Origin of the sequence: Amycolatopsis mongoliensis, from assembly GCF_030285665.1 — a bacterium.
Classification (GTDB): Bacteria; Actinomycetota; Actinomycetes; order Mycobacteriales; family Pseudonocardiaceae; genus Amycolatopsis; species Amycolatopsis mongoliensis.
Window position 1 is genome coordinate 3,030,005 of record NZ_CP127295.1, and the last position, 54,781, is coordinate 3,084,785.

57 protein-coding genes and 1 tRNA gene are annotated in these 54,781 nt (G+C 70.5%); 15 read left to right on the top strand and 43 right to left on the bottom strand.

Annotated features, from left to right (window positions below; genetic code table 11):
• Positions 1–79: 79 nt before the first annotated feature.
• The 3 genes from QRX60_RS14790 to QRX60_RS14800 form a co-directional block, all read right to left on the bottom strand.
• Complete coding sequence (locus tag QRX60_RS14790; protein ID WP_286001342.1) at positions 80–520, bottom strand: hypothetical protein; 441 nt, start codon at positions 518–520, stop codon at positions 80–82.
• Positions 517–1,158 carry a pyroglutamyl-peptidase I gene (pcp, locus tag QRX60_RS14795; RefSeq protein ID WP_286001343.1) on the bottom strand — a complete coding sequence of 214 codons (642 nt, stop codon included), beginning with the start codon at positions 1,156–1,158 and terminating at the stop codon, positions 517–519. The genes QRX60_RS14790 and pcp overlap by 4 nt, the downstream gene beginning before the upstream one ends.
• 82 nt (positions 1,159–1,240) lie before the next feature.
• Entirely contained in the window at positions 1,241–2,674 is a 1,434-nt protein-coding gene (locus QRX60_RS14800; RefSeq protein WP_286001344.1) for a M1 family metallopeptidase, read from the bottom strand.
• 164 nt (positions 2,675–2,838) lie between these two features.
• Here QRX60_RS14800 and QRX60_RS14805 point away from each other — a divergent pair, with 164 nt between their 5' ends.
• Positions 2,839–6,003: a BTAD domain-containing putative transcriptional regulator gene (locus QRX60_RS14805; RefSeq protein WP_286001345.1), complete on the top strand. Its 3,165-nt coding sequence runs from the start codon at positions 2,839–2,841 to the stop codon at positions 6,001–6,003.
• Between the two features lie 101 nt (positions 6,004–6,104).
• On the opposite strand, the gene QRX60_RS14810 is transcribed toward QRX60_RS14805, so the two are convergent.
• Positions 6,105–6,911, bottom strand: coding sequence for an ABC transporter permease (locus QRX60_RS14810; protein ID WP_286001346.1), 807 nt, complete (start codon positions 6,909–6,911; stop codon positions 6,105–6,107).
• On the bottom strand, positions 6,908–7,891 hold the full coding sequence (locus QRX60_RS14815) for an ATP-binding cassette domain-containing protein (RefSeq protein ID WP_286001347.1): 984 nt from the start codon (positions 7,889–7,891) through the stop codon (positions 6,908–6,910). The genes QRX60_RS14810 and QRX60_RS14815 overlap by 4 nt, the downstream gene beginning before the upstream one ends.
• Positions 7,892–8,054: 163 nt before the next feature.
• Between QRX60_RS14815 and QRX60_RS14820 the strand changes: the two genes are divergently transcribed.
• Positions 8,055–9,014 (top strand): endonuclease/exonuclease/phosphatase family protein, encoded by a 960-nt coding sequence (locus QRX60_RS14820; RefSeq protein ID WP_286001348.1) that lies wholly within the window; start codon positions 8,055–8,057, stop codon positions 9,012–9,014.
• 36 nt (positions 9,015–9,050) lie between these two features.
• On the opposite strand, the gene QRX60_RS14825 is transcribed toward QRX60_RS14820, so the two are convergent.
• The 3 genes from QRX60_RS14825 to QRX60_RS14835 form a co-directional block, all read right to left on the bottom strand.
• Complete coding sequence (locus QRX60_RS14825; RefSeq protein WP_286001349.1) at positions 9,051–9,860, bottom strand: SIR2 family NAD-dependent protein deacylase; 810 nt, start codon at positions 9,858–9,860, stop codon at positions 9,051–9,053.
• Positions 9,853–10,164 (bottom strand): antibiotic biosynthesis monooxygenase family protein, encoded by a 312-nt coding sequence (locus tag QRX60_RS14830; protein WP_286001350.1) that lies wholly within the window; start codon positions 10,162–10,164, stop codon positions 9,853–9,855. Before QRX60_RS14830 ends, QRX60_RS14825 begins: the two co-directional genes overlap by 8 nt.
• Before the next feature lie 164 nt (positions 10,165–10,328).
• On the bottom strand, positions 10,329–10,559 hold the full coding sequence (locus QRX60_RS14835) for a hypothetical protein (protein WP_286001351.1): 231 nt from the start codon (positions 10,557–10,559) through the stop codon (positions 10,329–10,331).
• A 127-nt stretch (positions 10,560–10,686) separates the two neighbouring features.
• Here QRX60_RS14835 and QRX60_RS14840 point away from each other — a divergent pair, with 127 nt between their 5' ends.
• Positions 10,687–11,055: an AAA family ATPase gene (locus QRX60_RS14840; protein WP_286001352.1), complete on the top strand. Its 369-nt coding sequence runs from the start codon at positions 10,687–10,689 to the stop codon at positions 11,053–11,055.
• On the opposite strand, the gene QRX60_RS14845 is transcribed toward QRX60_RS14840, so the two are convergent.
• The gene (locus QRX60_RS14845) at positions 11,041–12,447 is read right to left on the bottom strand and encodes a M1 family metallopeptidase (RefSeq protein WP_286001353.1); all 1,407 of its coding nucleotides are present in this window, start codon (positions 12,445–12,447) and stop codon (positions 11,041–11,043) included. The genes QRX60_RS14840 and QRX60_RS14845 overlap by 15 nt on opposite strands.
• A gap of 74 nt (positions 12,448–12,521) precedes the next feature.
• Between QRX60_RS14845 and QRX60_RS14850 the strand changes: the two genes are divergently transcribed.
• Entirely contained in the window at positions 12,522–13,268 is a 747-nt protein-coding gene (locus tag QRX60_RS14850) for an alpha/beta fold hydrolase (RefSeq protein ID WP_286001354.1), read from the top strand.
• 130 nt (positions 13,269–13,398) lie between these two features.
• On the opposite strand, the gene QRX60_RS14855 is transcribed toward QRX60_RS14850, so the two are convergent.
• From QRX60_RS14855 to QRX60_RS14875, 5 genes are all read right to left on the bottom strand, one after another.
• The gene (locus QRX60_RS14855; protein ID WP_286001355.1) at positions 13,399–14,355 is read right to left on the bottom strand and encodes a peptidoglycan recognition protein family protein; all 957 of its coding nucleotides are present in this window, start codon (positions 14,353–14,355) and stop codon (positions 13,399–13,401) included.
• 62 nt (positions 14,356–14,417) lie between these two features.
• Positions 14,418–15,293 (bottom strand): HhH-GPD family protein, encoded by an 876-nt coding sequence (locus QRX60_RS14860; protein ID WP_286001356.1) that lies wholly within the window; start codon positions 15,291–15,293, stop codon positions 14,418–14,420.
• 9 nt (positions 15,294–15,302) lie between these two features.
• Positions 15,303–16,223 (bottom strand): aldo/keto reductase, encoded by a 921-nt coding sequence (locus QRX60_RS14865; protein WP_286001357.1) that lies wholly within the window; start codon positions 16,221–16,223, stop codon positions 15,303–15,305.
• A 6-nt stretch (positions 16,224–16,229) separates the two neighbouring features.
• Positions 16,230–16,721 (bottom strand): beta-class carbonic anhydrase, encoded by a 492-nt coding sequence (locus QRX60_RS14870; RefSeq protein ID WP_004560727.1) that lies wholly within the window; start codon positions 16,719–16,721, stop codon positions 16,230–16,232.
• Between the two features lie 99 nt (positions 16,722–16,820).
• Positions 16,821–17,921 carry a LacI family DNA-binding transcriptional regulator gene (locus QRX60_RS14875; protein ID WP_286001358.1) on the bottom strand — a complete coding sequence of 367 codons (1,101 nt, stop codon included), beginning with the start codon at positions 17,919–17,921 and terminating at the stop codon, positions 16,821–16,823.
• A 177-nt stretch (positions 17,922–18,098) separates the two neighbouring features.
• Here QRX60_RS14875 and QRX60_RS14880 point away from each other — a divergent pair, with 177 nt between their 5' ends.
• The 3 genes from QRX60_RS14880 to QRX60_RS14890 are packed head-to-tail and all read left to right on the top strand — an operon-like array spanning position 18,099 to position 20,755.
• Positions 18,099–19,010, top strand: coding sequence for a metal ABC transporter solute-binding protein, Zn/Mn family (locus tag QRX60_RS14880; RefSeq protein ID WP_286001359.1), 912 nt, complete (start codon positions 18,099–18,101; stop codon positions 19,008–19,010).
• A 2-nt stretch (positions 19,011–19,012) separates the two neighbouring features.
• Entirely contained in the window at positions 19,013–19,870 is an 858-nt protein-coding gene (locus tag QRX60_RS14885) for a metal ABC transporter ATP-binding protein (protein WP_286001360.1), read from the top strand.
• Positions 19,871–19,873: 3 nt separating this feature from the next.
• A complete protein-coding gene (locus tag QRX60_RS14890) occupies positions 19,874–20,755 on the top strand; it encodes a metal ABC transporter permease (protein ID WP_286001361.1) in 882 nt (293 codons plus the stop codon).
• A gap of 93 nt (positions 20,756–20,848) precedes the next feature.
• On the opposite strand, the gene QRX60_RS14895 is transcribed toward QRX60_RS14890, so the two are convergent.
• From QRX60_RS14895 to QRX60_RS14905, 3 genes are read right to left on the bottom strand one after another with little or no spacing between them, the layout of a single operon-like run.
• Complete coding sequence (locus tag QRX60_RS14895) at positions 20,849–22,057, bottom strand: DUF445 domain-containing protein (protein WP_286001362.1); 1,209 nt, start codon at positions 22,055–22,057, stop codon at positions 20,849–20,851.
• A gap of 41 nt (positions 22,058–22,098) precedes the next feature.
• Positions 22,099–23,274: a DUF445 family protein gene (locus QRX60_RS14900; protein ID WP_286003601.1), complete on the bottom strand. Its 1,176-nt coding sequence runs from the start codon at positions 23,272–23,274 to the stop codon at positions 22,099–22,101.
• A 59-nt stretch (positions 23,275–23,333) separates the two neighbouring features.
• Complete coding sequence (locus tag QRX60_RS14905; RefSeq protein WP_286001363.1) at positions 23,334–24,563, bottom strand: DUF445 family protein; 1,230 nt, start codon at positions 24,561–24,563, stop codon at positions 23,334–23,336.
• 129 nt (positions 24,564–24,692) lie between these two features.
• On the opposite strand from QRX60_RS14905, the gene QRX60_RS14910 reads away from it, so the two are divergent.
• Positions 24,693–25,601 (top strand): coiled-coil domain-containing protein, encoded by a 909-nt coding sequence (locus QRX60_RS14910; RefSeq protein WP_286001364.1) that lies wholly within the window; start codon positions 24,693–24,695, stop codon positions 25,599–25,601.
• A gap of 282 nt (positions 25,602–25,883) precedes the next feature.
• A complete protein-coding gene (locus QRX60_RS14915; RefSeq protein WP_286001365.1) occupies positions 25,884–26,543 on the top strand; it encodes a class II aldolase/adducin family protein in 660 nt (219 codons plus the stop codon).
• On the opposite strand, the gene QRX60_RS14920 is transcribed toward QRX60_RS14915, so the two are convergent.
• The 16 genes from QRX60_RS14920 to QRX60_RS14995 all read right to left on the bottom strand — a co-directional run bounded on the left by QRX60_RS14920 (position 26,540) and on the right by QRX60_RS14995 (position 38,527).
• Positions 26,540–27,211, bottom strand: a complete 672-nt coding sequence (locus QRX60_RS14920) for an HD domain-containing protein (protein ID WP_286001366.1) — start codon at positions 27,209–27,211, stop codon at positions 26,540–26,542. The genes QRX60_RS14915 and QRX60_RS14920 overlap by 4 nt on opposite strands.
• A 73-nt stretch (positions 27,212–27,284) precedes the next feature.
• Positions 27,285–27,923, bottom strand: coding sequence for a hypothetical protein (locus QRX60_RS14925; protein WP_286001367.1), 639 nt, complete (start codon positions 27,921–27,923; stop codon positions 27,285–27,287).
• A gap of 2 nt (positions 27,924–27,925) precedes the next feature.
• Positions 27,926–28,939 carry a hypothetical protein gene (locus QRX60_RS14930; RefSeq protein WP_286001368.1) on the bottom strand — a complete coding sequence of 338 codons (1,014 nt, stop codon included), beginning with the start codon at positions 28,937–28,939 and terminating at the stop codon, positions 27,926–27,928.
• Positions 28,940–29,122: 183 nt separating this feature from the next.
• The gene (locus QRX60_RS14935) at positions 29,123–29,704 is read right to left on the bottom strand and encodes a transglutaminase-like domain-containing protein (protein ID WP_286001369.1); all 582 of its coding nucleotides are present in this window, start codon (positions 29,702–29,704) and stop codon (positions 29,123–29,125) included.
• A gap of 73 nt (positions 29,705–29,777) precedes the next feature.
• Positions 29,778–30,383, bottom strand: a complete 606-nt coding sequence (locus tag QRX60_RS14940; protein ID WP_286001370.1) for a histidine phosphatase family protein — start codon at positions 30,381–30,383, stop codon at positions 29,778–29,780.
• The gene (locus QRX60_RS14945) at positions 30,383–30,736 is read right to left on the bottom strand and encodes a hypothetical protein (protein WP_286001371.1); all 354 of its coding nucleotides are present in this window, start codon (positions 30,734–30,736) and stop codon (positions 30,383–30,385) included. The genes QRX60_RS14940 and QRX60_RS14945 overlap by 1 nt, the downstream gene beginning before the upstream one ends.
• 82 nt (positions 30,737–30,818) lie before the next feature.
• Positions 30,819–31,205 carry a hypothetical protein gene (locus tag QRX60_RS14950; RefSeq protein WP_286001372.1) on the bottom strand — a complete coding sequence of 129 codons (387 nt, stop codon included), beginning with the start codon at positions 31,203–31,205 and terminating at the stop codon, positions 30,819–30,821.
• Between the two features lie 28 nt (positions 31,206–31,233).
• Positions 31,234–32,667, bottom strand: a complete 1,434-nt coding sequence (locus QRX60_RS14955; RefSeq protein ID WP_286001373.1) for an MBOAT family O-acyltransferase — start codon at positions 32,665–32,667, stop codon at positions 31,234–31,236.
• Positions 32,668–32,719: 52 nt separating this feature from the next.
• Entirely contained in the window at positions 32,720–33,676 is a 957-nt protein-coding gene (gene rlmB / locus QRX60_RS14960) for a 23S rRNA (guanosine(2251)-2'-O)-methyltransferase RlmB (RefSeq protein WP_286001374.1), read from the bottom strand.
• A gap of 29 nt (positions 33,677–33,705) precedes the next feature.
• On the bottom strand, positions 33,706–35,094 hold the full coding sequence (cysS, locus tag QRX60_RS14965; RefSeq protein ID WP_286001375.1) for a cysteine--tRNA ligase: 1,389 nt from the start codon (positions 35,092–35,094) through the stop codon (positions 33,706–33,708).
• 43 nt (positions 35,095–35,137) lie between these two features.
• Positions 35,138–35,824: an HAD family hydrolase gene (locus tag QRX60_RS14970; RefSeq protein WP_286001376.1), complete on the bottom strand. Its 687-nt coding sequence runs from the start codon at positions 35,822–35,824 to the stop codon at positions 35,138–35,140.
• A gap of 22 nt (positions 35,825–35,846) precedes the next feature.
• Entirely contained in the window at positions 35,847–36,242 is a 396-nt protein-coding gene (locus tag QRX60_RS14975) for a PPOX class F420-dependent oxidoreductase (RefSeq protein ID WP_286001377.1), read from the bottom strand.
• A 10-nt stretch (positions 36,243–36,252) separates the two neighbouring features.
• Positions 36,253–36,648: a PPOX class F420-dependent oxidoreductase gene (locus QRX60_RS14980; RefSeq protein WP_332845857.1), complete on the bottom strand. Its 396-nt coding sequence runs from the start codon at positions 36,646–36,648 to the stop codon at positions 36,253–36,255.
• 163 nt (positions 36,649–36,811) lie between these two features.
• Positions 36,812–37,279 (bottom strand): 2-C-methyl-D-erythritol 2,4-cyclodiphosphate synthase, encoded by a 468-nt coding sequence (gene ispF, locus QRX60_RS14985; protein WP_286001379.1) that lies wholly within the window; start codon positions 37,277–37,279, stop codon positions 36,812–36,814.
• Positions 37,276–37,890, bottom strand: a complete 615-nt coding sequence (locus QRX60_RS14990) for an IspD/TarI family cytidylyltransferase (RefSeq protein ID WP_286001380.1) — start codon at positions 37,888–37,890, stop codon at positions 37,276–37,278. The genes ispF and QRX60_RS14990 overlap by 4 nt, the downstream gene beginning before the upstream one ends.
• Before the next feature lie 145 nt (positions 37,891–38,035).
• Positions 38,036–38,527, bottom strand: coding sequence for a CarD family transcriptional regulator (locus tag QRX60_RS14995; RefSeq protein ID WP_004559016.1), 492 nt, complete (start codon positions 38,525–38,527; stop codon positions 38,036–38,038).
• Positions 38,528–38,802: 275 nt separating this feature from the next.
• Between QRX60_RS14995 and QRX60_RS15000 the strand changes: the two genes are divergently transcribed.
• Together QRX60_RS15000 and radA are read left to right on the top strand one after the other, a co-directional pair.
• Positions 38,803–39,492, top strand: a complete 690-nt coding sequence (locus tag QRX60_RS15000) for a copper chaperone PCu(A)C (RefSeq protein ID WP_286001381.1) — start codon at positions 38,803–38,805, stop codon at positions 39,490–39,492.
• Positions 39,493–39,528: 36 nt separating this feature from the next.
• The gene (radA, locus tag QRX60_RS15005; RefSeq protein WP_286001382.1) at positions 39,529–40,890 is read left to right on the top strand and encodes a DNA repair protein RadA; all 1,362 of its coding nucleotides are present in this window, start codon (positions 39,529–39,531) and stop codon (positions 40,888–40,890) included.
• Here radA and QRX60_RS15010 read toward each other — a convergent pair whose 3' ends face one another.
• Both QRX60_RS15010 and QRX60_RS15015 read right to left on the bottom strand, forming a co-directional pair.
• Entirely contained in the window at positions 40,891–42,009 is a 1,119-nt protein-coding gene (locus QRX60_RS15010; RefSeq protein WP_286001383.1) for a hypothetical protein, read from the bottom strand.
• On the bottom strand, positions 42,002–42,595 hold the full coding sequence (locus tag QRX60_RS15015) for an RNA polymerase sigma factor (RefSeq protein WP_286001384.1): 594 nt from the start codon (positions 42,593–42,595) through the stop codon (positions 42,002–42,004). Before QRX60_RS15015 ends, QRX60_RS15010 begins: the two co-directional genes overlap by 8 nt.
• A gap of 157 nt (positions 42,596–42,752) precedes the next feature.
• Between QRX60_RS15015 and QRX60_RS15020 the strand changes: the two genes are divergently transcribed.
• A complete protein-coding gene (locus QRX60_RS15020) occupies positions 42,753–43,346 on the top strand; it encodes a C39 family peptidase (RefSeq protein WP_286001385.1) in 594 nt (197 codons plus the stop codon).
• A 69-nt stretch (positions 43,347–43,415) separates the two neighbouring features.
• Here QRX60_RS15020 and QRX60_RS15025 read toward each other — a convergent pair whose 3' ends face one another.
• Positions 43,416–44,684 (bottom strand): alpha/beta hydrolase family protein, encoded by a 1,269-nt coding sequence (locus QRX60_RS15025; RefSeq protein WP_286003602.1) that lies wholly within the window; start codon positions 44,682–44,684, stop codon positions 43,416–43,418.
• A gap of 49 nt (positions 44,685–44,733) precedes the next feature.
• Positions 44,734–45,300 (bottom strand): ArsR/SmtB family transcription factor, encoded by a 567-nt coding sequence (locus tag QRX60_RS15030; protein WP_286001386.1) that lies wholly within the window; start codon positions 45,298–45,300, stop codon positions 44,734–44,736.
• A 119-nt stretch (positions 45,301–45,419) separates the two neighbouring features.
• Between QRX60_RS15030 and QRX60_RS15035 the strand changes: the two genes are divergently transcribed.
• Positions 45,420–46,238, top strand: coding sequence for a helix-turn-helix domain-containing protein (locus QRX60_RS15035; RefSeq protein WP_286001387.1), 819 nt, complete (start codon positions 45,420–45,422; stop codon positions 46,236–46,238).
• A gap of 13 nt (positions 46,239–46,251) precedes the next feature.
• A complete protein-coding gene (locus QRX60_RS15040; RefSeq protein WP_286001388.1) occupies positions 46,252–46,434 on the top strand; it encodes a DUF397 domain-containing protein in 183 nt (60 codons plus the stop codon).
• Here QRX60_RS15040 and QRX60_RS15045 read toward each other — a convergent pair.
• The 4 genes from QRX60_RS15045 to QRX60_RS15060 all read right to left on the bottom strand — a co-directional run bounded on the left by QRX60_RS15045 (position 46,412) and on the right by QRX60_RS15060 (position 52,616).
• Positions 46,412–46,939, bottom strand: a complete 528-nt coding sequence (locus QRX60_RS15045) for a hypothetical protein (RefSeq protein WP_286001389.1) — start codon at positions 46,937–46,939, stop codon at positions 46,412–46,414. The two genes, QRX60_RS15040 and QRX60_RS15045, sit on opposite strands and share 23 nt — an antisense overlap.
• An 84-nt stretch (positions 46,940–47,023) precedes the next feature.
• The gene (gene otsB, locus QRX60_RS15050; protein WP_456298888.1) at positions 47,024–49,555 is read right to left on the bottom strand and encodes a trehalose-phosphatase; all 2,532 of its coding nucleotides are present in this window, start codon (positions 49,553–49,555) and stop codon (positions 47,024–47,026) included.
• Positions 49,556–49,594: 39 nt separating this feature from the next.
• Positions 49,595–51,034 (bottom strand): alpha,alpha-trehalose-phosphate synthase (UDP-forming), encoded by a 1,440-nt coding sequence (locus tag QRX60_RS15055; protein ID WP_286001391.1) that lies wholly within the window; start codon positions 51,032–51,034, stop codon positions 49,595–49,597.
• Between the two features lie 82 nt (positions 51,035–51,116).
• Complete coding sequence (locus tag QRX60_RS15060) at positions 51,117–52,616, bottom strand: threonine/serine exporter family protein (protein ID WP_286001392.1); 1,500 nt, start codon at positions 52,614–52,616, stop codon at positions 51,117–51,119.
• Between the two features lie 167 nt (positions 52,617–52,783).
• Here QRX60_RS15060 and QRX60_RS15065 point away from each other — a divergent pair.
• A tRNA-Thr gene (locus QRX60_RS15065) sits at positions 52,784–52,856 on the top strand.
• A 78-nt stretch (positions 52,857–52,934) separates the two neighbouring features.
• Here the strand turns inward: QRX60_RS15065 and QRX60_RS15070 are convergent.
• Complete coding sequence (locus QRX60_RS15070) at positions 52,935–54,281, bottom strand: tyrosine-type recombinase/integrase (RefSeq protein WP_286001393.1); 1,347 nt, start codon at positions 54,279–54,281, stop codon at positions 52,935–52,937.
• A gap of 15 nt (positions 54,282–54,296) precedes the next feature.
• On the bottom strand, positions 54,297–54,602 hold the full coding sequence (locus QRX60_RS15075) for a helix-turn-helix domain-containing protein (protein WP_286001394.1): 306 nt from the start codon (positions 54,600–54,602) through the stop codon (positions 54,297–54,299).
• Between the last annotated feature and the right edge of the window lie 179 nt (positions 54,603–54,781).

A 54,781-nucleotide genomic window follows, 5' to 3' on the forward strand; every position in this document is an offset into this window, starting at 1 on the left:
TTCTTCGGGTTGCGCGTTCCCGACATGTAAACACCGCGCAGTCGCCCGTCAGGGTGATTCGCGGGCGGTGTGCCTCAGATCACGAGGGCAGCTCCGTGTCGGCCGGCCGGCTCCGGAAGATCCGGATCCGCGCGGGCCAGGCCACCACCAGCTGCAGGAGCACGGACACCGTGGCCAGCAACGGGATCCGGTAGGTGCCGAGCGCGCCGGTGACGTTGTAGACGACCAGGAACGCCAACGGTGCCAGCATCGCGGTCAGCACGACCGGCAGCTGCGGCCGGATCCGCGCCACGCTCACCAGGAGCAGCGCGATCAGTGCCGAGCCGCCCGCCGTCGCCCAGAAGACCACCAGGCCGAGGAACCACTGCCCGAACACGCAGAACCCCTCGACGGCTCCCGCGCACATCTGGTCGTAGCTGCCGGAGACGGCGACCCAGAACCAGCCGGCACCGGCGCCGCCGAGCGCGGCCGACCCGCTCACCGCGACGAGGGCCCGCGGATCGGCCGGAAGGGTGGTCAATGCTCCGCGCCCGCGCTGACGGCGAGGTCTTCCGTGGTCGTCAAGGCCGTGTCCATTAAGGCGTCGAGCGCGTCGGCGATCCGGTCCACCCCCAGCGACGGCGCGGCGTTGCCGGACGCCGCCACCTGCTCGGGGCTGAACGGGACGTGCACGAACCCGCCGCGCACCCCGGGAAAGTCCGATGCCAGCAGGTGCATCAGCCCGTAGAAGACCTGGTTGCACACGTACGTCCCGGCGGTGTGGGACACCGATGCCGGCACACCCGCCGCGCGGATCGCCGCCACGCACGCCTTCACCGGCAGCGTCGTGAAGTACGCCGCCGGCCCGCCGGGGACGACCGGGACGTCCACCGGCTGGGCGCCCGCGTTGTCGGGGATGCGGGCGTCGACCAGGTTGACCGCGACGCGCTCCGGCGTCACGTCGAGGCGGCCGCCGGCCTGGCCCACGCACACCACCAGCGACGGCCGGTGCTGCTCCACCGCGCGCCGCAGCGCGGGCAGTGACGCGGCGAACTCGCACGGCAGCTCGACCGCGGCGACGTCGTCGCGGCGCGCGCCGAGCCGGGAAACCGCCTGCCACGACGGGTTCACCGGCTCCCCGCCGAACGGCGCGAACCCCGTCATCAGCACCCTGGTCATGGAACCCTCCCCAAAGCCGTCAAGGCCACCTTACGGGCGTCGGACGCCCACAAGGTGGCCTTGACGGCAGTTCGGGGACCACTCAGGCGGCGGGCTTCAGCCCACCCGGGAAGAGGTACTGGTCGGCGGGCTTGCCGGCGCCGTACACCCACGCGTCGAAGAACCCCTGGAGGTCCTTGTGCGCGACCTTCTCGGTGTACCGCTGGAACTCCTGCATGCTCGCGTTCCCGTCCCGGTGCAGCGACGGCCAGGTCTTGACGACCCGGGAGAACGCCTGCTCACCGACGTAGTTGCGCAGCGCGTGCAGCATCATCGGGCCCTTGGAGTACACCGACGTGAACTCCTTGCCGGGGCCCATGTCGTACAGCTTGCCGTTCCAGAAGTTCGCGGAAGCCTTCTTGACGTCGTCCGCGTACTGCTTGTTCAGGTCGACGCCCTCCTTCGCCTCGTCCCAGAGCCACGTCGCGTACGACGCGAAGCACTCGTTGAGGCAGACGTCCTTCCAGTGCTCGACCGCCACCGAGTCGCCGTACCACTGGTGGGCGTTCTCGTGGACGATCGTCGGCACCGTGCCGGCCCAGCCCGCGGAGTAGATCGGCCGGCTCATCGTCTCCAGTGAGAAACCGATCTGCTCGTTGAGGAAGATGCCGCCCGCCGCGTCGATCGGGTACTTGCCGAACTTCGACTCGAGGAAGTCGAGGATCTCCGGCAGCCGCGCCTCGGCCTGCTTGGTCGAATCGGGGACACCCGGGGCGAACGCGCTGACGATCGGCGTGCCGTCGGACCGCTTCTGGCGGTCGAAGGTCCACTTGTCGATCGCGACCGTCGTCATGTACGGCACGATCGGCGTTTCCTCGGCCCAGACGTGCGTGGTGCCGCCCGGCGCCTTGAAGGAGGGCTTCTCGCGGCCGTTGGCGATCACGCCCCACTCGTCGGGCACGGTGATCGCGAGGTGGAACGTGGCCTTGTCGAGCGGGGTGTCGTTGACCGGGTACCAGGTGGTGGCCGACTTCGGCTCGCCGGCGACGAACGCGCCGCCCGCCTGGGCGTACTGCCAGCCGTTGTTGCCGAGCGACGGGTCTTCGATCGGCGCGGGCACGCCGTGGTAGTCGATCTTGACCTCGAACTGCTCGCCGCGCCGCAGCGGCCGCGACGGCGTGACGACCAGTTCGTGGTCGCCGGTCCGGCTGAACTTCGCGCCGCGGCCGTCGACCTTCACCGAGTCGACGGTCAGGCCGCGCAGGTCGAGGTTGAACGAGCTGAGCGACTGCGTGGCCCGCGCGGAGATGTCCTGCGCGCCCTTGAGCTGGTGCGACGCGGGGTCGTAGCTCACCTTCAGGGTGTAGTCGGCGACGTCGTAGCCGCCGTTGCCGTCCTGCGGGTAGTAGCTGTCGCCGGCGCCGTCGCTGCCCGGCTTCGCGGCGCCCCAGTCGTTCCCGGCGGCCGCGACCCCGCTGCTCAAGCAGATGCCGGTGAGCAGTGCGGCGGCGAGCACGACCGGTTTCTGTCCCCTCATGAACGCTCCTGTCCGTCTGGGGTGGACGTAGATCCGCAACGTATCGCCACGAACGTCCCGTCGGCCGGTGGGAAGTCGTATTTGTCCGGAAAGTCAACACTTCCGTCGGTGCCGCTCCGGGCGTCCGCCCCCGGCCCTCAGGCGAGGTCTGGAAAGCTGGACACATGCGCGTCGCGCTGCTGGGCCCGCTGCGGGCGACCGACGACGAAGGCACGCCGATCGACATCGGCGGCGCCCGCCTCCGCATGCTCCTGGCCCGGCTCGCGCTGGACGCCGGGCGCGCCGTCCCGGCGGACGCGCTCGTCGACGGCCTCTGGGGTGCCGAGCCGCCCGCCGACGCCGCCAACGCCCTCCAGTCGCTGGTCTCCCGGCTGCGGAAAGCGCTGCCGGTGGCCGTCGAATCGGGCCCGGGCGGCTACCGGCTCGCCGTGGCCCGCGAAGACGTCGACGCCGAGCGGTTCGAACGGCTCGCCGCCGACGGGCGCCGGGAGCTCGCCGCGGGCCGGGACACCCGCGCGGCCGAGTTGCTCGCCGAAGCCCTCGCGCTGTGGCAGGGCGGCGCGCTCGCCGACGTCCTCGACGCGCCGTTCGCACCGGCGCCCGCCCGCCGGCTCACCGAACTGAAGGCCGAGGCGGCCGAAGACCGCTTCGAAGCCCTGATCCGGCTGGGCGAGCACGCCGGTGTCCTCGCCGACCTGGCCGCCGCGGCCGACGCCGACCCGCTGCGCGAACGCCTGGCCGGGCTGCGGATCCGCGCGCTCTGCGCGGCCGGGCGGCAGTCGGAGGCCCTGGGCGTCTACGCCGAGATCCGCCGCACCCTGGCCGACCAGCTGGGCGTCGACCCGTCGGCCGAGCTGCAGGAGATCCACCTGGCGGCGCTGCGCGGCGAGTTCGCGCCGCCGTCGCCGGTGACCGACCGGCTGCCGACCCGGCTGACCAGCTTCGTCGGCCGGGACGACGAGCTCAAGCTGCTGGCCGAGCTGCTCGGCGGCACCCGGCTGGTCACCCTGGCCGGGCCGGGCGGGGCGGGCAAGACGCGGCTGGCCACCGAGGCGGCGTCGCGGCACCCGGCGCACGCGCGCGGCCGCGTGTGGTTCGTGCCGCTGGCCGGCGTCCGCGACCCCGGCGACGTCGGCGGTGCGCTGCTCGCCGCGCTGGAGGTGCGCGACATCCGCAGTGCCGAAACCGAGGTGCGGCGGCGGCCGGACCTGCTCGGCCACGCCGTCGAGGTGCTGGCCGGCGGCGAGGCGCTGCTGGTGCTGGACAACTGCGAGCACGTCATCGACGCGGCCGCGACGCTGGCCGACGACCTGCTGGGCCGCGTGCCCGGACTGCGGATCCTCGCGACCAGCCGGGAGCCGCTGGCCATCACCGGCGAGGCGCTCTGCCCGCTCGGCCCGCTGCCCGTGCCCGCCGAACGCGCGGCGCCCGCCGAAGCCGCCGAGCTGGACTCGACGCGGCTGTTCCTCGACCGGGCGAGCGCGGTCCGCCCGGACTTCGTGCTCGACGAGTCCACTGTGGACGACGTCGGCCAGATCTGCCGCCGGCTCGACGGGATGCCGCTCGCGCTGGAGCTGGCCGCGGCGCGGCTGCGGTCGATGACGCCGGCCCAGATCGCCGCCCGGCTCGACGACCGGTTCCGGCTGCTGACCTCGGGCAGCCGCACCGCGCTGCCGCGCCAGCGCACCCTGCGCGCGGTCGTCGAGTGGAGCTGGGACCTGCTCACCGAGCCGGAGCTGGTGCTCGCGCGGCGGCTCGCCGTGTTCCCGAGCAGCGTGCCGATGGACGCCGTCGAGCGGGTCTGCGCGGACGAGCTGCTGCCCGCCGCGGACGTCCCGTACGTGCTCGGCACGCTCGTCGAGAAGTCCATCGTGGACACCGTGAACCGCGACGGGGAGCCGCGGTACCGGATGCTGGAGACCCTGCGGGCCTACGCCGCCGAGCGGCTCGCCGAGTCCGGCGAACGCGACGGGTTCCGGCGCGCGATGGCCGGCTACTACGTCGACCTGGCCGAACGGGCCGAACCGCTGCTGCGCACCGGCGCGCAGCTGGCCGCGATCGACACCTACGAGGCCGAATCGGTCAACCTGACCGGCGCCCTGCGGGTGGCCATCGAGATGTCCGATGTGGACACTTCGGTGCGGCTGCTCAACGGGATGTTCTGGTACTACACCATCCTCGGGCAGGGCGAGCGGGCCGAGGAGTTCATCGACGCGGTGCTCGGTTTCGGCGACCGGCTGCCACCGGACGTCCTGGCCGCCTACCGCGCGATTTCCCGGCTGTCCCGCCAGGTGCCGTCCCGGTTCCCGCTCGAAGGCGTCCGTGAGCTGGTCGACGAGTGCGTCCGCACCGGTGCGGTGGGGAAGTACCCGGGGCTGTCGGTGGCACTGCCGATGCTGGCGTTCCTCGGCGGCGACCACGAGCTCGCGATGCGCGAGGTGCGCCGCGCGCAGGCCGGCGACGACACCTGGACCCGCTCGGGCGGCTACTGGGTCGAGAGCTTCCTGCTCGACGACACCGGGGACGTCGAGGGCGCGGACCGGGCCCGGGACCGGGCGCACGCGGGCTTCCTCGAGGTCGGCGACCGCTGGGGCACGGCGATGACGTTGAGCTTCAAGGCGAACGCGCTGTCCCAGGCCGGTGCGGGCGAGAGCGCCATCGAGGTCTACCAGCAGGGGCTGGCGCTGTCGATGGAGCTGCGCTCGCCCGAGGACGTCGTGCAGCACTGGTGGCGCCTGGCCGTCGAACGCGCCCGCCTCGGGGACATGGAGGGCGCGTGGCGTGACCAGGAGGCCGCCGAGCGCTACGGGCAGGGTTTCGAGAACCCGCAGCTGCGGGCCATCCTGATGTTCGGCCGGATCGAGCTGTGCCTGCGCGGCGGGCAGCTGGCCGACGCGCGCGCGGCGCTCGGCGAGATCAGGGCGCTGGCGTGGGAGGCCGCGTTCCCGGAAGGCATGGGCGCGGAGTGGATCAGCGCGTTCGAGGGACGGCTCGCGCTGGCCGAGCACCGGCCCGAGGAGGCCGCGGTGCACGTGGCCAAGGCCATCCTCGCGACCCGGGACCGCGGGGACATGCCGGATCTCGCCGGGGCCGTGGAGCTGCTGGCGCTCGTGCGCGGCCAGCAGGGCCGGCTCGAGGAGGCGGCGCGCGTCCTGGGCACGTCGGCGCTGATCCGCGGCCGGTTCGACCTGGGCAGCCCGGAAGTGCGCGAGCTGATCGCCCACCTGCGCGCGGAGCTTTCCGACGCGCGGTACGAAGAGCTGATCGCGGCGGTGCGCGGGATGTCCAAAGAGGACGCCCTCGCCGAGCTGCACGCCGCGATGAGCTGAAGGCCCCTACCGCACTGGTCGTGAGTGTGAAACAGGGTTAGAACCCTGTTTCACACTCACGACCTCCCCTGGCGCGACTCACCCCCGTGCGTTCGCGCCTTTCAGACCCGCCGGCGGTAGGCCCAGGTGGCCAGCGGGAAGAACACGATCACCGCACCGGCCATCCAGGCCAGCGCCCCGGCGAGCGGACCGGCGACGGCACCGCCGTTCATCAGGCCGCGCAGCGCGTTCGCCATCAGGCTGACCGGGCTGATGTCCGCCCAGGCCCGCAGCCAGCCCGGCATCGTGGACGTCTGGACGAACACGTTGCTGCCGAACGTCAGCGGCATGATGAAGACGAACATCAGCGCCTGCGCCGCGCCCGGCGACTTCATCACCATGCCGACGAACACCGAGCCCCAGCAGAAGCAGAGCCCGAACGCGAGCGCGAGCAGGATCGCCACCGCGAACTCGCCCGGGCTGGTCGCGATCCGGTAGCCCATGATCGTCGCGACGACCATCAGCACGGTCAGGCAGACGACGTACCGCACGACGTCGGCCAGCACCGCGCCGATCAGCGGTGCCGACCGGGCGATCGGCATGCTGCGGAACCGGTCGAACACGCCCTTGGTGATGTCGGTGTTGAGGTTCGTGCCGACCGTGAGGCAGGCCTGCAGGATGTTCATCACGATGATGCCGGGCACGACCATCTGCAGGTACGCGTCGGTCGAGCCGGACAGCGCGCCGCCGAACAGGTACACGAACATCACCAGGAAGATGATCGGCATCAGGGTGACGTCGGCGAGCTGTTCGGGGTTCTTGCGGATCTTCATGATGCCGCGCCAGGCCAGCGAAAGCGCGTGGCCGAACCCCTTGGCGGGGCTGATGTGCCGCGGCGGGGCCGGGCGGTCGAGCGCCAGCGTCGTCATGCCAGGCTCCCTTCGAGGTCGCGGGTGGTGTCCTCGGTGGACGGTTCGGCCTTGTGCCCGGTCAGGGCGAGGAACACCTCGTCGAGGCTGGGCAGCCGCAGCGCCAGCTCGTCCGCGGTGATCCCGGCTTCGTCCAGCTTGCGGACCAGGGTGGACAGCAGCACCGGGTCGTTGACCGGCGCGGTGAGCAGCCCGGTCGCGTCGTCGCGGGTCGGCCGGACACCGGACAGGTCGCCGAGGATCCGGTTGACGGCGTCCATGTCGGACAGCTGGGTCGGCCGGACCTGCAGCGTCTGCCCGCCGACGCGGCGCTTGAGCTCGTCGGCCCGGCCGTCGGCGACGACGCGGCCGTGGTCGAACACGGTGATCTTGTCGGCCAGCTGGTCGGCCTCTTCCAGGTACTGCGTGGTCAGCAGCACCGTCGCGCCCTCGGCGACGAGGTTGCGGACGACGTCCCAGACCTCGTTGCGGGCGTGCGGGTCGAGGCCGGTGGTCGGCTCGTCGAGGTAGAGCACCTCGGGCCGGCCGACGAGGCTGGCGGCCAGGTCGATCCGCCGCCGCATGCCGCCCGAGTAGGTCCGGACCGGCCGCTTGGCCGCGCCGGTCAGCTCGAACCGCTCGACCAGCTCGACGGCGCGCGCCTTGGACTGGGCGCGGGAGTGGCCGTACAACCGTCCGATGAGGACGAGGTTCTCGATCCCGTTGAGGTCCTCGTCGACCGACGCGTACTGCCCGGTCAGCCCGATCAGGCTGCGGACCCGCACCGGGTCGGTGACGACGTCGAAGCCCCCGACCGTCGCTCTGCCGGAGTCCGGTTTCATCAGCGTCGCCAGGATGCGGACGGCGGTCGTCTTGCCCGCGCCGTTCGGCCCGAGCACCCCCACGACCTGCCCGAACGGGACCTCGAGGTCCACCCCGTCGAGCGCCTTGGTGTCCCCGAAGTGTTTGACCAGGCCCTCGGCCTGGATCGCGTGCGACATGGGCGTTCCTCCTTCGCTGTCGCGTTCTGAGAGCAACTGTGGACGGCGGCGCTGGTAAGCCGCGCACAGCGCGCTGGCAGGCGCTGGCAGCCGCTGGTGGAGATCTTGTGGAGGAGTTGTCGGCGCCCGGGCCGGGCGGCGGGCACGTCGGCATACTCGGCACATGACCGTTGCGGAAGAGACGCGCGTCCGGCGGAAGAACCCGCTGGTCACGGCCCTGCTGGTGGTGCCCGTGGTGCTGCTGGCGGCGCTGGCCGCGCTGCGCCTGATCGGCTACGACGGCGACTGGTACACCCTCGTCGCGCTGGCGCTGACGCCGTACGTGGCGGCCGCGGGCGTGCTGCTCGGCGGGCTGGCGCTGGCCCTGCGGCGCTGGTGGGTCGGCGGGACCGCGCTGGTGCTGGCCATCGTGCTGGCCGTCCTGGTGCTGCCGCGGCTGTCGGCGAGCGACCAGCGCGAAGTGCACGGCAAGACACTGCGCGTGCTCGCTTCGAACCTGCTCTACGGCCAGGCGGACCCGAAGGCCGTCGTCGACCTGGTGCGCGAGCAGCGGATCGACGTGCTGAACCTGGTCGAGCTGACGCCTCGCGCGGTCGACGGCCTGACCGCGGCCGGGCTGTTCCAGGCCCTGCCGTACCGGGTGCTGCACCCGGCGCCCGGTGCGTTCGGCTCGGGGATCGTGTCGCGCTTCCCGCTGAAGGAGGTCAACCTGACGGGTGATTCGGCGGCCAAGCAGCCGGGTGCGCAGGCCGACCTCGGCGACGGCGTGGTGGCCGAGATCGTCGCCGTCCACCCGATCTCCCCGGACGTCGACACCCCGCAGTGGGAGCGCGAGATCAAGGACCTCTCCCGCGCGGCCGGCGAGCACGGCCTGCGCATCCTGGCGGGCGACTTCAACGCGACGCTCGACCACGCGGCGTTCCGGACGGTGCTTTCCCGCGGCTACAACGACGCGGCGGAGGAGCGCGGCTCTGGGTTGTCCCCGACGTGGCCGTCGTCCTCGCCGGTGGTGACGATCGACCACGTGGTGGTCGACAACCGGGCGGCGGTCCAGGACTACCGGGTGTTCGACGTCGCGGGCAGCGACCACCGCGCGGTGTTCGCCGAGGTCCGCCTGCCGTGACGCCGGTCGTGAGTGTTTAGGCGGGTTAGAACCCGCCTAAACACTCACGAGAACCCGCACCGTCTCCAAGGCGCCGGCCGCGATCGACACCCCGCGCCCGTGCCGGATCTCGGGTTCGCGGGGGTTGATGCGGATCAGTGCGCCCGTCGCCGCGCTGGCCAGCTCGCTGTAGCGGCGGACCGTCGGGACGGCCTGGCCCGCGCCGAGCTCGACCACCACGAGGTCGCGGGCCGTGCGGCGCCACGCCGTCAGCTCGTCCAGCTGGGCCTGGCTGCGGTCCGGGACCCACTCGTAGTCGCCGAACATCAGGATGTTGGGCCGGGCGAGCCCGCCGCACCGGGGACACGACGGCAGCGGGGGCACCGCGCGCATCGTCTCCTCGTCGATCGTCACGACGACGTCGGAAGCCGGCCAGATTTCCGGAGAACATCCGGAAAGGCACTGCAGGTGGTGGATCGAGCCGTGTGCCTCGGCGACGGACTCGAAGCCCGCCTTCTGGAACTGGCCGTCCACATTGGACGTGAACACGCGAACGCCGCCGTCCAGCTTCGAACCGTAGGAGAGGAGCAGCCGGAACCCGTCGTGCGGCACGGTTTCCCGGTAGAGCGAAAGCCGGTGGCCGTAGAACCCCCAGGCCAGCTCGGGGTCGTCGGCGAAGTGCCGCGGGTCGGCCAGCTCCTCGAACCGCAGCCCGAGCCGGGCGTACGGCGGGTACGCGCGCCAGAACCCTTCGCCGCCGCGGAAGTCGGGCAGCCCGGAGTCGACGCCCATCCCGGCGCCGGCGCAGATCAGCAGCGCGCCGGCGCCGTCCAGGAGTTCCGCGGCACGGTCGAGAGCGTCACTCACCCGGCTGCGAACCGAGGACGACCTCGAATTCCAGGAGGTTCGCCCCGGTGGACACGGGCTTGGCGCGCTCGCCCGAGTGCGCCGCCGCGGCCGGGCCGCCCTTCGCCCACGCCTGGTAGTGCTCCTCGCTCTCCCACTTCGTGTACACGAAGTAGCGCGTCTCGCCGGAAACCGGGCGCAGCAGCTCGAACCCGAGGAAGCCCGGCTGCTGGTCGACGGCGTGCATCCGCGCCGCGAACCGCTTCTCCAGCTCGGGGCCGGCACCTTCGGGGACCTCGATCGCGTTGATCTTCACGACACTCATGGCTCCCAGCCTAGTGTCGCGCGTTGCAGGTTGTTCGACGCTCGAGGTGGCTGCCGCCGTCAAGAGGGACCCGGCCCGCGCGGACCCGGCCCGGAGTGCGCCGGTTCGCGGGCCTGCCGCGGCTGGTCGTGAGTGAGAAACAGGGTTAGAACACGGTTTCTCACTCACGACCCACTGTCGGCGAACCTCGGACGCGCGACACTGGTTGGCCCGGTGCTGTGATCCGTGCCACTGTGGAAATCACGGGGAGCATCGAGCGCGACCTCGCCGCCGATGACGCCCGGATCGTCCGCGCCACCGCCGACGCGATCGAGCGGCACACGGTCGGCGTCGCGGAACACGGTGCGCGGCTGCCGGCCGCGGGGCAGCACCTCAAGCGCGGGCTGCTGCTGCACGGTCTGCCCGGCACGGGCAAGACGCACACGGTCCGCTACCTGATGGGCCGCCTGCCGGACACCACGGTGATCATCCTGACCGGCGCGGCGATGCGGTTCGTGGCCAAGGCGGCGGCTGCAGCCGAGCGTGGTCGTCCTGGAGGACGTCGACCTGATCGCGCAGGACAGGAGTCATGGGCCGCTGCTGTTCACCCTGCTCGACGCGATGGACGGCGTGGGCGGCGACGCCGACGTGACGTTCCTGCTGACCACCAACCGCGCGAGCGAGCTGGAGAAGGCGCTGGCCGACCGCCCGGGCCGGGTCGACCTGGCGGTGGAGATCCCGTTGCCGGACTCGACGGGCCGCGAGGAGCTGCTGCGGCGGGCCGCGCTGCTAGCGCGCCCCGACGAGGACGTCGTGGTGGGCGACGAGGAGCTGACGACGGCGCTGCGGGAGCTGCAGGAGGCGCGCAGTGCGTTGCCGCGGTCGCTGCTGGGCAGCTCAGCTGCGCAGTGACCCGGGGAAGAGGTCGGCGTCCGCGGGGAGCTTCGTGCCGCGGAACCACTCGTCGAAGAACGACCGCAGGTTCTGGCCGCTGACCTGCGCCGCCATCTTCTCGAAGTCGGCCCAGGTCGCGTTGCCGTGGCGGTAGCGGGCCGGCCAGTCGTGCAGGAGCCGGTCGAAGGCCGGGTCGCCGATCCGGCGGCGCAACGCGTGCAGCGCGAGGATGCCCTTGTTGTAGACGCCCTCGAACTCGTGGCCCTGGCCCATGCCGACCAGCTTCTGCGACCAGAAGTCCGTGCTGCCGTGGGTGATCTCGATCGCCGCGCGGTAGCGGTCGTCCAGGCTCTGGCCCTCGCGCTCGGCCCACAGCCACTGCGCGTACGACGCGAAACACTCGTTCAGGCAGATGTCGGACCAGCTCTTCAGCGACACCGAATCGCCGAACCACTCGTGGGCGTTCTCGTGCACCAGCGTCGGCAGGTCGGCCCACTTCGCGTACGTCGGCCGGGTCTGCGTCTCGAGCGAGAAGTGGACGTCCTCGTTCAGGAAGATCCCACCGGCCGCCGACTGCGGGTACGGCCCGAACTTGCCGCTCAGGAAGCCGAGCACCTCCGGCAGGCGGTCGCCGATCGCGCGGCGGTCCTCGGTGCCGGGTGCGTACGCCGAAACGACCGGGGTGCCGTCCGGCAAGGTCGACCTGTCGACGCTGAACTTGCCGATCGCGATCGTCGTCAGGTAGCTCGCCACCGGGTTCGGCTCGGTCCACGTCCCCGGCGGGCCCTCCCGGCCGTTCGAGACCACCGTCCAGCCGGCCGGGACGTGCGCGGTGAGCGTGAAGGACGCCTTGTCGCGCGGGGTCTCGTTCACGGGGTACCAGAACGCCGCCGAGTGCGGCTCGCCGACCATGTACGCGCCGCCGTCGCCCGAGTGCTGCCAGCCGTTCTCGCTGCCGCCGTCGTGGGGCGTCTTCGCCGGGTCGCCGCCGTAGCGGACGCGGGTGCGGAACGTCGTCCCGGCGCGGATCGGTGCCGCCGGCGTCACGACCAGTTCGAACGCCTTCTCGCGGCTGAAGCGGGCCGGCTGCCCGTCGACCTCGACGCTGTGGACGTCGAGCCCGCGGAGGTCGAGGTCGAACCGGCTGAGGTCCTGGGTGGCCCTCGCGGTGACCGTCGTGTCGCCGTCGAGGTGGCCGCTCGGCGGGTCGTAGGTCGCGTCGACGTGGTAGTTCAGCGCGTCGTAACCGCCGTTGCCGTCCTCCGGGTAATACGGATCACCGGCGCCGGAAGCGCCTGGCGCCGGATGCATCGGCGCGGGCGGGGGCGGCGCCGTGACGGCGTCGCCGCTGCAGGCCGCGGCGACGATCACCGCGGCGCAGACGGCGAGGGCGGCGAGTCGGCGGCGCATGGACCCACCATAGGTGATGCAGTGCGACGGTTCGGTCACGTTCCGCACCAGCGGGTTTGTGGTTAGGTGGCCGCGTGCTCTGTTTCGGCGGCAGCGGCGTGCCGATCGTTCTGCTGCACGGCCTGATGGGCCGCGCGCGGACGTGGTCGCGCGTCGCGGAGTGGCTCCGGCCCTACGGCGCGGTGTACGGCCTCGACGCGCGTGGCCACGGCAGCGCGCCGCGCGTCGGGCCCTGGACGACCGAGCAGTTCACCGAGGACGTCGCGGCCGCGCTGCGGACGCTCGACGCGGGCCCGGCGGTGCTGATCGGGCATTCGATGGGCGGCCTGCACGCGTGGACGACCGCCGCGCGGTACCCGGAGCTGGTGCGCGCGGTCGTGTCCGAGGACTTCGCGCCCGACCAGCGCGGCCGGACCGTCGAGACGTGGCGCGGGTACTTCGAGAGCTGGCCGGTGCCGTTCGAGTCGCTCGACCACGTCCGCGAGTTCTTCGGCGACGCGGGCGAGTACTTCGCCGACTGCGTCGAGGAGCGTTCCGACGGGTTCCACCTGGTCGCCGACCTCGAAGACCTGTACGGCATCGCCGCCGAATGGGGCCGCCGGGACTACTGGGACGTCGTCGACGCGATCCGCTGCCCGCTGCTGCTGGTCGAGGGCGAGCACACGGCGATGCCGCCCGGTCAGCAGGCGCTCGTCGCGTCCCGGGTCTCCGGCGCGAAGCACCTGGTGGTCCCGGGCTCGGCCCACCTGCCCCACGACGAAGCCCCGGAGATGTACCGAGGCGCGGTGGAGGCCTTCCTCGCCCAGGTGCTCGCGCGCTGAAAAGGTCGACACGCGTGATTGCGGAGCCGACACGCGTGATCAGGGAGACGACACGCCGAGCGCGTCGTTGAGCTGCCGTGTCGTCGCCCCGATCACGCGTGTCGACCCGGCAATCACGCGTGTCGACCCTTCAGGCGCGGGTCAGGTCCGCTCGCCAGGCCGCCGTCGAGCGGCCGGACGGGACGATCAGGGGCCAGACGTCCGCGCCGAGGAAGCCGGTCTCGTCGGCCGCCTTGGCCGCGGTGCACGTGTCGCGCGGCAGGCCGGCCTGGACCGCCAGCGCGGCCACGGCGTCCTTTGTGGACTTCCCGAAGACGCCGTCGGTCGGCACGCCGAACCCGGACGCGCGCAGGAACTGCTGCGCCAGCTGGACCTTCTTGCCCGTGTCACCCGGCTTCAGCAGCGGCCACTCGGCTTCGGACCGCGCCACCGAGACGCCGAGGACGCGGCCCACCGCCGTCCGCAGCTCCGGCAGCCGGTTGTAGAGCACCTGACCGGGGCACTCGGTCGAGTTGAAGTCGCGGTGGCCCTTGATGAACTCGGGCGCGATGCCGTACTGGTGCGCGATGTAGGCGACCAGGTTCACCAGCGAGTCCCACAGCGCCTGCGGCACGTCCACCGTGCTGTACAGGCCCTCGTTCTCGATGCCGATGACCTCGCTGTTGTGGTTGCCCACGTTCGCACCCTGCACGTGCTGCGTGCCGCCGCGCAGGATCTCCAGGCTGCGGTGCCTGCCCTCGGTGACGAACCCGCCGCGGCTGTTCGTGAACTGCTGGCCGCTGTCGATCCAGCCGTTCTTGTCCATGTGCAGGTCCTGGATGAACCGCGAGACGTAGAACGCGCGCGCCAGGGAGAAGTCGTTGTTCATCGGCGGATCGACGGCATGGTGCACGACGATGTAGGTCGGTTTGTGGTTCTCCACCACGATCGGGCCCGCGGCGGGCCGCGCGCCCCATTCGGAGGTCGGGTGGATCGTCGGTGTCGGCACGGCCGCCGAGGCCGTACCCGTGGTCGTCATCCCCAGTGCGCCGGCCGCGGTCGCGGTCGCCCCCGCCTTGAGCAGGGTCCGGCGGTCAACATGGACCATTCCGAAAAGGTAGCCCTGGAGCGCGCCGATGACAACTATTGACCAACTTTGGTCGTAGCGCGTTAGTGTTCGCCCGGGAGAGCGAAGAGGCCGCCGCCGGTCTGCTCCAGCAGCCCGTCGACGAGCAGGGAGTCCAGGCAGCGGTCGCGCTGGCCGCCGTCGTGCCACACGAGGTCGAGGCGGGCCTTCTCCACCGGGCCTTCGGAGCCGCGCAGGACGTCCAGCAGCAGGCCGCGGACCTGCCGGTCGGTCCCGGCGAACTTCTGCACCGGCTTGGCCGGGCCGGCGTACTCCGGGCGCCCGGCGAGCTGCCACGCGCACTCGTCGTAGACCGGGCAGTCCGCGCACCGCGGCGAGCGCGCGGTGCAGACCAGCGCACCGAGCTCCATGATCGCCGCCGAGAACCGGGCGGCGGGTGCGTCCTCGGCCGGCAGCAGCGCCTCGACGTCGGCCATGTCCCGCGTGTTCGACGCGGGCCCGGCGTCCCCGGCCCCGTGCACGGCCCGCGCGACGACGCGCCGCACGTTCGTGTCGACGACGGGCGCGCGCCGCCCGTAGGCGAACGCGGCGACGGCGCGGGCGGTGTAGGCGCCGATCCCGGGCAGCGCGAGCAGGGTGTCCACATCGGACGGAACGACGTCCCCGTGGTCGGCGGCGATCACCCCGGCGGCTTCGTGGAGCCGCAGCGCGCGCCGCGGGTAGCCGAGCTTGCCCCAGGCCCGCACGACCTCTCCTTGGGACGACGCAGCCAGCGCCGACGGAACCGGCCAGCGTGCCATCCACTCGTGCCAGATCGGCTGCACCCGGGCGACCGGCGTCTGCTGCAGCATGATCTCGCTGACGAGCACGCCCCAGGCCGAGCAGTCCGGCTCGCGCCAGGGCAGGTCCCGGCCGTGCGTGGAGAACCAGTCGAGCAGTACGTCAGCGTCCACAGCCACGGGCTGAGGTTAACCCGGCGGCTCGGGCTCTTCGCCGTGGACTCGCTCGAGACGGGTCAGCTCGTCCTCGGTGAGCCGCTGCCGGCCGGCGGCGACGTTGTCGGCCAAGTGCGCGGGGTCGCCGGTGCCGGGGATCACGAGGACGTGCGGTCCGCGGTGCACCGCCCAGGCCAGGCGGATCTGCGTGGCGGTGGCCTGGTGGGCCCGTGCGATCGCGAGGACCTCGTCGTGGTCGCTTCCGCCGGCGCCCGTCTCGCGTCGCGCGCCGGCGATGGCGAAGAACGGCACGAACGCGATGCCCTGCTCGCCGCAGGTGCGGACGAACTCGTCCTGCCGGCGCCGGTAGCCGAGGCCGTAGGAGTTCTGGTCGCACACGACGGGCGCGATGCCCCGGGCCTCGGCCAGGTGCTCCGGCCGGACGTTGGACAGGCCGAGGTGCCGGATGAGACCGGCCTCGCGCAGCTCGGCCAGCGCGCCGAAGTGGTCGGCGATGGGGCCGGGGCCGCCGACGCGCAGGTTCACCACGTCGAGGTGGTCGCGGCCCAGCTGGCGCAGGTTCTCCTCGACGTCGCCGCGCAGTTGCTGAGGGCTCGCCATCGGCAGCTGCGCGGTGACGGGATCGCGGCGGGGACCCACCTTGGTGGCGATGACCAAGCCGTCGGGGTAGGGCGCCAGTGCCCGGTTGACCAGCTCGTTGGCCGAGCGCAGCCGCGAGAAGTAGAAAGCGGCGGTGTCGACGTGGTCGACACCCAGCTCGACGGCGTGCCGCAGCACGCCGATCGCCTGGTCACGGTCGCGTGGGAGGGCGTCCGGTGCGAAGGCCTCGCCGGTCTGGGGCAGGCGCATGGCGCCGAAACCGATCCGGTTGACCGGCAGGTCGCCGAGCGTCCAGCTCCCCGCGGCGGCCGCGGCGGTCGTTTCCGGCGCCACGACCCGTTACTCGACCTCGGTGAGCTTCCCGGTCTTGACGTCGTAGACGAAGCCGCGGACGTTCTCCGTGTGCGGCAGGTACGCACTCCGCCGCACCCGCTCCACCGACGTCCGGACGCTGTTCTCCACGTTCCGGAACGCCTCGACCGACCACGTCGGCCGCAGACCGGTGTCGCTCTCCAACTCGTCCTTGAAGTCGTCTTCGGTGACCATCGACAGGCCGCACTCCGTGTGCTGGACGATCAGCACCTCGCGCGTGCCCAGCTTGCGCTGCGAAAGGGCCAGCGAGCGGATCATGTCGTCGGTCACCACGCCGCCGGCGTTGCGCAGGACGTGCGACTCGCCCTGCAGCAGGCCGAACAGCTCGAACACCCGGATCCGGGCGTCCATGCAGGTCAGGATGGCCACCTGCAGCGACGGCTTGGGCGACGAGCGGTCGCCGGGCGTCACTTCGCCGAGTTCTTGGTTGCGCTTGAGCAGAACGTCGATCGAGGTCATCGGTCACCTTCCGGCCAGTGGCCCCGCGGCGCGGGCGTGCCACTCCATTTGACCTGGTGAATACCCGTTCGAGCAATGCACTACGAGCTATGTCACGGGTCAGCCCCCGAACCAGGGCTCCTCGACCGTTCTAGGGGGCGCCGACGTGCGCCCCACGCGCAGCTCGGTCGGCAGCGTGATCACCTTCGGCGCGCTGCGCTCGCCCGAGCTGAGCAGCAGCCGTCCGGCCGTCTTGCCCTTTTCGAGCACCGGCTGGTGGACCGTGGTGAGCCCGATCCGCTCGGCCTCGGCGATGCCGTCGAAGCCGGTGACGGTCAGGTCCTGCGGGACCCGCAGCCCCCGTCGCTCGGCCTCGGCCATGGCGCCGAGCGCGAGGATGTCCGAGGTGCAGATCACCGCCGTGATCTGCGGGTACGCGTCCAGCAGCTGACGGGCGGCGGACGCGCCGTCGTCCACCGTGTGGTCGAAGCGCTCGATCACCGGGACGCCCGCCCAGTCGACGCCGGCCGCCGAGAACGCCACGGCCAGCGCCTCCAGCCGGGTGCGCTGGACGTGGAAGTGCGCGCCGCTCTGGCGGGCCGGGGAGACGAAGTCGTCGTTGCGCTCGCGGGCCAGCCGCATGCAGATGACGCCGACCTGCCGGTGGCCGAGGCCGACGAGGTGCTCGGCGATCTTGCCGACCGCCGCCGCGTCGTCCGGGCCGACGCGGTCGATGCCTTCGATGCTCGGCTGGTCGATGATCACCGTCGGCACCGGCCGCTCGAGCACGGCGGCCAGGTGCGGGTCGTCGTCCGGCACGGAGTAGACGACGAAGCCGTCGACGCCCGCGCGGTGCACCGCGGCGACGTCTTCGCGGCCCGGGCTGGCCGGCACCAGGTGCAGGCCGACGCCGGCGTCTTCGCAGGCCAGGGCCAGTCCTTCGAGCACGCCGACGGCGGCGGGGTCGCGGAAGGCGTAGGAGAGGTTCTCGGTGAGCAGCAGCCCGACGGCGCCGGCCTTGCGGGTGCGCAGCGAGCGGGCGACGGGGTCGGGTCCGGGGTAGCCGAGGCGCCGCGCGGTCTCGAGGACCCGGCGGCGCAGTTCCGGGGACAGCTGGTCCGGCCGGTTGTAGGCGTTGGACACCGTGGTCCTGGACACACCGAGCTCCGCCGCGAGCGACGCCAGCGTCGCCTGCCTTCGGGTGCGAATAGGACGTCCCATCAGCAAACCGTAACGGTTCAGATCACTTTCTTGAAGAGACACCCCGGGTGGTCGATGTCTCGATCCGCATGCACGAAGACGCATACACCAAACCGGGATCGGATGGCCAGGAAGTCATCCGGATGGGGTAAGGTGAATCTGACAACGGTTTCCATTAGCGTCTCCAGGAGTCCTTCGATGAGTTCCCGCCGCACCAGGAGCGTGCTCGCCGCCGCTTCGGCCCTGTCCCTCTTCGCGCTGGCCGCGTGCTCCGGGGGAACGTCCGGCCCCGACGGCAGCGCGCAGTCCGGCGGCTCCGGGAAGATCAAGGTCGTCGCCTCGACCGACGTCTGGGGCAGCGTCGCTAGTGCCGTCGGCGGCGACCAGGTCGAGGTCAAGTCGATCATCCACGACCCCTCCGCCGACCCGCACTCGTACGAGACCACCGCCGAGGACGCCCTGGCGGCGAAGGACGCGAAGCTGCTGCTGTCCAACGGCGGCGGCTACGACGAGTTCTTCGGCAAGCTCACCGGCCAGGCCGGGGACGCGAAGAAGCTCGTCGCCTACGACATCGCCGCGACCGGCGACGAGAACGAGCACGTCTGGTACGACCTGCCGGGTGTCGACAAGGTGGCCGACCAGGTCGCCGCGCAGCTCGGCGAGCTGCAGCCGGCGTCGAAGCAGGTCTTCACCGACAACGCGACCGCGTTCAAGGCGAAGGTCGACGCGCTGGAGAAGCGCCTCGGCGAGCTCGGCACCACGCACCCGGGCACGAAGGTCGTCGTCACCGAGCCGGTGGCGCACTACCTGCTCCGGAGCGCGAAGCTGACGGACGCGACGCCGAAGGCCTTCTCGGACGCCGTGGAGAACGACACGGACGTCCCGGCCGGCGCCGTCAACGAGTACAAGCAGCTCATCGCCACCAAGCAGGTCAAGGCGCTGATCAACAACGCGCAGACGGTGACGCCGCTGACCCAGGACGTCGTCGCGCAGGCGAAGGCCGCCGGGATCGGCGTCGTCGACGTGACCGAGACGCTGCCGCAGGGTGTGACCGACTACATTGGCTGGATGACCGGGGAAGTAGATGCGCTGGCGGGAGCGTTGAAGTAGCCATGCGCCCCGTCTCCGTCTCCGTCTCCGACGACGTGCGCCCCGCGGTCCGGGTCCGCGGGGCGGGACTCGCGTTCGGTCCCCGGACCCTGTGGTCGGGGCTGGACCTCGTCGTCGAGCCGGGGGAGTTCCTCGCCGTGCTCGGCCCCAACGGCTCCGGCAAGAGCAGCCTGCTGAAGGCGCTGCTCGGCATGCAGGGCCTGTCGGCGGGCACGGTCGAGATCGCCGGCGGCCGCCCGGGTGGAGCGAACCGCAAGGTCGGCTACATCCCGCAGCAGCGCGCGATCGACGAGTCGCTGACGCTGCGCGGCGTCGACCTGGTCGGGCTGGGTCTCGACGGCCACCGCTGGGGGCCGGGGCTGCTCGGCATGACGGCCCGGCGCCGTCGCGTTTCCGAAGCCATCGAAGCGGTGGGGGCTACGCGGTACGCCAAGCAGCCGGTCGGGCGCCTGTCCGGCGGCGAGCAGCAGCGGTTGCGGGTGGCGCAGGCCCTGGTCGGCGACCCCGAGGTGCTGCTCTGCGACGAGCCACTGCTGTCGCTGGACCTGGCGCACCAGCGCGCGATCAGCGAGCTGATCGACGAGCGCCGGCGCGCGTCGGGCACCGCGGTGCTGTTCGTGACGCACGAGATCAACCCGGTGCTGCCGTTCGTCGACCGGGTGCTGTACCTGGTCAACGGCTCGTTCCGGATCGGCAAGCCGGACGAGGTCATGAACACCGGAACGCTGTCGGAGCTGTACGGCACCCGCGTCGAGGTGCTGAAGGTGGGCGGGCAGATCCACATCGCGGGCGCGCAGAGCGCGTTGTGCGAGGACGAGCCGCACCACCACGAACACGACGTCGAAGAGCAAGTGGGCTGAGTCTTGGATCTGTTCGACTTCGGCAAGACGTGGGAGCTGATCACCGAGCTGGACGGCGTCCAGACGGCGTTGCTGGCGGCCGCGATCCTCGGCCTGGTGGCGGGGGTGCTCGGGCCGCTGATCGTGATGCGGCGGATGTCGTTCGCGGTGCACGGGACGTCGGAGCTGGCGTTCACCGGCGGCGCGGCGGCCCTGCTGCTCGGGATCGGCGTCGAGTACGGCGCATTGATCGGCGCGGTGGTGGCGGCGCTGCTGCTGGGAATCCTGGGCGCGCGCGACTCGGACCGCGACTCGGTGATCGGCGTGATCCTGTCGTTCGGCCTCGGCATGGGCGTGCTGTTCCTGTCGTTCTACAAAGGACGGTCCGGGAACAAGTTCGGGATTCTCACCGGCCAGATCATCACGATCGATTCGACGAACCTGACGTTGTTCGTCGTGTCGTCGGTGGTGGTGCTGGCGGTGCTGGCGCTGGTCTACCGGCCGCTGCTGTTCGCTTCGGTGGATCGCAACGTGGCGGTGGCGCGCGGGGTCCCGGTGAAGACGCTGACCGTGGTGTTCGCGCTGCTGGTGGGCATCTCGACGGCGTTGAGCGTGAAGGTGGTCGGGTCGCTGCTGGTGGTGGCACTGATGGTGACGCCCGCGGCCGCGGCGGCTCGCGTGACGGCGTCGCCGTGGAAGGCGACGGTGCTGTCGATCGTGTTCGCCGAGGTTTCGGCTCTGGGCGGAATCGTGCTGTCGCTGGCGCCGGGGTTGCCGGTGAGCGCGTTCGTGACGGCGATTTCGTTCCTGATCTACGTGGTCTGCCGGCTGATCGCCTGGCAGCGCGACCGCCGCACGCGGGTCCGCGCGGTGGACCCGGCCCCGGACCTGATCGCGGCGGCCTGAAGACGTCACTTTCGCTAGGAAAGATGCGTCGGAGGCACCCCCTGGACGCATCTTTCCTAGGGAAAGTGACGCTTTGAGGGTGCGAATGCAAATTCAGCCCAGCATCAGGAGGACCTGCAGCTCGCCCACCACGAAGCCGATCACTCCGCCGACGGCGATCAGCTTCCACTCGTCCTGCCGGAACGCCGGCCGCAGCAGCCCCTCGAACTCCAGCGGGGTCAACGCCAGCATCCGCTGCTCGATCATCTTCGCGACGTCCATCGCCTCGGTCAGGTACCCCTCGGCGTACCGGGCCGTGTCCGGCAGCTGCTCCAGCGCTTTCCGGGCCGCCGCTTGCTTCATCTCCTGCAGCCGCGTGCCGCCCACCGTCCACGCCAGGGGCATCTGCGCGTCGACCGTGGTGGAGACCAGCTGCTCCACCAGCGCCGCGAGCCGGTCGGCCCGCGGGCCCCGCAGCACCGCGTCCAGCAGGTTCTGGACCGTCAGGACCTCGTTCGCGATCAGCTCGCCGTACTGCCGCGCCACCTCCGCGCGCCGTCGCTGGAACTTGCCCTGGAAGATCACCCGGCCCAGGCGGACCGGCTCGCGCGGGACGAAGATCAGCTTGATCGCCAGCCAGTCCGTGCACAGCCCGATCACGCCGCCGAACACCGGGAGCACCCACGGCTCGCGCGTGAACGCCCACACGATCGTCTGCACCAGGCCCAGCCCGAACCCGAAGTAGACGCCCATCCGCGCGATGAAAGCCATCTCCGGCCGGGACGTCTCGCGGATCAGCCGCACCAGCAGCGCGCGGTCGCGGGTCAGGCGCTGGACCGTCATGTGCTGGACGTCGAGGACCTCGTCGAGGTTCTCGCGGACGTCGTCGAGGAACTCCCGCACCAGCCGCGGCGCCGACGCCTGGACCTGCTTGATCAGCATTTCCTGCGCCAGCGTCGGCATGACCTCCCACAGCCGCGGGTGGTGCTCGGCGAGCACCTCGCGCGCGATGTGGTCGACCGCGCGCAGCAGCGGCTGCTCCAGCTCGCTCGTGATGATCACCGGGTCGATCCGGCCGAACACTTCGCGGAGGTCGAGCAGGTTCGCCGTCAGCAGTTCGGTCGCCACCGCCGCCATCCGGCCGCCGTGCTTCGGAACGACGCCCTGCCAGCCGAGCACCGGCGGGATCCCGATGAAGTCCAGCGGCCGGAACATCATTTCGATGGCGACGCGCTTGGTGACGTACCCGATCAGCGCCGCGATGAACGGCATCGCCGCGTAGAGCGGCCAGTGCAGCGCGAGGTCGTCCAGGACGGCGTCCATTCCGACCTCCCCTCGCGGTGCCGAGAGCGAAACCGTACCGGCTACCCGAGCAGGGCGAGCACCTGCAGTTCCCCCACGAGCCCGCCGATCACCGCACCGACGGCGATGAGCTTCCACTCGTCCTGCCGGAACGCCGGCCGCAGCAGCTGCTCGAACTCCAGCGCGCTCAGCTTCTTCATCCGGTCGACGATCGTGTTCCGCACGTCGAGCGCGTTGATCGCGTAGTTTTCGGCGTACCGGATCGTCTCCGGGACGCGTTCCGCGGCCTTCGCCGCCGCCGTCTGCTTCATCTCCTGGAACTTCTTCGTCCCGACGGCGATGGCGACGAACGGCTTGACGACGCTCGCCTGCGCGTCGATCGTCTTCTGCACCTCGCGCGTGATCATCGCGAAGAGCCGGTCGGACTTCGGCCCGCGCAGCACGGCTTCCAGGAGGTTCGGGATCGTGATGATCTCGCGGGCGATCATGTCGCCGTAGTCGGCCGCGACCTGGTCGCGGCGCTTCTGGAAGACGCCCTGCCAGGTGTACAGGCCGAGGAAGCGGCGAGGCTCACGCGGCAGGAAGATCATCTTCAGGGCGAGCCAGTCGGTGAACCAGCCGATGAGGAGGCCGAACACCGGCAGCACGACCGGTGACTTCGTCAGCGCCCACACCACCAGCTGCACGCAGCCGAGGACGAACCCGAACCCGATCCCGGAGCGGGCGATGAACCGCATCTCGGGCCGGGAGATGTCGCGGATCAGCCGGTTCAGCAGCGCCTTGTCGCGGACGAGGTTCGTCACGACCATGTGCTGGAGGTCGAGGACGTCCTCGATGTTGTCGGCGATCTCCCGCATGATCTTGGTGATCGCCTTCGGCGCCTCGGCCTGGACGCGCTTGAGCAGCAGCTGCTGCGCGCCGTTCGGCAGCACCTCCCACAGCCGCGGCTGGTAGGTCTCCATCACCTCGCGGGTGACGTCCTCGACGACCCGCAGCAGCGGCTGCTCGATCTCCTTCGCGACCTGCGCCGGGTCGAGCCGGGCGAAGATCTCCTTCGGGTCGACGAGGGTGGTCGTCAGCATTTCGGTGGCCGTCGCCGCCATGCGCTCGGCGTTCGCCGGCAGCACGCCCTGCCAGCCGAGGAACGGCCTGATCCCGGTGAACTCGAGGGGCCGGAACATCATCTCGATGGCGACGCGCTTGGTGACGTACCCGATCAGCGCCGCGATGAACGGCATGGTGACGTACACCTGCCAGTGCGTGCCGAAGTCCACTCGCGCACGCTATCGGCCCTTGATCAGTGCAGCAGGAGCAGCACCTGGAGTTCACCCACCAGTCCGCCGATGACCGCGCCGACCGCGATCAGCTTCCATTCGTCCTGCTTGAAGGCCGGACGCAGGATGCCTTCGAACTCGAGCGGCGTCAGCTGCTGCATCTTGCCGACGATCGTGTTGCGGACGTCGAGCGCGCCGGTCGCGTAGCTCTCGACGTGTTTCACCGTTTCGGGGAGGTAGGCGATGGCCTTCTCGGCGGCCGCGCGCTTCATCTGCTGGTACTGCTTGCCGCCGATGGTCAGCGCGACGAGCGGCTTGGCGATGCTCGCCTGCGCGTCGATCGTGCGCTGCACCTCGCGGGTGACCAGCGCGAACAGCTTGTCCGCGCGCGGCCCGGTGAGCACGGCCTCCATGACGTTCCGCACGGTGAGGACCTCGTCGGCGATCAGCGCGCCGTAGTCGGCGGCGACCTGCTGGCGGCGCTTCTGGAACATGCCCTGCCAGCGGAAGAACCCGAACCCGCGGGGCTCGCGCGGGTAGAAGATCATCTTCAGGGCGAGCCAGTCCGTGACGAAGCCCGTGACGAAACCGAAGACCGGCATGATCAGCGGCTGTTTCGTCAGCGCCCAGGCGACGAACTGGACGAGCCCGATCGCGAACCCGAACCAGATGCCCGAACGCGCGATGAACTTGAACTCGGGCGCGGCGACCTCGCGGATCAGCCGGCACGTCAGCGACTTGTCGCGGACCATCGCGTTGATGAGCATGTCGTCGACGTCGAGGACGTCGTCGATGTTGGTCGAGACCTCCCGCAGCAGCCGCTTGACGACCGCCGGCGCCTGCGCGCGGACCTGGTCGACGAGCAGCCGCTGCGCCCGCGTCGGCAGCAGTTCCCAGAGCCGTGGCTGGTAGGTCTCCATGACCTCGCGCGTGACGTCTTCGACGGCCTTGAGCAGGGGCGCTTCGAGCTCTTTGAGCATTTCTTCCGGGTCGAGCCGGGCGAAGATCTCCTGCGGGTCGACGAGGTTGCGGGTCAGCAGATCGACGGCGGTGGTGGCCATCCGCCGCGCGTTCGCCGGGATGACGCCCTGCCAGCCGAAGAACGGCTTGACGCCGGTGAACTCGAGGGGCCGGAACATCATCTCGATGGCGACGCGCTTGGTGAGGTAGCCGATCAGGGCGGCGATGAGCGGCATGGTGGCGTAGACGTGCCAGTGCGCGCCGATGTCCGCGAGGACCGCCTGTATGTCCACAGTGGCCTCCTCGTGTCAACCGCTGGTCAACCGAGGTCAGGATGCCATGTGTTACCGGGGGTTCCCAAATTCGTGATGCATCCGTTTGGCGGTACGTCCTGAAGGTCCCTTGCTCATTAAGGTGGCCCGATGGTCGCGCCTGAGAAGCCCCACTCCGCCCCGAAGACCGCCCAGTTCGCCGTGGGTGTCCGCGGCTACAACCAACGACAGGTCGACGAACGCCTCGCCGAGCTGACCAAGGAGTTCCGCGAGACAGCCCGCAGCCGGGATGAAGCCGTTGCGACGTCGTCGGACCTTTCCAAGGCCCTCGCGTACGCGCAGAAGGAACTGGCCGAGACGAAGGCCGCGCTCGCGCGGATGAGCTCGAGCCCGTCCGGCGCCGGCGCCATGGCCGAGCGCGTCCGGATGATGATGCAGCTGGCCGAAGAGGAGATCGCCGACCTCCGTTCGGCGGCGGAGGCGGACGCGGCCTCGACCCGCGACCAGGCCGACAAGTACGCGCACGAGACCCGTCGCACGGCCGACAAGCTGGCGAAGGACGCGGAAGAGGAGCGCGCCCGCCTGCTGTCCGAAGCCAAGGGCGAGATCGAGAAGCTCAACGCGGCGGCGGGCGCGAAGCGCGTCGAGCTGGCCGCGGCGGCCGAGCGGGCCCGCAAGGAAGCGGACGCGAAGGCCGAGGCGGCCGCGGCCGAGGCACGGGCCGCGGCGGACCGGAAGGCTTCGGAGGAGCTGGCCGCGCGGAAGAAGGCCTTCGACGAGGAGAACGCCCGCAAGAAGCAGGAGACCGAGGCGGCGCTGGCGTCGGCGAAGTCCCAGCAGGCGGAGGCCGATCACAACCGGAAACTGGCTCTGGACCTGCGGTCGAAGGTCGCCGAGCGGATCGCGGCCACGGACGTGGCGGTCCAGGAGGCCATGCGGCTGCTGGCGGCCCCGGCGGAGGAAGCACCCGCTTCCGGAAACGGCGACCGGAAGCCGACGCCGGCCCCTGCCCCTGCCGCGAAGGCCCAGGCTGCGCCCGCCGCACCGGCGAAGGCCTGATCCTTTCCCCTCCAGACGCCGGCGCCTCCCGGATCTTCGGGAGGCGCCGGGCCAATCTCGGCCCCGGCCACACCTCCTGCGTGGGGCGTCTCGTGGGCGGCCCGGAGGTGCTCCGGATGTCGTGAATGACTCATTCCTGTCGTCAGATGAGGTGAATGGGTCATTCACGACAGCACGACCGGGCCAGGGACGGGTGGGGTGCCCCGAGGTGGCCGGAGCTCGTGGGTGGCTGGCAGTGTTCAGCTCAGCTGCCGATCACCCACGAGACGACGGGACCTGCGCATGATCCTCGAGACCGAGCGGGCCGCCGTCTGCGCCTATGCGCGCCGGATGGTCGGGGACGGCCTGGTCGTCGGCACGTCCGGGAACGTCTCCGTGCGGGCCGGGGATCTCGTCGCCGTCACCCCGACCGGCGTTCCCTACTCGAGCATGAACCCGGCCGACGTGGCCGTCGTCGATCTCGGGGGGCAGGTCGTCGACGGCTCGCTCAAGCCGACCAGCGAGCTGCCGATGCACCTGTCCGTCTACTGGGACGTGCGCGATCCCGACCGCGAGCCCGTCACCGCCGTCGTCCACACGCACTCGCCGCACGCCACCGCCGTGTCGACCCTCGTGCGCGAGGTGCCGCCCGTCCACTACATCCTCGCCACGATCGGCCCCTCGGTGCGCGTCGCGCGCTACGCCACGTACGGCACGCCCGAGCTCGCCGCGGCCGTCCTCGAGGCCCTGGAGGGGCGCCGCGGCTGCCTGATGGCCAACCACGGCACCCTCACCTACGGCGACGGCCTCGAGGCGGCCTACCACCGGGCCCAGCAGCTCGAGTGGGCCTGCCGGGTGTGGCTGCTCGCGCAGAGCGCCGGCCGGCCGAGCCTGCTGCCGCCGCCCGAGGTGGCCAACGTCGTCGAGCGGCTGCGGGGTTACGGCCAAAACGGCCCGAACTAGGACGCCAGCACGTCGACGGCGTGGACCGCGTCCAGCAGTTCCGCCACCGTCGGGTCGTCGACCGCCTCCTTGATGCACTGCCACAGCTGGAGGTTCGCCATCGCCCAGCGCGAGTACGTCGCCGCCGCCTCGGGGTTGTAGAAGTAGTACCCCTCGTCGTGGACGTCGCACTGCTCGCCGACGATCTTGTGCGCCAGCTCGCGCAGGCTCAGCCCGTTCTCGCGCAGGTACCGGTGCGCGAGCACCACCGGCGTCACCGGCAGCGCCTTGAACAGCGTGTCCGCGTCGCTCAGGGCCTGCGCCTCCAGCGAAATGTCGCGGCCGCGCGTGGCCATTTCGGCTTCGTCGACGATCTCGTCGATCCAGCGCGCCACGCCGTCGGGGACCCCGCACTCCGCGAGGATCTCCAGCCGCAGGCTCCGGCCCGCCGCCGCGGGCGAGTTTCGGAGCACCAGGTAGTTGACGTCGTGCACCAGCGCCGCGACCTCGACCACGGCGCGGTCGGCCCCGTTGTGCTGGGCGAAGCCGGCCGCCTTCGCGCGGACGAAACCCACGTGGTGCCAGCCGTGGAACGGCAACCGTTCGGCGTATCGGCGGCAAAGCCGGTGCACCCGGTTTTCGACGGCGTCGATGGTGACTTGGTCGATCGTGCTTTCCTGCGTGCGCATACACCTCTCCGATCCCGGCCGTGGTGTTCAGACGGGTGGAGTAATGGTAAGCGCCCTTGACGCCGGTGTGTAGCTAGATGCGGTCGGCCAATTCCCCCAATCGGACCTCAACCGGAACGTGACGATGGCCGATTCCGCTGGCCGGATCGTAGGAAAGGCTGAACGTGCTCACCGGCCGTGATTTCACGAGGAACGTCATCGTGCCGGAAGTCGCCGAAGGGATGCGGTGGTATTCGTCGGCCAGCATGGTGGCGCACGCCCCGGCCTGGCACAACGTCCGGCGACGCAGGTGTGCGGCCGAAATCAGGCCGGTGCGGGGATCGTGGGCCGTCTCGTACCTTTCGTGCAGGTAGCTGCCCCGGAGAATGGTGGTGCAGAAGTGGTACCTGTGGTTGTGCACGGAATCCGCGTACCCCTCCCGCCAGTCCTTCTGCGCCTTGTATTCGTGCAGCCAGAAGGAAAACGGGTCGGCCGGCGAATCGAGCAGGCACCAGGCGAAATGGGTCGTGGTTTCCCGGGACGAGCGCAGGAGTTTCGCCACCTGCGCGGCGGACAGCGAGCGGAGCTGCGAGCGCAGCTCCTCCCGCAGTTCGGGGTGGTCGGCCCACGACCGGAACCAGGTGTCGACCGTGCGCCAGTCGGCGGCGAGCGGAAACCCGGCCGTGCGCAGGCGCGTGGCCAGTTCGGTGAGCGGGGACAGGCGGGTGAGCAAGGTCAGCTCCCTAGCTCGGCGACTTGGGAGAACTCCGCACGGAAAGCGTGGAACTTGCTTTCCAGCTCGCGGAACTGCTCCTCGGACAGGGGGGATCCGGTGATCTTTTCGAACAGCGCCAGGAAATCCGTCCGCGTCGTGGCGGACGTGATGCGGAAGTGGCGGCCGGTCCGGGACTGCGAGACGCGCACGAACTCGGCGCGTTCCATGTTGTAGAGGAAGGAACCCTCGGTGAACCGCAGGGACCGCGGGTACAGCTTCGTGGCGCCGCGAACGTCGCTGTAGAGCGACACCCACACGCTGTCGTCGAACATCTCCAGCCGGTCCAGCGGCGGGTCGGCGACCACGGTGATGTCGACCTGCGCGCAGCGGCTGCGCGCCAGGAAGAGGCCGACCAGCCCGATCCGGATCTCTTCGTCGAGCCGGGTCTGGATCTGTTCGTAGTCGACGTCGCCCGCCTCGCGGCGGAGCAGGTAGCGGGCGCGCCCGCTGATCGAACTGGCGTCGCGCGGATCGGCGATGACGGCCCGGAGTTCGCGTTCTGTGCGGGAAAGCAACAGCCGGGCGGCCGCGTGCCGGCCGGAGAAGCCGCGGAAGAAGTACTGCCGGGTGGCGTTGAGGTCGGCCATCAGCGCTCGGTTGAACGCGGGATCGGGGTCGGTGGTCGCCTCGAACACGTCGGTGGGGAAGAACTCCTTGTTCAGCGCGCGGTATTCGGCGCTCAGATCCTCCAGCGCGCGCCGGCTTTCTTCGATCACCGGGGTCACCAGCGCCCGCTGCGACGCACTGGCGGTGATCAGTGTGGTGCCGAACCCGACGATCGCGGAGATCAGGGTGCCGGTGCCCAGTGCCGACACCAGGTTCTTCCCGGTGCCGGGGTCCATCAGGCCGGCGAGCCACAGGCTGAGGCCGGCGACCACGACGAGCACCGAAAGGAGCAGGCTCGTCCTGGTCCAGAAGATCTCCTGCAGTGGGGTACGGCGGAGGCGTCCGCCTTCCGCGGCCACGTGCTTCACCTCCCTCGAACCACCCGAACGGACGAATGCGTAAAGTGTCGGTTCGAGCGCGGGGAGTTACTTTACGCGCCTGGCGGAGCGTGCGAAATAAGAAGTTCGGGGGACAAGGATGACGGACAGACGTCACTCAGGGCAATAATTAACCGGGTTGTCGAGTTTTCCGAAAATCACGGAAAACCTGGCTCAAAGGACGGCCGGGAGGCCCTTTTCGTACCAGCCGGGACCGGGTTCGGCCGTCATCAGGAAATTCACGACGACCGCCGCGGGCGCGGGGTGGATCTCCGGGTGATCGCGTTCGCCGCGCGCGGTGTCCACCGGCCAGGCCAGTTTTTCCTCGCCGAGCGAAAACTCCCCGCGGGCGCCCGTGCGGTTGCCGCGGGCGTCGAGGCGCGACCACCTGCCGTGCAGATACACGGCATTCAGCCCGTGCAGCGCGGACAGCTCCTGGTAGCAGAACCCGGCCGGGATCCCTTGTGCGCGCAGCAAAGCGGCGAGCAGATGCGCCTTCGCGTGGCAGATCCCGACGCGCTCGCGCAGGACGTCCGACGCCCGCCAGGTGACGCGCGGATCGGCCGCGTCGATCACGTGCTCGATCTCGTCCCGGACGAAGAGGAACGCGGCCTCGGCGCGTTCGACGGGATCATCGCTCGCCGTCCGGAAGGCGTCGGCCCGGGCGCGGATCGAGGGGTGCCGGTGATCGACGACGGCGTCGGCGGCGAGGTAGTCGCTCAGCCGATCGGTGGTGGGCGACGGAACGGGACTCATCCGGCCATCCTGACAGGCTCCGCCATTCGGGCGAGACACCTTTTCCAGGGTGGCAACGCTCCGCGTTCGCCGGTTACGGAAGGTAAAAGTCGGGCGAGAAGCCGGTCCAGCGCAGTTCCGCGGGCAGGTGGCCGACGTCGTTGTAGGTCAGCAGCGCGGCCGGCCGCCCGGGCGAGTAGCGGATCACGGTGAGCGCCGCGTTGGCGTGGTCGAGGGCGAGCCACCGCCACGGCGGCGCGTCCTGCGAGGCGCGCACGAGCCAGCCGGCGAGGAAGTTGTGCGTGACGAGCACTTCGTAGCGCGTCTCGGTGCCGGGCACGGGCCCGGTGAACCGCCGCTCGGCTTCGGCGGCTCTTTCTTCGTCGGCGGGCGGAAGCTGCCGCGCGAACGCGTGCAGGAGGTCGCCGGAGGTCTCGGGGAGCTCCTCGCGCATGGGCGTGTAGGGGACGAAGTCGTCAGCCGCTTCGTCGACGTAAACCGGGACGCCCGGGAGCTGGGTGGCGAGGAGCGCGGCGGTCTGCGAGGCGCGCGGGAGGGGACCGTGGTGGACGGCGTTGATGGGGACCTCGCGGAGCCGCCGGCCCAGCAGTACGGCCTGCTGCCGCCCGGCGTCGGTGAGGTCGCCGGTGGGTGCCGCTTCGCCGTGGCGGGTCAGGAAGAGATACCGCGTCGCGAGCATCAGCCGACGGGGACGAGCGCGCCTTCGGGGCCTTGACTCGGCGCGAACTGGGCGACGAGCCGCACCGGCGCGGGGTGGGGCGGCAGGATGGTGGAGGCGAACGGGGTGATCGTGTAGTCGTGCCCGCTGTTGGTCTGCAGGTGCACGCTGACGTGCACGTTCCGGTCGGCGGGGATTTCGAAGCTCACCGAGCCCCAGGAGACGACGTACTGCCGCCCGTCGATGCTCGCGATCGGCGCGTAGGCGCGCACGGTGTGGCCGAGGTGCGGGATCTCGACGGCGAGCAGCCGCCGGGGACCGTCGTGGTGGTCGACGTACGGGATCACGCCCGGCACCTTGGCCAGCTCGCTCATCCTTCGGGGCTCCCTCGTGCCGGTGGTCGTCCCGATCATGCTGCCAGGCCGTTCCCGGGAACGGCCGGCCGACCGGACGCGTTCAGCCGGCCGAAGAGCCCAGGCGGAAGACGTCGTCGCGCACCAGCCTCGACTTTTCGTCGTCGAGCCACTCGACCCGGCAGGTCTCGCCGGCCACGCTCATCCTGCCCGAGCCCCAGTCCCGGACCTCGTCCGCCAGATCGCCGGCGTCGGTCACCGTGTCGGCGAACCCGCCGTCCGCCAGCCAGTAGTACTCCTCGACCTGCTCGAAGGGTTCCGACCACCGGCGCCACCACAGCGCACCCCCGATCTGCGCGACCGCCGGGCTCAAGCGCACGAACACGAAGCCGGCCTCGCCTTCATCGGTGAAGAGCCGGCCGGCTCGTTCGCGGTAGGGGTCGAAACGACGACCCGGGACCGCATCCCAGCTCGACGGCCGCCACGGCACGGCTGCCCCTCCCGTCCGCATCCGCTGGTCAGAACTGGTAGTAGAGGAACGGGCTGAACGTCCCCGTCGCGATCAGGATCGCCGCGTACACCAGACCGACCGTCATCACGCCGATGCGCAACGCCGTCGCCGGGCGGCTGCGGGAGGACTCCAGCAGCGGGCCCGTCACCGGGTGGGCCGGGAGCAGGAACACCACCAGTGCCGCCAGCAGCAGCACCAGCCGCTGGTTCGTGAACGCCTCCTCGACGCCCGTGCCCAGGCCGGCGAAGTCGGGGATCAGCATGTGCCCGATCATCGACAGCGCGTGGCCCAGGTCGGCCGACCGGAAGAACACCCAGCCGAACACCACCAGGAGCATCGTCAGCGCCCGGCGGGCCAGGCGCGGCCACCGCGAAGACGGGTCGAGGTCGAAGCCGAAGCGGCGCTCGATCACCAGCAACGCTCCGTGGTAGCAGCCCCACACCAGGAACGTCCACTGCGCGCCGTGCCAGAAACCCGTCAGCACGAACACGATGCAGAGGTTCCGGTAGGTCTTGGCCGCGCCGCTGCGGTTGCCGCCCAGGGGGATGTACACGTAGTCGCGGAACCAGCGGGACAGGCTCATGTGCCAGCGGCGCCAGAACTCCGTGATCGTCACCGACGAGTACGGCCGCGCGAAGTTCTCCGGCAGCCGGAAGCCCAGCATGCGGCCGAGGCCGATCGCCATGTCCGAATAGCCGGAAAAATCGAAGAACAGCTGGAGCGTGTAGCCGATCGCGCCGAGCCACGCCGTCGCGAACGTCATCTGGTCCGGGGGCACCTTGAAGCACGCTTCGACCAGCGGGCTCAGCGAGTCGGCGATGATCGTCTTCTTGCACAGCCCCAGCGCGAACCGGGGGAAGCCGGCCGCGATGTCGTCGAGCCGGTGGGAACGCAGCTGCGGCAGCTGGTCGGCGATCTCGCGGTAGCGCACGATCGGGCCGGCCACCAGCTGCGGGAACATCGCGATGTACGCGGCGAACGACACCGGGTTCCGCAGCGCCTGCCGCTCGCCGCGGTAGATGTCGACCACGTACGAAATGTGGTGGAACGTGTAGAAGGAGATACCGATCGGCACGACCAGGCTCGCGACGGGCACGCTGCCGCCGAACCAGTGCGCGACGGCCGCGATCTGCTGCGTCGCGAACCCGGCATACTTCCAGATCAGCAGCACCGCGACGTCGAGCGACACCACCGCGATGAGGATCTTGCGCCGCCGCCCGCTGTCGAGGTCGAACGGGTTCGGCGCCAGCAGCGGGCCGGCCAGGAAGTTGACGACCATGCAGCCGAGCAGCAGGAACACGAACGGGCCGGCGCCGATCGTGTAGAACAGCAGGCTGCCGGCCGCGACGATGCCGTTTCGCCACGTCCGCGGGCACACCAGCACGGCGATGAGCACCGCCGGCATGAAGTACCACAGGAACAGTGGCGAAACGAACGACATCGGGTCCCCTCGGTCTATCCGACGGTGACCTTAACCCGAGTGGGTGGTCGTGTCAGACCCGACCGGTGAGACGCCGGCGCCGCGCCACTTCGGCCAGCAGGACACCCGCGGCCACCGAGGCGTTCAGCGACTCCACGCCCGCCGCCATCGGGATCGACACCGTCGCGTCGCACGTCTCGCGGACCAGGCGTGACAGGCCGCGGCCCTCCGAGCCCAGCACGATCACCAGCGGGTCCGCCGCCAGTTCGAGCTCGTCGATGTCCACCGAGCCGTCGGCGTCCAGGCCCACCAGCATCAGGCCGTCGTTCGCCCACGCCTTGAGCTGGCGCGTCAGGTTGGTCGCGACCGCGATCGGCAGCTTCGCCGCCGTGCCGGCGCTCGTCCGCCAGGCCACCGCCGTCATGCCCGCGCTGCGGCGCTCCGGCAGGAGCACGCCGTGCGCGCCGAACGCGGCCGCCGAGCGGATCACCGCGCCCAGGTTGCGGGGGTCGGTGACGCCGTCGAGCGCGACGAACAGCGGCACCTCGCCGGAGTTGCGCGCCGCCGCCATCAGGTCGTCCGGGTGGGCGTACTCGAACGGCGGGACCTGCAGGCCGAGGCCTTGGTGCACGGCGCGGTTCGTCTTGCGGTCCAGCTCCTCGCGCGGGATCTCCAGGATCGAGATGCCCTTGTCGCCGGCCAGCCGGACGGCGTCGTTCACGCGGTCGTCGATCTCGATGTTCAGGGCGACGTACAGCGCCGTCGCGGGGACGCCCGCGCGCAGCGCCTCGACCACCGGGTTGCGCCCGGCGATCAGCTCCGGCTTGTCGGCCTTCTTCTGCCGCGCCTGGTCGCGCTTCGTCGCGGCGTTGGCCGACCGGTAGGCCTTGTGCCCGGGACGGTCCTCCGCCTTCGGGGTCGGGCCCTTGCCTTCGAGGGCCTTGCGGCGCTGACCGCCCGAGCCGACGACGGCACCCTTCTTGGTGCCCGTCTTGCGGATCGCGCCCTGGCGCCGCGAGTTGCCTGCCATGGTGAAAGTTTCCTTGCGTAGAGAACGGCTCAGTCGGACTTGACTGTCCACTGCGGACCGTTGGGGGTGTCCTCCACCACGATGCCCGCCTGCTGGAGGCGGTCACGGGCGGCGTCCGCGCGGGCGAAGTCCTTCTCGGCCCGGGCCTGCTGGCGCTCGGCCAGCAGCCCTTCGACGATCCGGGACAGCGCGTCCTTGGTGGGCGAGTCGGAACCGCCCGCCTCCGACCAGCGCGCGGACAGCGGGTCGAGGCCCAGCACATCGGTCATCGCGCGGACGGCCGCGGCGAATTCGAGTGCCTTGGAGGTGTCGCCCGCGTCGAGCGCGGCGTTACCGTCCCGCACCGTGGTGTGGACCACGGCGAACGCCTGCGGGGTGGCCAGGTCGTCGTCGAGCGCGGCGGCGAACTCCGCCGGGACCGTGCCCAGCGTCACTTCGCCCGACTGCGCGGCGCGGCGCAGGAACGTCTCGATCCGCCGGTAGCCCTGCGCAGCTTCGGACAGCGCGCCGTCGGAGTACTCGATCGTCGACCGGTAGTGCGGCTGCACGAGGTAGTAGCGCACCTCCGGTGCCCGGTAGCGCTCCAGCATCGCCGGGATCGACACGGTGTTGCCGAGCGACTTCGACATCTTCTCGCCCGACATGGTGACCCAGGCGTTGTGCAGCCAGAACCGCGCGAAGGCGTCGCCCGCCGCGTTCGACTGGGCGCGCTCGTTCTCGTGGTGCGGGAAGACCAGGTCGATGCCGCCGCCGTGGATGTCGAACTCCGCGCCGAGGTACGACGTCGCCATCGCCGAGCACTCCAGGTGCCAGCCCGGCCGGCCGTGTCCCCACGGCGTCGGCCACGACGGCTCGCCGGGCTTCGCGCTCTTCCACATGGTGAAGTCGCGCGGGTCGCGCTTGCCGCGCGTCGGCGTCTCGCCCTGCTGGACGTCCTCGAGGACCTGGCCGGAGAGCTTGCCGTAGCCGTCGAACGACTTCACCGAGAAGTAGACGTCGCCGTCCGCGACGTAGCCGTGGCCCGCCTCGATGAGGCGCTCCATCAGCTCGACCATCTGGGTGACGTGCCCGGTCGCGCGCGGGTTGATCGACGGCGGGAGGCAGCCGAGCTGCTCGTACGCCTCCTCGAAGGCGCGCTCGTGCGTCGCGCCCCACTCCCACCACGGCCGGCCGGCTTCGGCTGCCTTGGTGAGGATCTTGTCGTCGATGTCCGTGACGTTGCGGACCAGCAGGACGTCCAGTCCACTGTGGACGAGCCAGCGGCGCAGGACGTCGTAGTTCAGGACGCCGCGGACGTGCCCGATGTGCGGAACGCCCTGCACGGTGGCACCACACACGTAGATCGACGCCGTTCCGCTACGGACGGGGTGGAACTCCCGAACGCTCCGGGTCGCTGTGTCGAAAAGGTGAAGGGCCACCCTGAAAGGGTACGGGGTCGGGCGTGAGCCCCGTCGCAGCCCCTCAGGCCACGCCGAACCCGCGCAACGCCGTGAGCAGGGCGTCCGGCCGTTCGGCGGTGGGCAGCGGGTCGACCAGCGCGAACTCGCAGCCGAGCGCGCGGGCGCCGCCGTCGGCCTCTTCGCTGTCGCCGACCATCAGCGTCTCGGTCGCCGGGACGTCGAGCGACCGCACGGCCTTGCGGAAGATCTCCAGCTCCGGCTTGATGGCGCCGACCTCGAAGGACAGCACGAACTCGTCGACGTAGGCGTCCCACCCGCGGGCGGTGAAGGCCGGCCGGATGTCGAAGGCGATGTTGCTCAGCACGCCCACCTTGAGCCCCCGCTCGGCGGCGGCCTTCAGCGCGGCTTCGGTGTCCGGGTACGGCGTCCACTGGCTGGGATCGATGAGCCGGTTGTAGAGGGCTTCGGCCTGGTCGAAGTGCGGGACGCCCGACTTCTTGAGCACCTCCAGGTACACCTTCCGGTGCAGCCCGGGATCGCGGTCGCGGTGCTGCCAGGCGTGCACGTGCTCGGCGTCCAGTTCGACGACCTGCCCGACCGGCGCGGTCATCCGGCGCATCAGCTCGGCCTGCGCCTCGATGTCGAGCGGCGTGCCGTCGTGGTCGGTCAGCTCGGTGAGCCACGACTCGTCCTGCTCGAGCCGGAAGAGCGTGCCGGAGAAGTCGAACAAAACGGCCCTGATCGTCATGGTTTCCAGCCTAACGGGACCATCAGGCCGAATGCCCTGTGATGTGTTCGGGGACGACGCGCACGAGCACGCGCACGATGTCGGCCGGCTCGGGCGGGAAGACCGTGCCGAGGTACTTGCGGGCCAGCTCGTCGTTCAGGTCGCGGCCGCCTTCGACGGTGACCTCGGCGCGGCCGCGGATCTCGACGTAGTTCTCCGGATCGGCCAGGTCGAAGACGGAGAGCGAGACGCGCGGGTCGCGGCGGATGTTGCGTTCCTTGCGCCGGCCCCGGACGGTCACGAAGACCACGGTGTCGCCGTCGCGGCGCGCCCAGACGACGGAGCTCTGGGGCGAGCCGTCGGCGTTGGTGGTGGCCACGACCGGGTAGTTGCGGCCGTCGAGCAGGGCCTTGGTGGCCTCGTTGAATGTCACACCCATGGCCGGGACCCTATTTGACGTTGCCCGCGATCTTCTCGACGTGCAGGCGGACCAGCACGCGCTCGGCCTCGGGGCCTTCCGGCGGCGGGTCCTGGGCGAGGTACTTGTGGCTGAGGGTCTTCGGGAGGGTCTTGCCGGGGTCGGGCTCGATGGTGACCCGCCCGCGCAGCTGGGTGTGCCGGTACGGGTCGGCGGCGTCGATGATCGAGACGCTCACGCGGGGGTCGCGGCGCAGGTTGCGGACCTTCCGGCGGTCCTCGGTCGCGCTGAAGACGAGGTCGCCGTCGTCGAGCCCGACCCAGACGTCCGAGGTCTGCGGGCCGCCGTCGGGATCGAGGGTGGCGACGGTGGCGAAGTTCTTCCCGTCGATCAGCGCGCGGACGTCGTCCGGGAGCGTGAGGGCCATATCACGCCGAACCGGCACCGGCGCGAAGCTATTCCGGCGGCCGGGCCCCGAACGCCCCAATGTGGCATTGGGTGCGTGGGACGCACCGAACGCCACATTGGGTGCGTCTGACGCACCGAACGCCACATTGGGGCGCTGGCAAGGTGACAACAGCGTGAGGGGGCTATTCCGCGGTCAGCAGGAGGGCTGTGGCGAAGGCTGCGATTCCCTCGCCTCGGCCCGTCAGGCCCAGGCCGTCCGAGGTCGTTCCGGAGACGCTCACCGGGCCGCCCACCGCCTCCGACAGCACCTTCTGCGCCTCCTCGCGCCGCTTCCCCACCCGGGGCGCGTTGCCCACGATCTGGACCGACGCGTTCCCGACCCGCCAGCCCGCCGCCGCGATCAGGGCGCGGACCTCGGCGAGCATGTCCGCGCCGTGGGCGCCGTCCATGCGGGGGTCGCCCGTGCCGAACACCGCGCCCAGGTCGCCCAGGCCCGCCGCCGACAGCAGGGCGTCGCACAGCGCGTGCGCTGCCACGTCGCCGTCCGAGTGGCCCGCGCAGCCGTCCACGCCCGGCCAGAGCAGGCCGGCCATCCAGCACTCGCGGCCCGCTTCGACCGGGTGGACGTCGACCCCGTTGCCGATCCTCACAGCGTCTCCTCGTTCTTCGGTGCCGCCGCGATCGCCTCGGCCAGGGAAAGTTCGAAATCGGTCGTGACGCGCATCGCGTCCGGGTGCCCGGGCACCGTCGCCGCGCCGGTGACGTCCCACGGCTCGGCCGACCGGAAGGCCGAAAGCGTGTAGCCGATCGGGGTCTGGGCCGTGCGCAACCGGTTCCGGTCCTCGGTGCCGACGATGAACGAAGCGTCGGTCACCTTCACCGTGTCCGCCATCGGCAGCACCGGGACGACGATCTCGGCGTCACCGACCGCGTTGATGACGCCACGCACGGTTTCCGCAGGAATGAAGGCCCGCAAGGCGTCATGGAGGAGTACAACTGAGTCACGGGGAAGATCGGGCTCGACGGCGGCGAACGCCTGCCGGAGCGAGCCGGGGACGACCCGGCACGGGAGGCCGCTGAGGGCCTCCGAAAACGACTGCGCACACCGCTGGGGGGCCGCCACGAGCACCAGATCGATCTCCGGTACGCCGAGCAGCCCCCGCACGGTGTGCGTGAGTAGCGCCTCACCATGGACCGGCGTGAGAGCAAGCTCCCCGTCGGAGGCATGATGTGCGACGGTCACGATCACGACGACGTTCATCGGTTCGCGATCGTAGAGGCACCCGCCCGCCCGTCGAGCAGGACGCCCTGGGCGTGGAGAATCTTATTCAGCCGTCGGCCGGCGCAAAGTCACCGCAGGCAGGCCACCTGCGGTCCGTGGCGCCGTCCTGACCGGAACAAGATTCTCAGACCGTCGCGGTTTCCAGAACTTCGTCGAGGAGGACTTCAGCCTTGTCCTCGTCGGTGCCCTCCGCGAGCGCGAGCTCGCTGACCAGAATTTGCCGCGCCTTGGCGAGCATCCGCTTCTCGCCCGCCGAAAGCCCGCGGTCCTTCTCTCGCCGCCAGAGGTCGCGCACCACTTCGGCCACCTTGTTCACATCGCCGGAGGCGAGCTTCTCGAGGTTGGCCTTGTACCGACGAGACCAGTTGGTTGGCTCCTCGGTGTGCGGAGCACGCAGAACGTCGAAGACCTTGTCCAGTCCTTCTTGCCCGACGACATCGCGCACGCCTACGATCTCGGCGTTGTCAGCGGGCACGCGAACCGTGAGATCCCCTTGCGCGACCTTGAGGACGAGGTACTTCTTTTCCTCGCCCTTGATCACGCGGGTCTCGATGGCTTCGATGAGTGCGGCACCGTGGTGCGGGTAGACGACGGTCTCTCCGACCTTGAAAACCATGTGTCCTCTGCCCCTTTCGCTGACTCCATCCTATCACGGTCCGCCAGTGCCCACCTAGCGGGCCGGACTCGTCCTCGCAGGTCAGCGGCCTGGGCGGGGGTTGACAAACGTCCGACCCCCGTGCTCATGCAGGTGACCGGGACGGGTTCCACCGGGCAAAGGGAAATCCTTTGTGGACGGTTGATCTTGGGCGCAACGCGGACCGGTTCGGTGCCGGAGATCGCGCCCGGCTAGTCTTCGCGGGGACGAGGCCGTGAAAAGGGAAGGACTGCGACGTGAGGCTGCAGAATCGTCGCGTGCTCGGCGCGGGCGTGCTGGCGCTCGGTGCCGCGCTCGCGCTCGCCGGGTGCGGGGCCGGCCAGATCACCCAGACCGACTCGCAGCAGCCCGCGGTCAACGGTACGTATGCCCAGGTCAAGACCATTGTCCTGCGCAACGCCGCGGTGCAGTACCCGCCGTCCGGCCCGGGCTACGCCGTCGGTGCGACCCCGGCGCTGACGCTGACCATCGTGAACCAGGGCACCCAGGACGACTCGCTCGTCTCGGTGACGACCGTGGACGGCGGCCAGGCGACCGTCGGCGGCTCCAAGGACATCGTCGCCGGGCACTCCCTGGTGATCGGCCCGGACGACGCGGTCGAGTCCACCACTGAGGCGCAGCCCACATCCTCGGGCGCGCCGACGTCGTCTTCGGGCGCGCCGACGTCGTCCTCGGGGGCTCCGACCTCGTCGACCGGCACCAGCTCCACGGGCACCGCGACTTCGTCTTCCTCGTCGGGGGCGCCGTCCTCCAGCGCGACGCCGACCGCGGCTCCCGCGATCGTCGGCAAGGCCACCGTGACGCTGTCCGCGCTGAAGCAGCCGCTCTGGCCGGGCCAGACCATCAAGGTCACGTTCGTCTTCAAGAACGCCGGACCGGTCACCGTCGAGCTGCCCGTCGCGGCTCCGGCGCACGTCAAGGAGTAGGTCCCCGGTTTTGTCGGTGGTCGCCGCTAGCCTCGCGTGGTGAAGAAAGGGACCACCTACCGCTGCGCGAGCTGTGGGTACGAAGCGGCGAAGTGGCTGGGCCGGTGTCCGGAGTGCCAGGAATGGGGCTCCCTGGAGGAGCGCGGGGTGCCGGCCAGGCCGGCCATCCAGCGCGTCGCCGCCGGGGCACCGAGCGCGCCCGCGCGGCCGATCGGCGAGGTCGACGTCGAAACGGCGCGGGCCCGCCGCACCGGCGTCTCGGAGCTCGACCGGGTGCTGGGCGGTGGCCTGGTGCCGGGCGCGGTCGTGCTGCTCGCGGGTGAGCCGGGCGTCGGCAAGTCGACTCTGCTGCTCGAAGTCGCCTACCAGTGGGCGAAGACGGCCGACCGGTCCCTGTACGTCACGGGCGAGGAGTCCGCGGGCCAGGTCCGGTTGCGCGCCGAGCGAACGGGCAACGTCCACGACCGCATGTACCTGGCCGCCGAGAGCGACCTTTCGGCCATCCTCGGGCACATCGACGACGTCAAGCCGGGCGTGCTGATCGTCGACTCGGTGCAGACGATGGCGTCCCCGCAGGTCGAAGGCTCACCGGGCGGGGTGACCCAGGTCCGCGCGGTGACGTCCGGGCTGGTCGCGGTGGCCAAGGAGCGCGGGCTGCCGGTGGTGCTGGTGGGCCACGTCACGAAGGACGGTTCGGTGGCCGGCCCGCGCGTGCTGGAGCACCTGGTGGACGTGGTGCTGCAGTTCGAGGGCGACAAGCATTCGACACTGCGGATGCTCCGCGGCATCAAGAACCGGTTCGGCGCGTCCGACGAGATCGGCTGCTTCGAGCTGCAGGAGGAAGGCATCGTCGGGGTGCCGGACCCGTCGGGGCTGTTCATCAGCCAGACGGCGGAGCCGGTGCCGGGCACGGCGATCACGGTGTCGATGGAGGGCAAGCGGCCGCTGCTGGGCGAGGTCCAGGCGCTGGTGTCGTCGACGTCGGCTCCCCAGCCGCGCCGCGCGGTCAGCGGCCTCGACTCGGCGCGGGTGGCGATGGTGCTGGCGGTGCTGGAGAAGCGCGGCGGCCTGAAGCTCGGCGACAAGGACGTCTACACGGCGACGGTCGGCGGCATGAAGATCACCGAGCCGGGGATCGACCTGGCCCTGGTGCTCGCCCTGACGTCGTCGTTCGGCGACGTCGCGTTGTCGCCGCGGCTGGTGTCGGTGGGCGAGGTGGGGCTGGCGGGCGAGATCCGCCGGGTGCCGAGCGTGGGCCGCCGCCTGGCGGAGGCGGCCCGGCTGGGGTTCACGCACGCGCTGGTGCCCCCGGACTCCGGGAAGCCGCCGGCGGGGATCCGGGTCCTGGAGGTGGCGAACGTCGCCGACGCGCTGAACGCGGCCAGCCACGCCCGCTGATCACCCGGAGGTCCGGGTGATCGCGAACGAGTAGGTCGTCTGCAGGTCCTTCGTCGGCAGTGGCCCGGCCGGGCTCTCGGGTGTGGTCTTCGTGGTCGTCGGTGGTCCCGAGCTGCCGATCGGCGGGGGGAGCGTCGTGCTTCGGGGCACCTCGTTGCTGCGGTCGGGCGTCGGGGTGAACCCGGTGTGTTCGTCCCAGGCAAGCAGCTGAGCCGTGGTGGGGTCGAGGAACAGGCGCTGGTCGGTGTCCTTCGTGATCAGGACGGTGGCGGGCCGGCCGTCCAGGGTGTGTCCCGGCGTCACGAACGCGCCGCTGACGTCGCTGAACGCGTCGCGCAGTGCGAACCGGACGTCCTTGCGGACCAGGCCCGTCTCCAGTGCGTTCCGCACCATGGTGAGCGCTTGGGTGGGGGTGTGCGCTTTCCCGCTGCCGCTCTGGTCGATCGTGTCGAAGTTCAAGCGCTCGAGCAGCTTCGCCCGGTCGGGGGTGAGCGAGGCCACGAAGTCCGCGTCCGGGGTCAGCCAGTTCTGGAACGGTGTGTTCCACCTCGGGCTGACCTGCCCGCCCAGGTCCGGTCCGCCGCTCGCGAACCGGCCGGCCGGGCCGTACTCGTCGAAGGGCTGCAGGTTCACCTGGACCTTCGACGATTCGTCGAGCCCCCGCACGGCGCCGGTCCACCTCGTGCGCCGGTGCCAGACACCGGTGGGGTCGGCCGGGATCCACTGCTCGACCGACTGCTGGATCATGACCGGCCGGTTGTAGAGCAGTCCCGGCAGCCAGGTGAGCTTCTGCGCGTAGTGGAACTCGCCCGGCGTGAGCGCGCGGTCGATGTCCAGGGGCGTCCCCGCCGGCCGGGCCTGCTCCGGGGCCGGAGTCCTCAGCGAGGTCACGATGGCGAGCCCGCCCACCAGCGTGACGACCGCCGCCGCCACCGCGATCCACCGCCAGGTCCCGGAGCGACGCCGCTCGGGCGGCGGTGCCGGAACACCGGCGGCCGCCATCAGGGACGCGCGGGCGAAGGCCAGCCCGTCGTCCTCGCCGACGTCGCCGTGCAGGTCCGACAGCGCCGCGTCGAGTTCGGCGTCGGACCAGATCTTCCGGACGTTGTCTTCACGCAAGGTCCTGCACCTCCTCCTGAGCCGGGGCGTTCGTCCTGAGCCAGCGTCTGATCCGGTGCAGCCGGGACCGGACGGTACCGGGCGGGATGCCCAGCGCCTCCGCGACCTCGCCCGGTTCCAGCCCGGCCCACGACACGAGCAGCAGCGTGTCGCGGTCGGCGGGGCTGAGCTCGGCCAGCGCGCCGGCGAGCTGCGCGGCGCGCACCTGGGCGTCGACCTGCTCGGCGACGCGGCCGTCGTGGCCCCCGTGGCTGGTGTCGCCGGTGCGGGCGAGCCGCGCGGTGGCCTGCAGGCCGCGCAGTTCGGAGCGGATGTGGTGGCGCAGCAGGTTGGTCGCGATGCCGTAGAGCCACGACCTGGCCGTACCGAGCTCCGGCCGGTAGCTCTCGCGGCGCCGCAACGCCACGAGGAACGTCTCGGCGACGAGGTCGTTCGCCGGTTCGGCGCCGACCCGGCGGGCGAGGTACCGGCGCAGCGCCGCGGCGTGGGCGTCGAAGAGCTGCCCGAACGCCGGCCCGGGCTCGGTTCCGCCCAGGTCCGGGCGGTCGTGCCCCCAGATCTCCGATCCCTCGTGGATCACCTGCATGCCCCCAGTTGCCCGCAGCCCCCGCGAGCGTTCACGGGCGAACCTACCTTCGTCGTGATCCATCCGGGGCGGAGTGGGAGACGGCGGGTGGATTCTGCCGGGATCATCCCTCGGTGAGGCGTTGGCCAACCGACGTCAAAACTGGGGAAGGATCGTCATGCGCAGATTCCGGCTGGGATTCGTCACGCTCGTCGCCGCCATGGGGCTCGTCGGCCTGCCCGCGGTGGCGTCGGCCACCACCGAAGCCGTGCTCAACATCCAGTACCAGGTCCAGGAGACCGGGTACTGGTGCGGCCCGGCGGCCACGCGGATCGCCATGTCCGCGCGGACCGGGAACCTGCCGAGCCAGGGCACGCTCGCGTCCCAGCTCGGCACGACCACCAACGGCACCGACTGGGTCGGCCAGGTCACCGGTGTCCTCAACGCCGACCTCGGCACGTCCTGGTACGAGACCAAGGAGATGCCGAACGACCCGCCGACGCAGGCCCAGCGCGACCTGCTGTGGAACGACATCGTGCTCGACATCAACAACGGCTACGCGATCGTCGCCAACATCGTCGCCCCCGCGAACAACCACCCGCCGGGCTACCCGAACTACACGATCTACCACTACTTCACGGTGATCGGGTACGACAGCTCCGACCGGACGGTCAAGATCGCCGACCCGGCGAGCTTCGGCGGGAACCAGATCTACTGGCTGAGCTTCGACCAGCTCGCGACGCTGATCCCGCCGAAGGGCTACGCCGCCTAGAGGTCGTGAGTGAGAAACAGGGTTAGAACACTGTTTCTCACTCACGACCAGCTGCGGCAGACCCGGGACTCAGATGTTCAGCAGTCCCCAGTAGACCGCCCAGGGGACGAACACCACGCCGCCGGCCAGCGACACCGCCAGCCGCGGGGTGCGGTGCCGCCACCACGCCACCGCCGTGCCGATGGTGGCGGTCACCGCGCCCAGTGACAGCAGCTGCAGCGCCAGCCACGGCAGTGGCCGTCCCGCGAGCACCGGGCCCAGGTTCCGGCCCATCGTCACCTGGATCAGCACGTCGAACGCCAGGAAGCCCGCCACCGCGAGCAGCCCGGTCGCGCTCAGCCAGCGTGCCGAAGCGGCCGCCGGGCCGCGCCGGAACAGCGGGTAGAAAGCGAACGCCACCAGCAGGAAGAGCAGCACGGCGAGCTGGAGCCAAGGCGGCTCGTACCAGGCGAGCGGGGCCACGGCGGTGCTCGGCCGGTCCTGCGCCGGTGCCGCGTCGGCGCTCGGCCCAGCGGGCAGGGCGTGCACCCACGTGCCCACCAGCTCCAGGTAGCCCGGCGCGTAGCCGGGCAGCTTGTCGTAGCCGTCCGTGGTGCGGCGCAGCTGGTGCTGCGCGTCCGGGAAGACCCGCAACGTGGGGTGCGCCACCGACTCCCGGAAGATCCGGACGGCTTCTCCCGGCGGTGTCAGCACGTCCTTCGCGCCCCACAGCCCGAGCACCGGCCGGCGCAGGCTCTTCAGCACCGGCACCGGGTCGTAGTGCGCCTCCGGGAAGACCCCGCTGCCGACGAGCTGACGCATCATCGTCGACGACGCCATCCGCACCATCGACCCGTCCATTCCCAGGCGCCGCAACTGGTTCTCGATCGCCCACGCCTGCTGCCGCGACGGCTCGACGCCGTTCGCCCCCAGCGTCACGACGAAAGCGACGTCGGCCGACCGGGAAGCCGCCAGCGGCGCGACCCAGCCGCCCTCGCTCAGCCCCCAGACACCGACCCGGGACGGATCGACTTCCGGTCGCTTGCGCAACGCTTCGACCGCTGCCAGAGCGTCGTCGGCCAGGGTCGAGTACGACCGCGAGAACTGGGAGTAGCCTTCGGTGCGCTTGTCGTAGATGAGGGTCGCGATGCCTTCCCGCGCAAAGACTTCCGCCTGGTCGCGGTAGTCCTCCCGGCTGTGCGCCCCCGAGCCGTGGACCATCACCAGGCCCGGCAGTTTCGTGCCGCCGGGCGGTGCGACGACGGTGCCGTGCAACGTCACCCCGCCGTTCGTGAACGTCACGTCCGAGCTGTCCGCCGCCGATGCCGGTGGCGCCCCCGCCGTGACCGCCAGGATCACCCCGGCCAGTAGTAGAGCCCCTCTTCGCATGTGGATTCCCCTGTCATGGTCATTCCCCTGGATCCGGGAACGCGAGCCAGCGCACGAGCACGCGCCGCGCTTCCGGTGACCGGTCTTCCTCGGCCCGCCAGTACCGGCGGAACAGCTCCATGTAGTCGTTCCAGAACCGGTGCAGCTCCTCGGCGGTGAGCCAGGTGCCGCCGCGCGCGTAGAGCAGCGAGTCCGGCCAGTCGCCGGGCAGCTCGTCGCGCTTTTCCGCGAACCGGTTGAGCTTTTCGAGGTCCTCCTCGAACCCCTGGCGCTGCATGTCGTCGAACAGCACCCGGGATTCGGCGCTCTGCTCGCTGCGGCGCGGCCAGCGGATGTCCCGCGGCCGGGTCCGCCACCACCGTTCTTTGCCCCGCGCGAGCTCCGGGACGTCCTCGACGAACCCGAACCGCGCCAGCTCCCGCAGGTGGTAGCTGGTCGCGCCGGTGTTCTCGCCCAGGGTTCGGGCGAGCTTCGTGGCTGTCGCCGGCCCGGCCGACAACACGCCGAGTATCCGGCGGCGCAGCGGGTGCGTGACGGCCTTGAGGGCGTCCGGGTCGAGCTCTTCCGGTGGTGGAGCGCTGGTCATGACCCCAAGGTAGCCGTGCAAAGGAAATTATGCAAAGAAATCTGTGCACGTGGGATTCCCGGACTGCCGGACCCGCGTCTTACTATCCGTGCTCATGTGGTTCCGAGGGGTGAGACGCGGTGGGTGAGCCCAACCTGCCCGCCCGGCAGATGGGGCGCCAGCTGAAGCGGATGCGCGAACGGCTCGGCATGACCCAGGACGAAGCCGGCGCGCCGCTGCGCATGTCGACGAGCAAGATGTCCCGGATCGAGATGGGCTACCTCCCGCCCTACCACGACTTCCGGGCGCTGCTGGACCGGTACAACGTGGTCGTCTCGGACTGGGACGAGTACATCTCCGCCTACGACCGCGCCAAGGAGAAGGGCTGGTGGCACCACTACGGCGTGGGCAACCGCGGGTTCCTGCCGATCGAGGCCGAGGCGAGCAAGGTCAAGGTCTTCCAGTTCGGCTACATCCCGGGACTGCTGCAGACCGAGGCGTACATGCGCGAGGTCTTCGCCGCGGGCCGGAAGCAGCTGAAGCCGAAGGTGCTGGAGAACGAGGTCACCGTGCGGCTGTTGCGGCAGTTGAGGCTCACCGACGAGCCCATCCTCAAGTACCACGCCATCATCGACGAGCACGCCCTCCGGAAGCCGATCCTCGGGCGGCGGGAGCAGGAAGAGCAGTTGCGGCACCTGGCTGATCGGGCGCGGCTGCCGAACGTGACTCTGCAGGTGGTGCCGGAAGATGTCGGCGCCTACGACGGGCGGAACGGCAACCTGATCATCGCGAGCTTCGAGGACTCAGAGGAACCCGATGTCGCCTACGTCGAGCACATCTTCGGGTCGGTTCACGTTGAGAAGGAGGCGGAGGTTTCCGCTGCTAAGCTGGCCTTCAAGGATTTCGCCGATCGGGCCCTGGACACGGAGGATTCGATCGCGTTGATCGAACGGCTGTGATCGGGAGGCTGCGGTGTCCACTGTAGACGCGCGGTGGTTCAAGAGCAGCTACAGCACCAGTGGCCAAGGCAGTGACTGCGTCGAGGTGGCCTTCGGCGCACCGGTGGCCGTGCGGGATTCCAAGGCGCCCGCGGGCGAACTCCACCTGAGCGCCGCCGCCTGGTCGGCTTTCCTCACCAGATCGGGTGATCGCTGAACTTCCGGAGCGTCTGCATCGACGGCCGCACGTAGAACACCCCCGCCAGGAAACCCAGGGTGGCGAAGGCGAGCGTCGAGAACGTCGTGAGCAGGTCCGGCGCCTGGAACTCCGAGGCGTCGCGCCACACCCGGAACACGATCGGCACCGCGAACGAACCGGCGATCAGCACGAGCGTCAGCACGTACGTGAACACGAGCGCGTTGCGGGCCGACGCGGCGATCGCGACCACCAGGTAGTCACCGCGCAGGCACCGGCGGGACGAGAGCACCAGCACCGCGATCGCCAGCACGCCCAGCGGCGGCAGCACCGTGGCGGCCTTGCCGACCAGCGCGTCCGGGAAGGCGTGGCCGTGGACGATGCCCTGCAGGAACGTCGTGAGCCCGAACAGCAGCACCATCCCGGCGATCATCGAGCAGCCGACGACCACCGAACCCCAGCGCACCCGCTCGGCGAACCGGGGCGGCAGCGGCACGAACTCGACCTGTCCGAACGTCCCCTGCATCACCACCTCCGAACGCCGTCAAGGCCACCTTACGGGCGTCCGACGCCCGCACGGTGGCCTTGACGGCAGTTCGGACCGAAAGGGCTAACTGGCCGCCAGCAAGTTGGCGCACCGGATCAGCCCGATGTGCGAATAGGCCTGCGGATGATTGCCGAGGGACCGTTCGGCGATGGGGTCGTACTGCTCGGGCAGCAACCCCGTCGGGCCGGCGGCCGCGACGATCTGGTCGAACAGCTCCTGCGCCTCGGTGCGCCGCCCGGTGAGCAGGTACGCCTCGATCAGCCACGCCGCGCAGATGTGGAAGCCACCCTCGCCGCCGGGCAGGCCGTCGTCGCGGCGGTAGCGGTACACAGTGGACCCACTGCGCAGCTCCGCCTCGATCGCGGTCACCGTCTGCTGGAAGCGCTCGTCGGCCGGGTCGATCAGCCCGGTGAGCCCGACGAACAGCGACGCCGCGTCCAGGTCCGTGCCGTCGTAGGCCGTGGTGAACGCCTGGACCTCGTCGTTCCAGCCGTGTTCGAGCACGTCGTGCTTGATCTCGTCGCGCAGGGTCGGCCACGCGCCCGGCACGCCCCGGCCGTACTGCTCGCCGAGCTTGATCGCGCGGTCGATGGTCACCCAGCACATGACGCGGGAGTAGACCCGGTGGCGCGGCACGTGCCGCTCCTCCCAGATCCCGTGGTCCGGCTCGTTCCAGCGCCGCGTCACGGCTTCCGCCATCGCGCGGACCAGCTGCCAGTCCTCGTCACGCAGGTCGCTGCGCGCCGCGGCCAGCGTGCCGACCAGCTCGACGACCGGGCCGAAGACGTCCAGCTGCACCTGGTGGTTGGCCAGGTTGCCGACGCGAACCGGGCGAGACCCGGCATAACCGGGCAGCGACTCGATGACCGCTTCGGCACCGATGACGCTGCCCGCCAAGGTGTACAGCGGGTGCAGCCGTTCCGGGCCGGCCAGCGTGGCGAGCACGCCGTGCAGCCACTTCAGGTAGCCCTCGGCCTCCTCGAGCGAGCCCAGGTGCACGAGCTCCCGCACGGTCATCGCGGCGTCGCGGATCCAGCAGTAGCGGTAGTCCCAGTTGCGGACGCCGCCGATCTCCTCCGGCAGCGACGACGTCGCCGCGGCGAGCACGCCGCCGGTGTCGGTGTTGACCAGCCCGCGCAGGGTCAGCGCCGAGCGCAGCACCAGGTCGGTCTGCACCTTCGGCAGCTGCAGCTTCGACGTCCACTCGCTCCAGTAGCGGCCCGCGCGGTCGCGGCGTTCCACTTCGGACAGTTCGTGGTCGCCCAGGTCCGTGGTGCCGCAGCGCAGCTCCAGCACGACCGGCTGGGTCGGCGTCGGCTGGACCAGCGCGGTCGCGGTGTCGTGCAGGCCGTCGGAGGTGATGGTCCACTCGACGCCCGGCGAGTAGAGCACGAACGGCTCCGACGTGCCGAGCACCCGCAGGCCACCCTCGGTGATCTCCAGCTTCACCGGCACGCCGCCGAACTCGGGGCGCGGCGCGAACTTGACGCTCGCCACCGCCTCGCCGGAGATGACGCGGACCAGGTCCGTCCGGTGCTGCGGGCTCTCCGGCTCGAGGTAGTCGGTGACGAGCAGGCGCGACCAGCGCGTCTCGACCGTCATCGTGTTCGGCAGGTAGCGCTGGCCGAGCGGGAGGCCGTTGCGGTGCGGCTTGATGGAGAAGTGGCCGGCCCCTTCGCCGCCGAGCAGGTCGGCGAACACCGCGGGCGCGTCCGGGCCGGGGTGGCAGAGCCAGGTCAGCTTGGCGTCCGGCGTCAGCAGCGCGACCGAGCGCTCGTTGGCCAGCATCGACAGCCGCTCGATGGGCGGGGCCGACTCGCCGTAGAGCCAGTTGCGCCGCTCCTCCAGCAGGAAGCCGAGGACCAGCGCGACGTCGACGGTGTCGGGCACGTGGAAACCGGCGAGCGTCTCGCCGTCGCCGACCTTGATGCCCAGGTCCGGGCCGGACAGGCGGGCGAAGGCCTTCTCGTCGGTGACGTCGTCGCCGAGGAAGATCGCCGCGGTGGCGCCGACCTGGTGGCGCAGGATGTCGAGCGCGCGCCCCTTGTCCGTCTGGACGACCGCGAGCTCGACCACCTCCTTGCCGTCGGTGGTCGACACGCCCTCCCAAGTGGACGGTCCGGAGTGGACGGCCGCGAGCACGCGGCGCCCGGCCTCGTGCTCGGCGCGGCGCACGTGCACCGCGATGCTGGCCGGCTTGACCTCGAGGGACACCCCCGGCACGTCCAGCACGAGTTGCTCGAGCTCGGTCTCCAGCCGCCGGTGCAGCTCCCGCGCCTTCTCGTCGAGGGCGTGGATGAAGCCGATGTCGAACTCCGAGCCGTGGCTGCCGACGAGGTTCACCTCGGAAGGCAGCCGCGAGAGCGTCGCGAGGTCACGCAGGGCGCGGCCGGAGATGACCGCGGTGGTGGTCTCGTGCAGACCGGCGAGCGATCTGAGGGCCCCGACGGACTCGGGCAGCGGGCGTGCCTCGTCCGGGTTGAGCGTGATGGGTGCCAGCGTGCCGTCGTAATCGCAGGCAACCAGCAGACGCGGCGTGCGGGCGATCTGGACGATCGCGCGCCGCAGCTCGGCGGGCAGGGCCTCGGCAGTCAACACTCCTCCTCAGGAGCTCGTGCATGGTCAAAGACTATGTCAGTCGACCGCTTCGGCACCCAATGCTTGGAGGAACGAGCGCGCCCATCGATCGACGTCATGAGTGAGGACCTGGCGACGCATGGCGCGCATCCGGCGACGGCCCTCAGCCGGGTCGAGCGTAATGGCAGCTACCAAAGCGTCCTTCACCCCGTCCAGGTCGTGAGGGTTCACGAGGAATGCGCTAGAGAGCTCGGCGGCCGCGCCGGCGAACTCGGACAGCACCAGCGCGCCCCCGAGGTCGTGCCGGGCGGCGACGTACTCCTTGCAGACGAGGTTCATCCCGTCACGCAGCGGCGTCACCACCATGACGTCCGCGGCGGCGAAGAAGGCGGCCAGCTCGGTGCGGTCGACCGACTGGTGCAGGTAGTGGACGACGGGGTGGCCGACGCGGGCGAACTCGCCGTTGATCCGCCCGACCATCTGCTCGATCTCGCCGCGCATCCGCTGGTAGTGCTCCACGCGCTCGCGGCTGGGGGTGGCGAGCTGGACGAACGTGACGTCGTCCGGCTGCAGCCTGCCCTCGTGCAGCAGCTCGTGGAGCGCCTGGAGACGCAGGTCGATGCCCTTGGTGTAGTCGAGGCGGTCGACGCCCAGCAGGACCGTCTTGGGGTTGCCGAGGTCGCGCCGCAGCTGCGCGGCGCGCTCCTGGACGCCCTTCGTGCGGGCGAGGGTGTCGAGCCCGGCGGCGTCGATGGAGATGGGGAAGGCGCCGACCCGGACGGTCCGGTCGCCGACCTGCATGGTGCCCGGCCGCGACCGGACGCCGACCGCGCCGCGCGTCGACTCGAGGCCGATCAGCTGGCGGCACAGCCAGAGGAAGTTCTGCGCCCCGCCGGGGCGGTGGAAGCCGACGAGGTCGGCGCCGGTGAGGCCGCGGATGATCGCGGCGCGCCACGGCATCTGCATGAACAGCTCGACCGGCGGGAAGGGGATGTGCAGGAAGAAGCCGATGCGCAGGTCCGGTCTGAGCTCGCGCAGCATCGCCGGTACCAGCTGGAGCTGGTAGTCCTGGATCCAGACGGTCGCGCCCGGGGCGGCGACCTCGGCGCTGGCGTGGGCGAAGCGGCGGTTGACCTTGACGTAGCTGTTCCACCACACCCGGTCGAACACCGGGCGCTCGACGACGTCGTGGTAGAGCGGCCACAGCGTCGCGTTGGAGAAGCCCTCGTAGTAGTCGCGGACCTCGTCGGCGCTCAGCGAGACGGGGTGCAGCACGAGGCCGTCGTCGTCGAACTCGTCCACGTCGACGTCCGGGATGCCCGGCCAGCCGACCCAGGCGCCCTTCCTCGACCGCAGGAACGGCTCCAGCGCGGAGACGAGCCCGCCCGGGCTGGCCGTCCAGCGGCGCTCGCCGTCGGTGGTGCGTTCGAGGTCGACCGGTAGCCGGTTCGCCACCACGACGAAGTCGGCCTGGTTCCCGTGCTCCTGTTCAGTCACGTCTGCTGCTCCTCGCGTCCTGGGTCGCGGCCCCAGAGTGAAACCCTATCGCGTGAGCGATGAACAGTCAGTGACCATCGGGTTACTCCAAGCGTCGATCAGCCGCTTCGAGCGGACCAGCCATGCGTGGTCCGGCGAACCGCCGCTCGAGCCTGCCCAGGCCGGTCCGTACCGGCTGGGCGAGCCATTCCCCGAGTACCACGCCCGCTGCCAGCGCAAGCCCGATTGCGACGGCCGTCATGAGCGTCGAGATGTCGCCACTGGGCTCGACCCCGATCTGATACAGACCACGGTAGGTCGAAAGGCCCGGAAGCAGCGGAGTGATCCCGGACACGGCGACCACCAGTGGAGTAACGCCGAGCCGCCGGGCGAGCACGCCACCGCAGAAACCGACGAGCGTCGCGGCGATCGCGGACGAGCTGACGCCGTCGAGCCGGGCCAGCATGAGGCCGCCGTAGACCGCGGCGCCGATGGCCCCGGCGGCCGCGGCGACCAGCATGGCCCGCATCTTGGAGTAGCTCGCGAGCGCGAAGCACGCGGCGGCGCCGGCCCCGCCGAGCACGACGAGCGGCAGCTGCTGCGGCGTCGACCCGCTGACCTCGGGCAACGGCGTGCGGGGCAGGCCGAGCATGACGGCGATCCGCAGGGCCAGCACGACCCCGGAGATCAGGCCGGCCGACATCAGCACGGTCTCCATGGTCCGGCCGGCGGCGGTGACGTTGTAGCCGGTGATGGCGTCCTGGACCGCGGAGACGGTGGAGAGCCCGGACAGCAGCACGGTGACCGCGGCCGCGACGACGAGCGTCGGTTTGTTCGTGGTCAGGAGGTTGCTGCTCACGATGGCCATCGCCGACAGCGTCGCGACCAGCCCGCCGATGACCTGCTGGAAGAAGAAGGGCAGCCCGTAGCGGTTGACGAGCCGCCCGATCCGGTCGATGACAGCGCTGATGACGAACGCGACGAGCGCGATGTCGAGGCCACCGCCGAGCAGGATGGTGATGAAGGCGGCGACCCCGCCCCAGGACAGCGTCGCGACCCAGCGCGGGTAGGGGTGCGGCGCCTGCGTGATCCGTTCGAGCTCGGTCTGCGCCTGCTCGGCGCCCATGTTGCCGCGCACGATCTGCCGGATGAGCTTCTCGGTCTCGGTCAGCCGGGTGTAGTCGAGGCTCCGGCTCCGCACGACGCGCAGCGCGGTGACGGGCGAGAGGTCACTGCCCCGGTGGCAGGTGACGGTGATCGAGGTGAAGATGACGTCGACCTCGCAGTGCGGCAGCCCGAGAGCGCCGGCGATGGCGATGATCGTCGCGGTGACGTCGGAGGCACCGGCGCCGCTGGCCATCTGGACCTCGCCGATGCGCAGGGAGAGGTCGAGCACGAAGTTGACGGTGGCCTCGTCGGGCAGCTGAGGCCCCATGGCCTCGTCGGCGTCGACGGCGGGGAACTCACCGGTGGGTGCTTCGAGAACGTGCCAGGGGCGGCGGCGGAGGAGGTTGGGACGGTGGGCCCTGGGCTTCTGCTCGGGAGGTTCGAGGAGGGGCCATCTGGTCGTGGTGCCCCCGTTGGTGCGCTCGTTGATCTTCAAGATCCACCTCCTCGCTCTACTCTCTCCTCGGACCATCGACGCGGGTGTGCCCACCGTTGCAGTGGCGTGCACCACGTAGTTCCATAGTGGCCCGGAGCTGGGGATCATGCCTCTCGGGAGGATCTTGCGCGGCGCCCGATACACTGGGTGCGGCGCTCGGGCGCCAGGCCGCTATAGCTCAGCTGGTAGAGCATCTGTCTTGTAAACAGAAGGTCAGGGGTTCGAGCCCCCTTGGCGGCTCATCTCTGACCAGGGAGTCTCCGTTTTCGGAAGACTCCCTGGTCTCGTTCCGTCTCAGTTCCAGTCTCATTCGGTGCTCTACGCGGGTACGAGCGCGGCCGCCGGCGGCTCTCCGTCGTCGTCTCCTGGTGCCTGCCAGAGCAGCCCACCGAGCTGCGTGGCGATACCGCGCCGGACCTCGTCAGGCACGTGTTGGTAGCGCTGAGCCATCGTGATCTTGGACCAGCCCATCACGTCCATGACGGCCCGCTCACCGATTCCGAGCACGAGCAGGAACGTCGCTGCGGTGTGGCGAGCGTCGTGCAGGCGCGCTTCCCGAACGCCGGCGGCCTTGAGGACGGCTTTCCACTCGCCGTAGTCCGCCCGCGGGTCGGTGGGCTTGCCGGTGGGCTGCGCGAAGACCCACTGCCCGTCGTGCCACAGGTCGGCCGCGATCCGCCGTTCAGCCTCCTGTTGCTCCCTGTGCGCGAGCAGAGCCAACACGAGCGGCGGTGGCACGCTGACAACGCGCCGGCCGGCGCGGGACTTCGGCTCGACCACCACAAGCCCGCCGCTGTGACGCTGGGGGCAGTCAGCGCCGCGCTTGCGGCCGCACGGTCGTTCGCCGCAACCGTGCTGCCAGGTTTGGCGCTGAAGGGCACGGCGGACGACCAGCAGTCCGGTGACATGCGCGCTCGGGCAGTCTTGGGCTGTGCGCGCGCCGCAACCCGGCTCCGGGCATCCGTGGTGCCACTCGACCTGAAGATCGGTCCACTTCAAGCCAAGGGCCTCGCCCTGCCTCAGTCCGAGCGCGAGCGCGACGGCCCAGCGCGCACCGTTCCGCAGCGTCCGCGTCGACGCGAAGATCGCCTTCGCGTCGGCGACGGTGAGTGGGTCGATTTCGGTTTCGTCGATCTTGGGAGACCTGACGGCGCTGATGGGGTTCTTGCCGAGGCGGTCTCGTCGATCCGCTTCGTTCAGCGCGGCGCGCAGCGTGATGTGAACCTGTTGCAGGGTGGCCGACTTGGCACCTTCCTTCCGCAGTCGTGCGTACAACTTCTCGATGTGTTCCGACTCAAGCCTCTTGAGCTTGTGTGCGCCGATTCCGGGAATCAGGTACTTGCTGATTGCCGTCCGGTAGTAGGTCTGTGTCTTGTACCGGACCGAGGGCAGGGCGATGGTCTCGAACCAGTGCAACAACCACCGTTCGACTGTCCAGTCCGGCCCGGCCTTCTCAAGCGATCCGGCGTCGCGGGCACGTTCGAGCTGGCGGACCTTCTTCGTCACCTCCGCTTCCGTCTTCGCTTGGACGTGCCGGCGGTCGGGCCTCCCGTTGTCCTTCACACCAACGGTCACGCGGCCGTGCCAGTAGCCGTCATTGCCGAGGTAGATGCTGCTGGCACCGTTGGGAGCGCGGGTGCCTTCCGGGCGATTGCGTCGAGGCATGTTGATTCCCTTCGGTCAGGCGGCTGAGTTCTGGGCGGCGGCGTCCGTCACGAGGCGTTCTGCGAATTCGCGCACGGCAGAGGCAGGGACGCGGCGAAGGCGGCTGATCTGTACGGATTCGAGCTGACCGGTTTTGACCAGACGGAAGGCCAGGGTTCGGCCGATTCCGAGCCGCTCCGCTGCTTCCTCGACAGTCAGCAGGACGCGTTCGGGCATTTGCCGGACTGGCGCGGGTGGTGGTTCGTCTTCACTCGTGGCGAGGGATTCAGCGAGCTTCGCGAGGGTGGCGGCAAGCTGGGTGAGTTCGTTGGCGGTAGCCATCGGTGGTGTGAGCCCTTCGGGTGGCGGTGCGGGTGGCGGTGATGCGCATGAGCTCTCCTCGGTTTGGTGTGGTCGGTTGTCGGAGCTGAGGGGGGTAGCCGTACCAGCCGTACCAGCCTCGTTTTGCCTGGTCAGGTGCGGTACGGCTTGGATTCGTGGTACGGCTTGAGCCGTACCAG

What these genes read in the sequence shown, in the direction of transcription:
- QRX60_RS14885 (WP_286001360.1), top strand. Translation starts at nt 19,013, where the DNA reads ATGCGCCCCGTCTCCGTCTCCGTCTCCGACGACGTGCGCCCCGCGGTC.
- QRX60_RS14880 (WP_286001359.1), top strand. Translation starts at nt 18,099, where the DNA reads ATGAGTTCCCGCCGCACCAGGAGCGTGCTCGCCGCCGCTTCGGCCCTG.
- QRX60_RS14955 (WP_286001373.1), bottom strand. Translation starts at nt 32,667, where the DNA reads ATGTCGTTCGTTTCGCCACTGTTCCTGTGGTACTTCATGCCGGCGGTG.
- QRX60_RS14940 (WP_286001370.1), bottom strand. Translation starts at nt 30,383, where the DNA reads ATGCTCGCGACGCGGTATCTCTTCCTGACCCGCCACGGCGAAGCGGCA.
- QRX60_RS14970 (WP_286001376.1), bottom strand. Translation starts at nt 35,824, where the DNA reads ATGACGATCAGGGCCGTTTTGTTCGACTTCTCCGGCACGCTCTTCCGG.
- QRX60_RS14815 (WP_286001347.1), bottom strand. Translation starts at nt 7,891, where the DNA reads ATGTCGCACGCGATCCAGGCCGAGGGCCTGGTCAAACACTTCGGGGAC.
- QRX60_RS14915 (WP_286001365.1), top strand. Translation starts at nt 25,884, where the DNA reads ATGATCCTCGAGACCGAGCGGGCCGCCGTCTGCGCCTATGCGCGCCGG.
- QRX60_RS14855 (WP_286001355.1), bottom strand. Translation starts at nt 14,355, where the DNA reads ATGGTCCATGTTGACCGCCGGACCCTGCTCAAGGCGGGGGCGACCGCG.
- QRX60_RS14895 (WP_286001362.1), bottom strand. Translation starts at nt 22,057, where the DNA reads ATGGACGCCGTCCTGGACGACCTCGCGCTGCACTGGCCGCTCTACGCG.
- QRX60_RS15015 (WP_286001384.1), bottom strand. Translation starts at nt 42,595, where the DNA reads ATGCAGGTGATCCACGAGGGATCGGAGATCTGGGGGCACGACCGCCCG.
- QRX60_RS14870 (WP_004560727.1), bottom strand. Translation starts at nt 16,721, where the DNA reads ATGACCTCGATCGACGTTCTGCTCAAGCGCAACCAAGAACTCGGCGAA.
- QRX60_RS14875 (WP_286001358.1), bottom strand. Translation starts at nt 17,921, where the DNA reads ATGGGACGTCCTATTCGCACCCGAAGGCAGGCGACGCTGGCGTCGCTC.
- QRX60_RS14900 (WP_286003601.1), bottom strand. Translation starts at nt 23,274, where the DNA reads ATGCCGTTCATCGCGGCGCTGATCGGGTACGTCACCAAGCGCGTCGCC.
- QRX60_RS14820 (WP_286001348.1), top strand. Translation starts at nt 8,055, where the DNA reads ATGACCGTTGCGGAAGAGACGCGCGTCCGGCGGAAGAACCCGCTGGTC.
- QRX60_RS14810 (WP_286001346.1), bottom strand. Translation starts at nt 6,911, where the DNA reads ATGACGACGCTGGCGCTCGACCGCCCGGCCCCGCCGCGGCACATCAGC.
- QRX60_RS14920 (WP_286001366.1), bottom strand. Translation starts at nt 27,211, where the DNA reads ATGCGCACGCAGGAAAGCACGATCGACCAAGTCACCATCGACGCCGTC.
- QRX60_RS14995 (WP_004559016.1), bottom strand. Translation starts at nt 38,527, where the DNA reads ATGGTTTTCAAGGTCGGAGAGACCGTCGTCTACCCGCACCACGGTGCC.
- QRX60_RS14935 (WP_286001369.1), bottom strand. Translation starts at nt 29,704, where the DNA reads ATGAGTCCCGTTCCGTCGCCCACCACCGATCGGCTGAGCGACTACCTC.
- QRX60_RS14945 (WP_286001371.1), bottom strand. Translation starts at nt 30,736, where the DNA reads ATGAGCGAGCTGGCCAAGGTGCCGGGCGTGATCCCGTACGTCGACCAC.
- QRX60_RS14805 (WP_286001345.1), top strand. Translation starts at nt 2,839, where the DNA reads ATGCGCGTCGCGCTGCTGGGCCCGCTGCGGGCGACCGACGACGAAGGC.
- QRX60_RS15020 (WP_286001385.1), top strand. Translation starts at nt 42,753, where the DNA reads ATGCGCAGATTCCGGCTGGGATTCGTCACGCTCGTCGCCGCCATGGGG.
- QRX60_RS15075 (WP_286001394.1), bottom strand. Translation starts at nt 54,602, where the DNA reads ATGGCTACCGCCAACGAACTCACCCAGCTTGCCGCCACCCTCGCGAAG.
- QRX60_RS14990 (WP_286001380.1), bottom strand. Translation starts at nt 37,890, where the DNA reads ATGAACGTCGTCGTGATCGTGACCGTCGCACATCATGCCTCCGACGGG.
- QRX60_RS14975 (WP_286001377.1), bottom strand. Translation starts at nt 36,242, where the DNA reads ATGGGTGTGACATTCAACGAGGCCACCAAGGCCCTGCTCGACGGCCGC.
- pcp (WP_286001343.1), bottom strand. Translation starts at nt 1,158, where the DNA reads ATGACCAGGGTGCTGATGACGGGGTTCGCGCCGTTCGGCGGGGAGCCG.
- QRX60_RS14910 (WP_286001364.1), top strand. Translation starts at nt 24,693, where the DNA reads ATGGTCGCGCCTGAGAAGCCCCACTCCGCCCCGAAGACCGCCCAGTTC.
- QRX60_RS14830 (WP_286001350.1), bottom strand. Translation starts at nt 10,164, where the DNA reads ATGAGTGTCGTGAAGATCAACGCGATCGAGGTCCCCGAAGGTGCCGGC.
- QRX60_RS15030 (WP_286001386.1), bottom strand. Translation starts at nt 45,300, where the DNA reads ATGACCAGCGCTCCACCACCGGAAGAGCTCGACCCGGACGCCCTCAAG.
- QRX60_RS14980 (WP_332845857.1), bottom strand. Translation starts at nt 36,648, where the DNA reads ATGGCCCTCACGCTCCCGGACGACGTCCGCGCGCTGATCGACGGGAAG.
- QRX60_RS14845 (WP_286001353.1), bottom strand. Translation starts at nt 12,447, where the DNA reads ATGCGCCGCCGACTCGCCGCCCTCGCCGTCTGCGCCGCGGTGATCGTC.
- rlmB (WP_286001374.1), bottom strand. Translation starts at nt 33,676, where the DNA reads ATGGCAGGCAACTCGCGGCGCCAGGGCGCGATCCGCAAGACGGGCACC.
- QRX60_RS14800 (WP_286001344.1), bottom strand. Translation starts at nt 2,674, where the DNA reads ATGAGGGGACAGAAACCGGTCGTGCTCGCCGCCGCACTGCTCACCGGC.
- QRX60_RS15045 (WP_286001389.1), bottom strand. Translation starts at nt 46,939, where the DNA reads ATGCAGGGGACGTTCGGACAGGTCGAGTTCGTGCCGCTGCCGCCCCGG.
- QRX60_RS15070 (WP_286001393.1), bottom strand. Translation starts at nt 54,281, where the DNA reads ATGCCTCGACGCAATCGCCCGGAAGGCACCCGCGCTCCCAACGGTGCC.